We start from the raw sequence: 57,671 nt of genomic DNA on the forward strand, positions 1-57,671 counted from the left end.
ATAAAGAAAGAAATAAAAGACATTTAATCTTATGAAAAACAGATAAAAGATACATGAAAAGCTACATTAACGCCATTTTAGGCAGTTTTGTTCCTGCCTTTGAAAAAGGAATATTCGAAATCCGTTTCAGTTTTAAACGTTTGACGGTAAGGACGTTGGTTCACGATTTTATTTCAGTAGCCACTAGCATTGGCTTTGTTATTTTACCCGCATTTTTAATTGGGTTTATCTTTTTGTTATTACCTCAGGGTAGGGATACACTTCTGCTGGTGGTAGAAAACTTATCTACCTTCAATTTTTGGCCAATCTTCTTTTTACTATTGGGTATTGCAGCCTGGAGCATGGTATCGGAGATTAGTGTTCGTTATGCGATTTATATTTCTGATAATTCGGGCAAAAACCTAAGTGATGATCGGGTGGCCTGGCGGAAAACTGTTCAAAAACTACTTGCTGCAGCTTTTTTGTTGTGGCCATCATTTATTGTTTTTGTGAGTATGTTTTGGTGTATGCTCAGTGCCACTTATATGGACAAAGTACCACGTTTTTTATGTTTTGCTACCTGTTTTACGCTGATTTACTGGTTAATGTCCCTTTTATCCAATTTATATTTCCGCAAATCGGGTAAAGCAAGCGCTGGGGTTTATCTGAAGACAAAGTTGGGAGAACGATCTTTGCCAGACAGTGAGCAGAAATACCTCCGGAAATTATATGGCATCTATCAGGATTTTGTTTATACTTTACCAAAGGCATCCAGCTTTCAAAAAGAGTACAAAGAAGCGTTACAGTATTTTTCAGATTATTTTACGAAATCAACGAGAGATTTTACTGATGGGTTCCCTCAAAACCCAAAGGTACTGATAGAAACACGTATTGTACCTGCTGAATTTAACCTTATTGAGAGAGAGAAATTGTTAAAAGGAAGAGGTGAGCTCTATAAATGGACTTATCAGATTCCAGCATCATTTTTTAATGGCTTACATCGTCAGATTAAATTATTTGCCGGACTTTCATTTATGTTTTTCCTATTAATATCGTTGATTCCGGGCTGGTGGCCAGTGTTTTCATGGATAGGAGCCCCGGCTTTAATATGTTTTGCTTTTGCCTGTTACACAGGTATTTATGCCGGACTGCTATATTTAGATAAATCACTGCTAAGAAAATGGAAAATTTCTGTCCGTTTGTTATTATTTATCGTCCTGGTAGTTTGCTCTTTTTATAATCAAGATCATCCTGTGCGAATGTCAAATCATAAAACCAATAACCGCGAAACCATTGTAAAGCATTTTAATAGATGGTTCGTTAATTACAGAGACGGTATTGATAGTCAAAAAGGAGGTCATCAAAAAAAATATCCCGTTGTTTTTATCTGTGCCGAGGGAGGTGCGTTACGCACTGGAGCATATACTGGTTTGTTCTTGTCTAGTTTAAGTGAAAGATTTGAAAAGGAACGAAACGTCGATTTTAAAAAAACAATATTTGCAATGTCAGGTGTATCTGGTGGTGCTGTTGGTTTAGGCTTATACAATGCATTAACTTTCGAAAATGATGTACAGCTTTCATCCAGCCTGTCGGTAGCACTATCCAAAAAGTTTTTCCAGCATGATACACTATCACCTATAATAGGGAAAATGCTTTTTGGCGATTTCCTGAACTTATTTTTACCCATACATATTGACCTATTTGACCGCTCAATTGCCCTTGAAAAATCATGGGAGCAATCTTATCAATCATTAATCGATAAAAATCAAAACAATGTATTTTCCCAAAGTTTTGCATCCCAAAAAATAACTCCGAACCAGCCATTGTTCATCATTAATACCACAGAGATTGAAACCGGCTTACAATGTTGGATAAGCAACCTCACGCCTGATAGTCTGGCTTTTAAAAATCAGCGTGATTTATTGGCCGAGAGGGTAAATGATTTAAATTACAGCACAGCAATAAATTTTAGCACCCGTTTTCCTCTGTTTTCTCCAGCAGCAAAAGTTGGCGGCTTGAATGGCAATCCACGCTTACATTATCTTGATGGGGGATATGTTGAAAACACTGGCAGTGCTTCCATGTTGGAAGTACTTCAGTTATTAAAAAGTAAGTCGATATACTTTAATCAGATCACTCCAATAGTGATTACGCTGCTTTTTAGCGAAGAAGATAAAACCGCACCTAGCATCAGGTTTGGTAATGAGTTTATAGAGATATTTAGTGCATTAACCCATACGAGATCGGGAAATAGTAAAACAAGCCGGTTTCGCCTCAAGCAATTTTTGAACGAAAATAGTGATATCAGCCCAATCGACGAACCTTTAACAGCCGAGGAAAAAAATGTGCCGATGAATTGGGTTTTATCAGCACAAAGCATAAACAATATAACACGTGATATAGCGAATAAATTAGACGACACGTCAAAAAAGGGTATAATTCCCAAACTATTTAAAAATAACTTAAATTTTCCAGAAATAAAGTAGTTCAATAATTGTTTAGTTGGTGTTCTATTTTTGTACCCTTGTAAAAAGAATAAAATGGAAAAACCGTTTGTTAGCATAACATACTGCCCCAAATGTGGCTGGATGTTACGGTCGGCTTATATGGCGCAAGAGATTTTAACCACATTTGTAGATGAGGTAAAGGGCGTAACATTAATTCCAAGTGAAACTTCAGGTGTTTTTACCGTTCACGTTGATACGAAGCTAATTTTTGATAGGAAACTGAAGCAGCGTTTTCCCGAAATCAAAGAGTTAAAACAACTTATTCGTGATGAAGTTAATCCTGCAAAACATCTTGGGCATTCTGATGTGAAGTAATTTTAAAGCCGTAACCTCTTTGAAAGTTATTGCTACTAACTGATCATCGAAAATAAAAGTACTTGTAACTCAAATATAAACTGTTGGGGTGTAGTAGAAATCTTGTGCTTTTGGCTATTTAATCCTAAATCATTGCAGTTAATGGAGTGTTAAGAAAATATGTATATTCGTTCCATACCAAATAATACCACAGTACTGTTTTCTCTATGTTTCTTTTACAAAAAAAAGCTGCCTGCTTCATACTTTTTTTATGGATGGTTGCAGGTATCTGTTTTGCACAACCTTCTCCTATTCCTCTTACCTACTTGGGGGTAGAAAACGGCCTTTCCAATAATGTGGTAAATTCCTTATATCTGGATCATTACGGGTTTATGTGGATGGGTACGTATGATGGATTAAACCGATATGATGGTTATCATTTTAAGGTTTTTAGAAATGGATGGGGAGATGAACATTCATTGATCAATAACCACATTACTGTACTTACCGGAGATAAGAACAACAGGGTTTGGGTGGGTACACAAAAGGGAGTTTCGTATTATGATTATGCCGATTCAAAATTTCATCACTTGCTTTATGGGGATAAGGGCAAGGAAAATGAGGTAAGTTATGCCATTAACTCCATTGCTATAAGTCAAACATCAATAGTGTATGTAGCCACGGAAGAAAAAGGCCTTTTCATGCTTGAAAATAATAGTGGTGTAGCAAAGCGGATTTCTTTTGGCAAAAATTTAGATTTTACCGTAAAAGCCTTGTATGTGGATAAAGACCAAACCCTTTGGCTTTTTATAAAAGACATTGGCCTTTGCAGGTATGATCATGATAAAAAAGCTCTTCGTTTAGTAACCAATGCCATACGCTCTGTAACTTGTATTACAAAAAGTACTGATCAAACGCTTTGGCTTGGTACAGAACGCGGCTTATTCCAGTTCGATAAAGCCAGTGGTAGGCTTACCAAATTTAACCAGCATTTAAGTGACGAAAATATTATGGGTTTGTTGCTGGACGGAAAACAAAAACTTTGGATTTCAACTGATGGCGGGGGAATTACCATTTACGACACTAAAAATAGAAAAACAGATTACCTTTCTGCAGGGAAAGAAAAAAACTTGCTCAGCAGTAATTCTGTTGCTCAGGTTTACGAAGATGCTGAATCTAGAAAGTGGATTGCAACTTTACGTGGTGGTGTTAATGTTATTGATCCTGATAATGAACAGTTTACAACCATTAAAAATGATCCGTTAAATAGGAATTCATTAATTAACAATTTTGTGCTTTCCTTTAGTGAAGATCAGCAAAAGAATATATGGATCGGCACTGACGGAGGTGGCCTAAGCATTTGGAACCGAAAGCAAAATACGTTTACCAATTATACCAAAACCGGCGATGCAAATTCCTTAACCAGTAACTTTATTACCAGTATTTTAAATGATGAAAACGACAATGTTTGGGTAGCTAGTTTTAGTGGAGGGATAGACCGTTTTAATAAAAAAACGGGCAAATTTGTTCATTATAACTGCTATAATACCTTTACAGGTGTTGATGACATTAACATTTGGAAACTTTACCAGGATAAACAACGAAATATTTGGGTAGGTACTACAAAGGGTGGTGCACTATACCGTTATAATAAAAGTATTGATAAATTCGAGCTTTTCGACCATACATTAAAAGATATTCATACTCTGTTCCAGGATTCGAAAGGTAGGCTTTGGGCAGGAAATTATACAGATCTGATCGAAATAGATCCGATTGATAAAAAACACCGCTATACAAAGATCAACTTTGCGATTAGGGCAATCCAGGAAGGATCAAATCAACAGCTATGGATTGGTACAGAAGGTGGTGGGCTATTGCTTTTTGATCCTGAAACCAAAAAGATAAAGCGATATATTCAGCGTGACGGATTGCCCGGTAATTCAGTGCTTAATATCCTTCAGGATAATCAAGGAAATTTGTGGTGTAGTACTTACAATGGCCTATCCAAATTTGATGTTAAACATAATAATTTTAAAAATTATTATGTTACTGATGGTTTACAGAGCAATCAGTTTAACTATAATGCTGCATTAAAGCTCACCAATGGAGATTTATTATTTGGTGGGATTGGTGGTTTCAACTTATTTTCTCCCGAGGGTATAAAGAAAAAAAGAAGAATACCTAAAATAGTGCTGACAGATTTTAGGATCAATAATATTTCCCTTGATCAGGATTCAGCTTATAATGATATTTCTATCGTTAATCTAGCGAGTATCGAAATCCCATATAGCGCTGCTGTAATTTCTATAGACTATGCTGCCATAGAATTCTCTTTTCAAGACCAAATTTCTTATGCCTATTATCTGGAGGGCTGGGATCGAGACTGGAATTATGTGAATAAATTGAGTACGGCTTATTATTCGAGGTTAAACGAAGGCGAATACAAACTGCATATTAAAAGTACCGATACTGAGGGTGCGTGGAGCAATAATGAAAAGATTGTATTAATTAAAATTCTACCACCTTGGTACCGTACCTGGTGGGCCTATACGATTTACCTGGTTATAGGTTCTTCACTATTTTATCTTTTTCAAACCTATCGCAATCGGCAGAGACGATTAAAACACGAAGTAGAGCTAACCAACTTTAAAATGGAGCGTGAAAAGGATCTGAACGAGAAAAAACTGAATTTTTTTACCAATATTTCACATGAGCTAAGAACACCTTTGACCTTAATCGTTAATCCGATCAAAGATATTATCAATAAAAAGGAACCTGGAGAGGAAAAGAATGATTTAAGTGTAGTTTATCGCAACTCAAGGCGTTTATTAAGCCTGGTAGATCAGTTACTTCTCTTTAGAAAGACAGAAAGTGAAAATGATACATTAAAAATTGTGAAGATTAATCTGTGCAAATTCACAAAAGAGATTTTCCTTTGCTTTAATTATCTGGCCAAACAGAATCACATCGAATATACTTTTGAATGCGCAGAAGAGGAACTGGATATTTACGGAGATAAAGACAAACTCGAAATCGTTTTTTTCAACCTGTTATCTAACGCACTTAAATTTACTCCAAAAGGCGGTTTTGTGAAATTTAGTGTTAAAACGGTAGGTATGCGGGTGCATATCGAAGTAAGTGATAGTGGTCCTGGTATACCTAAGCATGTGGGTGAAAAACTGTTCGACAAATTTTACAAGGTCATGTCGAACGAATCATTGAAAATGGGTTTTGGTATCGGTCTTTATTTGGCCAAAAACTTTGTAGAATCACATAAAGGAAAAATATCGTTTCGCTCCAACCAGGGTTTGGGTACGATCTTTTTGATCGATATTCCGTTTGGAGAGCCAAATTTGCAGCATAACAGTGTTTTACAAAATGAGTTAACTTATGTAAATGAACTGATTGCACAAGAGGAGGAAGCCGAAATTAATGAGGCAGAAAATGTGGGTAACCTAGAATTGCTTATATCAGATCTACATTCTATCCTGGTAGTTGATGATAATCCCGAAATTATAGATTATATCAAGCAGATTTTTCAGGATAACTTTAAAATTTACAAGGCCGAAAACGGTACCGAGGGTTTGAAAATTTGTAAAGAGTTTCTTCCGGACATTGTGATATCTGACGTAAATATGGACGACCTTAATGGCATAGAACTTTGTAAGGCGATAAAAGAAGATTCGGCCTTGAGCCATATTCCGGTAATTTTGCTTACTGGTGATCCGAGTCCTGAAGTAAAACTTAAGGGAATTGAAGTTGGTGCCTATGATTTTATTGGTAAACCGTTCGATAAAGAACTTTTTACGGCCAAAATTAAAAGTATTATTAAAAACAGGACTAATCTTCAGTCTTATTTCTACAATGAAATAACATTAAAGAGTGATGTTCACAAAGTATCGCAAGAAGACAAAGGCTTTCTTCAGAAATGTATTATGATTATCGAAGAAAATTTAATGGAAGATAGCTTCAATGTAAAAACTCTGGCATCTGATCTTGGAATGAGTCATTCTAATCTCTATAAAAAGATCAAATCTACTTCAGGGCAATCCATAAATAGTTTTATCCGATTTATTAGGCTAAGAAAGGCTGCCGAATTGTTAATTAATACCAATTTAAATATTAACGAAGCAGCCTTCAGAGTCGGCATAAATGATAGCAAATATTTTAGGGAACAGTTTCAAAAGTTATTTAAATTAACACCATCTGAGTTTATAAAAAAACACCGTAAAAGTTTCCATAAATATTACAATATCAGTGGGACAACGTAAAAGTTACGCTTTTTTTTGCTTTAGAGGGTGTTTAGCTTAAAACGCCCCCTGCAAAATATGATTTAACCCCCCGTGCAAAGCTTAAAAATTTCGGTACTTCGGCTTTACCAAACCATAAGAAACCGAACAGTTTAACCTAATAATGTTTCAGTCCCTAATTAAAAGTATTTTTCTGGTTCATGTGTTCCTCAGCATTAGTATGTTGAGTACTGCGCAAGAAACACAACTGAGTACTATTGCAAATAATGGATGGGCAGGCAATTCGGTTAATACTGTTATTTTTCGCAAAAATTCTTTAATCAGCTTCAAGAATAAGCAGTACGTTGCCTATTATGATCATGATCAAAATGTGGTATTGGCCAAACGAAAGATCGGCTCCAAGCACTGGATAGTCGTTACAACGCCATATAAAGGAGATGCTGCGGACGCGCATAAATCGATTAGTGTGATGGTAGATGGGGATGGTTTTCTCCACGTGGTATGGGGGCAGCATAACAATAAGTTAAACTACGCCAAATCTACTTTGGCCGGTTCACTAACTTTAGGAAATAAGGAAGAAATGCTTTCTGTGAAAGAAAACAAGGTCAGTTATCCCGAGTTTTACAAATTAGCTAATGGCGATTTATTGTTTTTTTATCGAGATGGGGGATCTGGAAACGGGAATTTGATGATAAACCGTTACAGCTTAAAAACCAAGAAATGGACACGTTTACAGGATGGGATGATTGATGGCGAAGGACAGCGAAATGCCTATTGGCAGGTAGCAGTAGATCAGGCTGGCACCATCCATTTATCTTGGGTATGGCGCGAAAGTCCGGATGTAGCAAGTAATCACGATTTATGTTATGCAAAATCGACGGATGGCGGCACCACCTGGCTTAAATCTACGGGCGATAAATATATGCTTCCCATTACAGCAACAAATGCAGAATATACCATAAAAATTCCACAGAAAAGTGAACTGATCAACCAAACATCCATGTTTGCTGATGCAAAAGGTAAAGTATTTATTGCTGGTTACTGGCGTGAAGCAAACGAAAATGGACCCCAATATCACCTTGTTTATAAAACAGATACCACCTGGGAGGTGAGCAACCTCAATTTTAGAAAAACAACGTTTAGCCTAAGTGGTACTGGTACCAAACAGATTCCGATTTCGAGACCGCAGATTATCGTTTGGCCAAATGGGAAACATGATGCCGCAGGCTTATTATTTAGAGATGCCGAACGGCAAAATAAGGTATCTATCGCTTTAAATAATTACCTTGGATCAGATGACTGGACCATTAAAGACCTTACTCAAACCGACATGGGCGATTGGGAACCGACTTACGATACCGAACTTTGGAAAACCAAAAAAATACTGAGTCTATTTTTGCAAAACGTTACCCAAATAGATGGCGAAGGAAAAGGAGAGCAGTTGCCAACCAAAGTGCAGGTATTGGATTTGAAACCTGGGAAATTAAAATAATTATAAGAAATGAGGTATTCGAAAAGGAAATATAGTATTCTTTTATTGCTCGTATGTTTATCAGCAAAAATCGTTGCGCAAGCCAAAAAAACCGACGGGTCAAAAGAAAATGTGGCTTATCTATTTACTTATTTCACCGGTAATTCGAAGGCTGAGGAAGCCATTCGTTTTGCAGTGAGTATGGATGGTTATCACTATAAGGCACTAAACAACAATAATCCAGTCATTTCTTCAGAAAAGATCAGCAGTACCGGTGGTGTTCGCGATCCGCATATTTTGCGGGGTGAAGACGGCAAAACCTTTTACATGGTGGCTACTGATATGATTTCCGCAAACGGATGGGATTCGAACAGGGCAATGGTATTATTGAAATCAAATGATCTGATCCATTGGAAATCTGCCGTTGTAAATATTCAAAAACGTTTTCCACATAATGAAAATTTGCTGCGCGTTTGGGCGCCGCAGACCATTTACGATAAAGTAACAAAAAAATACATGGTGTATTGGTCGATGAAACATGGAGATGGGCCTGATAAAATTTATTATGCTTATGCCAATGCTGATTTTACCGATCTGGAAACAGCTCCAAAGCAACTATTTTTTAGTCCAACCAATGGCTCTTGTATCGACGGAGATATTATTTACGATAAAGGAAAATATAACCTGTTTTTTAAAACGGAAGGGAACGGCAATGGCATTAAAAAAGCGGTTTCTGATAAACTAACAGAAGGTTATGTATTACAGGATAAATACCTACAGCAAACTAAAGAAGCTGTAGAAGGGGCAGGCGTCTTTAAGCTGAACCATAGTGACGAGTATATCCTGATGTATGATGTTTATATGAAAGGCCATTATCAGTTTACCAAAAGTAAAGATCTGACCCATTTTACCGTGGTAGACCAGGATGTAACCATGGATTTCCATCCTAGGCACGGAACTATTTTACCAATTAATCAGCAAGAGTTAAATCGGCTTCTTAAACAATGGTATACTGTTGAGTCTGCTTTACAAACCGCAAAAAATAAGCAAATTAATCAAAATAACATCATTGTTGACAGCGTAAACCAAAAACTTTATCTACCTGTAAATGATGGTACAAATTTAAAGGCATTTGATCCGCTGTTTGATACTTTCGGTCAAATCAGTATCATGCCGAAAGGCAAAATGGATTTTTCAAAAGGTTCAGTGAAAATTAAGGTAGTTATTCCTGGTCAGTATGCTAAAACCTACTCAGTAAGTGTTGCCGTTGCAAATAATCCTGTATTAAAAGGTTACTATGCTGATCCTGAAATTCTATATTCGAATAAAACTGATAAATATTATCTCTATCCAACCAGCGATGGTTTCGACAATTGGAGCGGCACTTATTTTAAATGTTTTTCTTCCACCGATCTGGTTAACTGGAAAGATGAAGGCAAAATATTAGACCTCGAAAAAGAGGTATCATGGGCAAAAAGGAATGCTTGGGCTCCAACCATTATCGAAAAGAAAGTAAATGGCATATATAAATATTTCTATTATTTTTCTGCTGCACAGAAAATTGGTGTTGCGGTTGCTGACCATCCAACCGGCCCGTTTAAAGATAGTGGAAAGGCTTTAATTGCAAGTAGGCCAAAGGGTGTTAAAGGCGGACAAGAGATTGATCCGGATGTATTTAATGATCCTAAAACCAACAAAAGTTATTTGTACTGGGGAAATGGCTACATGGCAGTTGCACCATTAAATGATGATATGATTTCGATTGATACCAGTGCTATTCAGATTATCACGCCAGATAATACTTTTAGAGAAGGTACCGAAGTGTTTTATCGAAATGGTAAATATTACTTTTTATGGTCCGAAGACGATACCCGAAGCGAAAACTACCGGGTAAGATACGGCTTTTCTGATTCGCCTACAGGAAAAATGACCATTCCTGAAAACAATCTGATTTTGGCAAAAGATGTTGCTCAACAGATTTATGGCACAGGGCATAACAGTGTAATCAAGGTGAATGGTAAAGATGAATGGTACATGGTTTACCACCGCTTTACCCGTCCTAAAGGAATTTTTATGGGAGACGCCGCGGGTTACAACCGTGAAGTTTGTATTGATAAAATGGAATTTAATGCTGATGGAACCATTAAACCTGTAAAACCGACCATAAGCGGCATTAAACCAATACGTTAAAGTTATGAGGTTGTATAAGTCATTTTTCTTTATGTTTTTCTTAATCAGTATGGCGGTAAATGCCCAAAGCCAGCTGTCAAAAGAAGATGTTCTGGAAGTAATTAATCGTGCAAATAGTTATTGGCAAAAGAACAATAAACCGGAAGTACGGGCCTTTTGGGACCACGCGGCTTATCATACCGGTAATATGGCGGCTTACGAAGTTACCAAGAACGAAGCTTACCGAAAATATTCAGAAGATTGGGCCGTGTACAACAAATGGATGGGTGCAAAATCCAAAGATAAATCCAATTGGAAATATAAATATGGCGAAACTGATGAATATGTATTGTTTGGCGATTGGCAGATCTGCTTTCAAACCTACATTGATTTATATCGCTTAAAACCTGAGGAATATAAAATTGCCAGGGCAAAAGAGGTAATGCAATACGAAATGAGTACCCCAAATAATGATTACTGGTGGTGGGCCGATGGTTTGTACATGGTAATGCCAACGATGACCAAACTTTATGCAGTAACTAATGATCAGAAGTTTTTGGATAAACTCTACGAATATTTTATGTACGCCAATAGCATCATGTACGATAAAAAGGAAAAACTTTATTATCGCGATGCAAAATATGTTTATCCTAAACATAAAACTGCCAATGGTAAAAAAGACTTCTGGGCAAGAGGGGATGGTTGGGTATTTGCAGCTTTGGCAAAAGTGCTTAAAGATTTGCCCCTTACAGATCCACACCGTAATGAATACCTAACCAAATACTGCAATATGGCTAAAGCAATTGCCAAAAGCCAGCAAACAGGGGGCTATTGGACAAGAAGTATGCTTGATCCATTGCATGCGCCAGGGCCTGAAACCAGTGGCACCGCATTTTTTACCTATGGTTTGTTATGGGGGATAAATAATGGTTATTTAAAAGAAAAAATTTATTTGAGAGTAGCAGAAAAAGGCTGGTCGTACTTAACTAAAACTGCATTACAACCTGATGGTAAAGTGGGTTATGTACAACCAATTGGAGAAAAAGCGATACCAGGTCAGGTGGTTGACGTAAATGCTACTGCTAATTTTGGCGTAGGAGCATTTTTGTTGGCCGGGAGCGAAATGTATCGCTATTTATCACACAAACAATAAAATTGATAGCGAAAAATGAGATTTAAGAATATTTTGATGGCTGCTTTAATGGTCATTTGGGCTAATGGGGCTGTTTTTGCACAAAAGAAGAATAGAACTACTAAAGGTACAGCTTTAACTGATAGACAGTTTTGGTTGCAACAAATGGATAAGATGATAAAGCCTGTTTTATATAATCTGGCCAAAGATAGTTTGAGGATCGCCATGCCGAAGGTTACATCTGTCCACATTGATAATAAAGAACACCGAATTAAAGTACAGTATGTTGAAGTTTTAGGAAGGGTATTAAGTGGTATAGCACCATGGCTACAGTTGGAAGGAGGTTCCGTAGAAGAGGTGGCTTTGAGAAAGCAGTACCGTGATTGGGCCATTAAAGGGATAAAAAACGCATTGGATTCTAATGCCAAAGATTTTATGAACTTCGATATTGGCGGGCAGCAACTGGTAGATGCTTCTTATATAGCTCTGGCTTTGGTCCGAGCGCCATGGCTATGGGAAAACCTGGATAAGAAAAATCAGGAACTGATGATGCAGTCTATTGTGACGACCAGAAGATTTAAGCCTGTTTTTTCCAACTGGTTACTATTTTCAGCAATGAATGAGGCTTTTTTAGCGAGATTTGGTTACAGCTGGGATCCTATGCGTGTTGATTATGCCCTACAACAAATGGAACAATGGTACACCGGCGACGGCATGTACACGGATGGAACATCATTCGCCTTCGACTATTATAATAGTTATGTTATCCATCCTTATCTGGCTGCTTTGACCAATATTATAGGTGCTAAAACAAACAGTTATAAAGAAATGTTCGAGAAGATTAAAAAGCGTAATGAACGTTATGCCATCATTCAGGAAAGATTAATCAATACGGATGGAACGTATCCGGCTACCGGCCGATCAATTATTTACAGGGGAGCTGCATTTCACCACCTGGCTGACATGGCCTGGCGGAAAGCGTTACCCAAGCAGTTAAGTCCGGCACAGGTACGTTGTGCATTGACAGCCGTAATCAGAAAAACTTTAGAGAGCCCTTCGACTTATAAAAATGGCTGGTTAACCATAGGTTTATACGGCGATCAACCCAATCTCGGCGATTTTTATAATAACCAGGGCAGTCCGTATATCGCCTCTAATATCTTTTTACCTTTAGGTTTACCGGCATCAGATCCTTTTTGGGCCAATCCGGCAGAGAAATGGAGTGCGCAAAAAATCTGGAGCGGCGAGAATTTTGAAAACGATCATAGTGCAAGTTTAAAATAAACAAGAAATTCATGAAGGTAACTACCTTCTATAATGTTAAAATTAGTTGATAAAAAATGAATAAGAGAATCAGTTTTGTTATAGGGCTTATCGCCATAAGTTTGGGCTTAAGCAGCTATGTTGCTGCACAACAACCCTATACCTCTTTTACCCCGGGTAAAATTTGGAAAGATGACAAAGGCGTACACATCAATGCCCATGGTGGCGGTATTGTAGAGTATAAGGGGGTATATTATTGGTTTGGAGAGCACAAAGTTGAAGGAGAAATAGGAAACACGGCGCAAGTAGGCGTGCATTGCTATTCATCAAAAGATTTATATAATTGGAAAGATGAAGTTATAGCATTGCCGGTTTCCAACGATTTAACGAGTGATATTGCCAAAGGCTGTATTCTCGAAAGACCAAAGGTGGTGTATAATAAAAAAACTAAAAAGTTTGTGATGTGGTTTCACCTGGAGCTTTTAGGCAAAGGTTATGCAGCAGCCAGATCTGGAGTAGCTGTAGCAGATCGCCCAACAGGGCCATATACTTTTATCAAAAGTTATCGTCCAAATGCAGGTAAAATGCCTTTTTACGCTGCAGGTACATCCGAAAAAGATAGGGTAAACTGCCAGCAACCAGCAAATGAAAGTGATGGTTATTTCTGTAGGGATTTACCCGGTGGACAAATGGCCAGAGATATGACCGTTTTCGTAGACGATGATGGAAAGGCTTATCATGTGTTTTCTTCTGAGGAGAATTTGACCTTGCATCTAGCTGAGCTAACTCCCGATTATTTAGGGCATACTGGAAAATTCATTAGGATTTATGTGGGCCAGCAAACCGAAGCACCTGCTTTATTCAAGAAAAATGGAACTTATTATATGATTGGCTCTGGCTGTACCGGTTGGGCACCAAATGCAGCTAGATGGTTTAAAGCAAATAATATTTGGGGTCCATGGACTTACATGGGAAACCCTTGCCAGGGTGAAGGTGCTAATATAACCTTTGGTGGGCAGAGTACACATGTGTTACCTGTGCCGGGAAAAAAGGGAGAATTTATTTTTATGGCAGATAAATGGGCACCAAAAAATGCAATTGACGGACGTTATCTGTGGTTGCCGATTCAATTTCAAAATGATAAAATATCAATAAACTGGGCAGACGAATGGGATCTGAGCGTGTTTAAAAAGTAAGAAAAGACAAATTTTTATATAACCTAGATGATTGGATTGCCCAGAAATGTGCAAATAGGAAATTTTTTGCCTGAAATTCAGGTCATCGCTAAACAAACTTTAACAAAAATGAAAGCAAAATTACTATGGCTGGTGGCGCTATGTTTCTCCTTATCGGCTTTTGGCCAGCAAGCTAAACATACGTTTAAGCTTGGAGAAACGGACTTTTTATTGGATGAAAAACCTTTTCAAATTATATCTGGTGAAATGCACTATCCTCGTGTACCAAAAGAAGCCTGGCGCGCGCGTATGAAAATGGCCAAAGCCATGGGTTTAAATACCATTGGAACCTATGTATTCTGGAACGTACATGAACCACAAAAAGGTAAGTTTGATTTTTCGGGAAATAACAATATTGCTGAGTTTGTGAAAATTGCGCAACAAGAAGGTCTATGGGTTATTTTGAGGCCTAGCCCCTACGTTTGTGCAGAATGGGAGTTTGGTGGCTATCCTTATTGGTTGCAAACTGAAAAAGGTTTGGTGGTAAGAAGCACCGAACAACAATATCTTGATGAATACAAGAAGTATATTGTCGAAGTTGGCAAGCAATTGGCACCATTGCAGATTAACCACGGCGGTAACATTATCATGGTGCAGGTAGAGAATGAATACGGTTCTTATGCTGCCGATAAAAACTATTTAGATATCAATCGGAAAATGTTTATAGATGCAGGCTTTGATGGTTTGCTTTATACTTGCGATCCTGCAGCTGACGTGAAAGATGGCCATCTGGATGGATTATTACCCGCACTGAACGGGATCGATAACCCGGCGAAAATCAGACAGCTGGTAAATGAAAATCATGGTGGTAAAGGTCCATACTTTATTGCTGAATGGTACCCTGCATGGTTCGATTGGTGGGGAACACCTCACCATACCGTTCCAGCTGAACAATATACCCAAAAGTTAGATTCTGTTTTAGCATCAGGTATTTCTATTAATATGTATATGTTTCATGGTGGTACTACCCGCGATTTTATGAATGGTGCAAACTATAAAGATACTTCACCTTATGAGCCACAAATCAGTAGTTATGATTATGATGCACCGTTAAACGAGGCTGGAAATGTGACTGAAAAATTCAAAGCATTTAGAAGCGTTATCGAAAAACACCTTCCTGCAGGACAAAGCTTACCACCAGTTCCAGCTGCGAAGCCTAGCATGGCCATTGCACCTTTTAAATTAGAAACTAAGGTAGCCTTATTCAATGCACTGCCAAAAGCGGTGAAAAATATTACGCCTTTAACTTTCGAGGATCTAAGTCAGGATTATGGCTATGTATTGTACCGCACCACGATCAAGGGAGGTAGAAAAGGTGAATTACAACTTAAACAATTGCGTGATTATGCCCTGGTTTTTATCAATCAAAAAAGGGTAGGTATTTTAGACCGTAGGCTAAACCAGAACTCCTTATCATTAGATCTTCCGGCGGGGGAGTTACAGTTAGATATTTTTGTGGAGAATATGGGGCGCATCAATTTTGGAAAGTATCTACTGGAAAATAAAAAGGGAATCACAGAACAAGTTACTTTTGATGGTTCCGAGATTAAAGACTGGGCTATGTATGGTTTTCCTTTAAGCAACGATAGGATGACTACAGCTGGTCAATCAAAAACAAATGAATATGGGCCAACTTTACAGAAAGGATCTTTTCAGATTTCAACTGTGGCTGATACCTATTTAGATATGACCGATTGGGGAAAAGGTGTGGTTTGGATTAACGGACATAACTTAGGAAAATATTGGGCAATTGGTCCGCAACAAACGCTTTATATCCCACAAGAGTGGTTAAGAAAAGGCAAGAACGAGATCTCAGTTTTAGAACTAATTAAACCTGGTCAAAATACGTTAAAAGCGATTGACCAGCCGATCTTAAATACACTTAAAAAATTAAATTTGGATTAAGCTATTATCAAAGTCTTTTTAAATCCGTAATGATTCAAAAGAGCATACGGATTTAAAAATGGAAAAAAAATCTGCGGACAAAGCTATCGTCACCCTCAACTTCTTTTAGTGTCTTTTTGTACCTGTCTAAGAATACTACGATTAAATAATAGGAAAAGAGCTTCGTAGCAGGATGTCGTCACCCTGAACTTCCGCCCGGCCGGTCGGACGGGTGTTTCAGGATCTTTCTATACTGTTCGTATTTTTTAAAAAGAAAAGTGCCATGGAAACTAAACCATGGCACTTTTGCGATATTCTGATAATTATTTCTGAACCTTTATTTCGGTTCTTCTGTTCAATATCCTACCTTCTTCGCTGTCATTGCTGCTAATAGGATTTTTATCGCCGTGACCAACCACAGTAAAGTTATTTCCATTTAAACCAGCATTAATAAAGTACGATTTTACAGCATTCGCACGGTCTACAGAAAGTTGCATGTTATGTTCCGGCGTACCTTCAGCAGATGAATAGCCGTTGAGAATGAATTTCGTATCCGGCGATTTTTTCATCTCCGTAACCGCTTTATCCAAAATAGGGAATGATGATGTTTTAAGTACAAATGAATTGAACTCGAATTGGATGTTATCTAAGTTAAAGTTCGGTTTTTCAACCGGAGCAGGAGCTTCTTCTTTCTCTGGTACAGGTGCCGGTTTTTTCTCTTCTACTGGTGGTGCCGGTTTTTGAGCCGGTATAGGAGCAGGTTTTGTAGCCAGTTTTTTTGTTTTACAAGAATACATGGTTAGCGTAAACAACGCAAGGAGCGTAACAAATAAAAGGTTTTTGGTAATGTTCATGTTTTAAGATTAATTTATGTTTATTGTGTGTTTGTTGCCCAAACATACTAATAAATGATTATAGCTAATAACGATGTTTTTTTTAGGAACTTACATGTTGAATATTAATTGTTTTAATTTACATCGATTTTACGCAAACATTATTAGTCCTTGTTTCCTTTATCTAATATAACCTATCATTATGAATCGTTTTAAAAACAAAATTGCTTTAATAACCGGAAGCAGTCAGGGAATTGGCGCTGCATGTGCCCTAAGGCTGGCCAAAGATGGCTGTGATATTATATTGAATGGCCATAAGTTTGATGAAAGGGGCGAAAAACTTATTTCAGATATCCAGGATTTGGGAAGAAAAGTTACCTTTTTAGAAGCTGACTTAAGTAAAGCCGATGCGGCTATTAAATTGGTCACCGATGCTGTGGCTGTATTTGGCCAATTAGACATTTTGGTAAATAACGCGGGCGTAGAAAAAAATGCCAGTTTTTGGGATGTTACAGAAGAGGATTATGACCTTATTATGAATACGAATTTAAAAGGTGTTTTTTTTACAATCCAGTCATTTGTAAATTATTGCAGAAAAAACAATTTACCAGGTACGGTAATTAACATGAGTTCTGTACACGAAGAAATTGCATTTCCCAACTTTGCGGCTTACTGTGCCAGTAAAGGTGGTTTAATGATGCTGACCAGGAATCTTGCTTCAGAACTAGCACAATTTAATATCAGGATTAACAATGTGGCACCGGGCGCAATTTCAACACCAATCAATCAAGATTTATTAGACAATAAAAAGCAATTGGGGAAAGTGCTGCAAAATATTCCATTGAAACGAATGGGGAAGCCAGAGGATGTGGCCGCGGTAGTCGCTTTCCTTGCCTCTGACGATGCTGCTTATGTAACTGGATCAACTTATTATGTAGATGGAGGATTAACCTATCATTATGAAGAACAATAGGCTAACTGGTTTCTCGGCTTAGTTGTTTATTCAGCTCCACAGCCGCACTAATTAAGGCCAGGTGTGTAAAAGCCTGCGGAAAATTACCCAGGTGTTCACCTTTTCGCCCCAATTCTTCGCTAAAGAGTAAAAGATGATTGGAATAACCGATCATCTTTTCAAAGTTCTCAACCGCCCGTTCCAGTTCTCCACTTTTGGCCAATGCTTCAATAAACCAGAATGAACACATATTAAAAGTACCCTCTTCACCCTGTAATCCGTCTATTTTGGTCATGCCATTCTTATAACGGTAAACCAAAACATCCAGCAATAATTCTTCATCAATTGCTTTCATGGTCGAAAGCCAGCGGGGCTCCAGCGGTGAAATAAAGTGGGTTAAAGGCATCAGCAAAGCACTGGCATCTACATGTGTAGCACCTTTATACTGTACCCAAGCACCTAATTTTTCATTCCAGAAATTATGATAAATGTCTTTGTAAATTTCGCTACGGATATTATGCCATTCTTGCTCCGGATAAGGGAATGATCGGTTTTCGGCAATTTTAATTGCCCTATCCATCGCTACCCAGCACATTAAGCGAGTGTGCAGAAACTCCTTTTTCTCATTCCTGATTTCCCAGATGCCGTGATCGGGTTTTTTCCATTGTTTGATTACACATTGAACCTGTTTTTCTATCAGTGTCCAGAACTCGTAGGTAATTGGTTTGTGCGATTTGTTATAAATGTAAACCGTATCAATCAGTTCTCCGTAAATATCAATCTGTAGCTGACTGGCTGCTTCATTGCCAATGCGCACGGGTTTAGATGACAGGTAGCCTTCAAACTGATCGGCTTCTATTTCTTTTATTTTTGTATTGCCGTTAATCTGATATACCAGTTGCAAATCTATTTTCTGACAGAGGTTAAATATCCAGTCCATAAATGCCGTAGCCTCATCAAAAAAGCCAAGCCTTAAAAAGGCATACATGGTAAAAGCCGCATCCCTGATCCAGGTAAAACGGTAATCCCAATTACGGTTTCCGCCAATTGTTTCTGGCAATCCAAAGGTAGGCGCGGCCACTACCGAACCATACTCTGCTGAAGTAAGTAACTTTAGCGTAATTGCCGATCTCTTTATAATTTCTTCATAACGGCCTTTATAAGTGGTTTGACTGATCCATTCCCGCCAGTAATCTACGGTCTTGCGGTAACCATGTTCTTGGTAGTGGGCTAAATCAGCTGCAAGTTCATCATTTTCAAGGATTTCCATAATGATGTGCGCCGTTTCCGATTCCTTTAGCGTAAATTCAGCATAACCATTACCTTTTTCAATATGTAATGGCACATCTGCTTTTAGTTTTAAGGTAAGTTTTTCAGTTTGGGAAAAAAACACCAGTTCATCATTTTCGTGTTGAACCGTATGTTTACTTTTCATATAGCCAAAAGCCGGTACACAGAAAACCTTAAAAGTAATATCGCCCCTGATGGATTTAACCTGTCGCACAATAGCACTGGGGAAATCCGTTTCCTTTGATAGTGGCATGTAATCGCTAAGCTCTGCAATGCCTTGTTCGGCGAAAAATCGGGTAAGCAGAACCGCTGTTCCGGGTAGATAAAGCTGCTTGCTGGTATAGTTTTCAAGCTGCGGTTCAACAGAAAAATAACCACCCTTCTCCGAGTCCAGCATCGACGCAAAAACGGTGGGCGAATCGAACCTTGGTGTGCACAAAAAATCTATTGAGCCCTTTAGCGAAACCAGTGCTACTGTTTTTAGATTGCCGATAACGCCATAGTTTTCTATTGGCTGGAAAGGTCTTTTTCTGTGCTTTGCCATATTTAAGGTATAATTTACCTAAGCAAAGGAATAACGCATCGCTTTTGTTTTACATTATGTCAACAGGTATTGCAAAAGGCGAAATACGCTACACTTTTAAGTTTGGAACCAGGTTTAAAAAGGCCTGCGAATTGGCCTGGTACTTTTTCTTATCTAATTTAAAATAAAATGCCCCTTTTTTAGAGCCTGTTCTATCTTTCTCTGCCAGCTTGATCAATAATCCGGTGGAGGTAATTTTTCGGCTGAAGTTTCTGGTATCTATTTTAGTATCGTTAACTTCCTCAAAAAGAATATGCAACTGTGGAATGGTGAATTTTTTCGGCAGCATTTCAAACAATATAGGATGTAGAGCCGCTTTGTACCTTAGTTTTTTACGGGCATCAGCCACCATCTGGTTGTGATCGAAAATAAGTTTAGGCCTATCGTTGATTAAAAACCATTCGGCCTCATAATCGTCGTTAAGCTGAGCCTCATATTTGTGTATATCAATAAGGGCAAAATAACCAACAGAAAGCGTTCTTTCAATCGGGTCGCGATGAGGTTCTCCATAAATCTGCATTTGTTCCAGGTAAACCCCCTCTAAACCTGTCATTTTTTTGAGTACCCTGTTTGCAGCATCGTCTGGACTTTCATTAGCACCTACGAAACCGCCCATTAAACTCCATTTGTTTATTTCAGGCTCCAAACCCCGCTTAACCAAAAGAATTTTAAGGTGTTCGCCATCAAATCCAAATACAATGCAATCAACAGCAACAAGATAATGTGGCTGCCTGGAATATTCAATCATTTTTATTGAGGTTTAAAGGGCTTAATATGTTTAAATTTTTACACAAATAAAAATTATTATTAATTGTCTTTTTGACAATTAATAATAATTTTATAATTTGGCGCGTTGAATAAGAAGGCCATTTCGCCTTCTTTTTTTCTAACCAGTTGATCAATATAAAATGAACCAAACATTTGAACTAGACAGTAATCCTCATACCCGGCTTAACATATTAACCGGCGAGTGGGTTTTAGTATCTCCACACCGCACAAAGAGGCCATGGCAGGGTAAAGTTGAAGACATTACGCCAGACAGCCGGCCCGAATATGATCCTAAATGTTATCTATGCCCTGGAAATGGTAGAGCAGATGGCGATAGCAATCCGGCTTATGCAGAAAGCTTTGTTTTTAACAATGATTTTGCCGCGCTGCTGCAAGATACACCGGCCGGCGAAATGAATGAAAGCGATTTGTTGATAGCCAGTAACCAACGTGGGCTTTGTAGGGTAATCAGTTTTAGTCCTAAGCACAATTTAACACTTCCTGAAATGAGTGTAGAGGCCATAACCGCTGTGGTTAATGTTTGGCAGAACGAGTTCAACAGCCTGGCTGGGAACGATTGGATTAAATATATTCAGATATTTGAAAATAAAGGTGAAATAATGGGCTGTAGCAACCCACACCCACATGGTCAGATCTGGTCGCAAGGCGATATTCCGTTAGAGATAGCCAAAGAAACCGAGCGGCAGAAAACTTACTATGCCATTCATAGAAGAAGTTTACTTGCCGATTATTTGAAGCTGGAGCAAAAGAAAAACGAACGCATTATATTTGAAAATGATCACTTTGCAGTATTGGTACCTTTTTGGGCAGTTTGGCCTTACGAAACCATGATCATCAGCAAAAGGCATGTAGGCAGCATTAAACTTTTTTCTGCTGCCGAAAAGAAATCATTGGCGGAGGCCCTTAAAATCCTGACGATTAAATACGATAACCTTTTCGAAACCTCTTTCCCTTACTCTGCAGGTATGCACCAGGCGCCTGTAAATCATGGTGATTATCCCGAATGGCATTGGCATATGCATTTTTATCCGCCATTGTTGCGTTCAGCAACAGTTAAAAAATTTATGGTAGGTTACGAGATGCTAGCTAACCCTCAACGCGATATTACGCCCGAGTTTGCAGCGAACCGACTGAAAGAAATGTCTACTATACACTATAAAACCAGCAAGGCTGAAGAATAAAATATTAAATAATGAATGCTCAAGATTTAAAAAGTACGTTTAAAAGACTTTTCGACGCCGAACCCATTTTGGTTCGTTCGCCGGGAAGGATTAATATTATTGGCGAACATACCGATTATAATGGTGGTTTTGTGATGCCTGCTGCTATTGATAAAGCGATATATGTAGCCATATCAAAAAGAGAAGATGATGAAATTCATTTATTTTCAGAAAGTTACCAGCAATTTGATATTTCATCTGTAAATAACTTGCAGAAATCAGAAAATAGCTGGGCAAACTACATTTTAGGCGTAGCCGATCAATTAAAAGAAAGAGGTTACCAACTCGGTGGTTTTAATTTTTATATTGACGGCGATGTGCCATTAGGTGCTGGTTTGTCTTCCTCGGCAGCTGTAGAGTGTGCCACAGGCTTTGCACTTGATCAGCTTTTTTCGCTTGAGGTTCCAAAAATAGATATTGCCTTGATTGCGCAAAAGGCAGAACAGACATTTGCGGGGGTTAACTGTGGAATTATGGACCAATTTGCCTCCGTATTTGGCAAAAAAGATCATGCCATTATGCTCGACTGCCGCTCAATGAAACACAACTATATCCCATTAAAGTTAGATGGGTATAAACTTTTGCTTTTAAATACCAATGTAAAACATGCGCTTGCCGACTCGGCTTACAATAAAAGAAGGGCTCAGTGTGAGCAGGGGGTAGCTTGGGTAAAAGAGTATTACCCTAAGGTAACGACGTTGCGCGATGTAAATCTTGACATGTTGGAAGTACATGTCAAGCCAAAAGATGAAGAAGTGTTTACAAAATGCAGTTTTGTAGTTAAAGAAATCGGGCGTTTACTCACAGCTGCAGAACAACTTGAAAATGGTAATCTTCAGGGCTTAGGAAACCTGATGTTCGATACACATGAAGGTTTAAGCAAAGATTATGAAGTAAGCTGTAAAGAATTGGATTTTTTGGTTGATGCGGTTAAACCTTTAGATGATGTTCTCGGCGCCCGAATGATGGGTGGTGGTTTTGGAGGCTGTACCATTAATATTGTTAAAGAGGAAAAAATTGCCGATTTGATCGAAGAACTTTCTTCTAAATATTTATTGCAATTTGGTCTCAAGCTAGATGCTTACACTGTTCAAACTGATAACGGTACCAGTTTATATAATTAAATCTAAATAATCAAAAAGGACTACTGACCAAAATAAACCCATGAAAAACAATTTATTAGATACGAAAGATTATATTGTCTTTGCAATTTACTTCGTTATCGTAGCTGCTTACGGACTTTATATTTACAACAAGAAAAAATCAGAATCTACCGGCTCTAAAGATTATTTTCTTGCAGAAGGTTCTTTAACCTGGTGGGCAATTGGCGCCTCATTAATTGCATCTAATATTTCTGCAGAGCAGTTTATTGGAATGAGCGGTTCAGGCTTTAAAATGGGATTAGCCATTGCCACTTACGAGTGGATGGGCGCACTAACCTTAGTGGTGGTGGCCGTATTTTTCATCCCGGTTTATTTGAAAAATAAGATAGCCACCATGCCGCAGTTTTTGCATCAGCGTTATAATGGCACCGTTGCGATGATTATGGCCGTTTTTTGGTTATTGCTGTATGTGGTGGTGAACTTAACTTCTATCCTTTACCTGGGTGCCCTGGCCGTAAGCAGTATATCTGGTTTCGACCTTAGATTCTGTATGTATGCCATTGCACTTTTTGCCATCATTATCACCCTTGGCGGAATGAAAGTAATTGGCTATACAGATGTAATACAGGTGTTTTTCCTGATTTTAGGGGGCTTGGCCACCACTTATCTGGCATTAAACCTCGTTTCTACACATTATGGTACAAGCGGTGTATTTGAAGGTTACAGCTTGATGACGACTAAGGCGTCGGAGCATTTCCATATGATCCTAAAACCTGATAACGAAAATTATATTGATTTACCAGGCTTAAGCGTATTAATTGGTGGTATGTGGATCGTAAACCTAAACTATTGGGGCTGTAATCAGTATATCACACAACGTGCATTGGGTGCCAACTTAGAAACTGCACGTGGGGGGATCCTTTTTGCTGCTTTCTTAAAACTGTTAATGCCTATTATTGTAGTATTGCCGGGTATTGCCGCTTATGTGTTGTACAAAGATGGTGCCTTCCAGACAGAAATGCTTCAGGATGGGACTGTAAATCCAGACCGCGCCTACCCGGTATTATTAAACTTGCTTCCTGCCGGATTGAAAGGTCTTTCATTCGCCGCATTAACCGCCGCGGTAGTAGCCTCTTTAGCGGGCAAAGCAAATAGTATTGCTACGATTTTTACTTTAGATATTTATAAAAAGGTATTAAATGTTGATGCATCAGAGAAAAACCTGGTAATGACGGGTAAAATTTCTATCGGTGTAGCCATGTTACTTGGGGTAATAATTGCTCCATTTTTGGGTATCGATAAAAAAGGTGGTTTTCAATACATCCAGGAGTATACCGGTTTCGTGTCCCCAGGTATTTTTGCCATGTTTATTTTGGGATTCTTTTGGAAAAGAGCTACCTCCGGCGCAGCGTTATTTGCAACTATTGGAGGTTTCGGTTTGTCAATTCTACTTAAATTTTTACCTAAAATAACCGATCTTTCCTGGTTATCTGGAATGGGATTTTCTGTTAAAAATGCTGATGGAGTTTATGAAATTCCATTCTTAGACCGGATGGGATTTGTATTTGTATTTTGTATCATCGGTATGGTAATCATCAGTTTGGCAAGCAACAAAGCTAAGGCTGAAGCTAAAGGATTGGCCATTGATGCTAAAATGTTTAAAACGACTACCAGTTTTGCAACAGGCGCTTTAATTATTATTGGTTTATTGGTTGCGCTTTATAGTGTATATTGGTAAGGTATAATTTATAAAATAGGAAGGGATAAGATCATTAGATTTTATCCCTTTTTTTTTAAAAAAAGCGCTTGTTGACAGATCCTGAAACACCGGTCCGACCGGCCGGGCGGAAGTTCAGAATTGACGATTCCCATTAACCTTAGTATTAATGTTCTTAATGCCTTAACGATAAATACTGCCAGTTAAAGATTCTGGAACAGTTCAGGAATGCGTTTTCTTCCTCGCAATCGTTATGCTGATCCGATAGCTAGCTATCAGATTTATTTCAGCATCCTTTGTTAATAAATTACTTAGCACTGATTGTTGTTTACCATTAGTAATAACCAACTACTTATCCTCTTCCGTAGCCAGTTTCTTCACCAACCAGGGTAAAGTAAGTCCTTGTACGATGAGGGTAAACAGTACAACCACTACTGATATAAATATAATGGCATTTCGTTGGGGAAATGCACTTCCATCCGATAAAGTAGCGGGTAACCCAATCGCAATAGCCAAAGAAACAATACCTCTCATGCCCGACCAACTAATGATCAGGCTATTCTTAAAGTCCAGGAGCGCATCAGCCGTAATGCGGTGTTTCCCTTTCTGAAAAGCTTTTTGAAGATTAAATTTCTGCAAGAAAACACGTGCCATTCGCAATAACAGTGCGACCACAGTAATCACCAGCGAATAACCTATATAAGGCAGAATATCAGAACCGCTAATATTTTTATATACGTAAGGAAACTGTAAGCCTATTAATATAAAAATTAGCCCATTCAATAAAAAGATAATAATGTCCCAGATGTTTTTTGATTGATTTTTAAGCTGCTCCGGAAATACCTTGCTGCTAAACCTTGATATCCCCAGCCCTAAGATAACTACTGCAATAACGCCCGAAACATGTAACTGTTCAGCAATTAAATAGGTAACAAAGGGCATTAATAACATAAAGCTAATGGTGGCCAGCCTATTATCATGAATCTGCTTAACAATAAATGCTAAAATTGTCGACATCACCAGACCTGTTAAAAATCCACCCGCCATCAAAATCAGAAATTCAAGTGATGCTTTCCAAAATACAAAGGCTGTTCCGGTTACTGCAGCGACGGCAAAACGATAAGCTACCAGTGCAGAAGCGTCATTAACCAAGCTCTCACCTTCCAGAATAGTATTGGTTTTATGAGATAAACCTAAACCTTTTGTAATACTCATGGCAGCAACTGCATCAGTAGCGGATAGGATTGCACCTAATACAAAAGATACCGACCAGCTCATCCCGGGGATCATATAATGGGTAACTACAGCAATGCCGATTGCGGTAATAAAAACCAGCGAAATGGCAAGTGTAGAAATGGTATTGATATTGGTTTTAAAATCTTTAAATGAAATATTAAACGCGGCATCATAAAGCAACGGCGGTAGAAATATCAGAAATATAATCTCTGGATTAATATCAATTGGTGGCAATGATGGCACAAAACCTACTGCAATTCCTGCTATAATCAGTAAAATAGGATAGGGGATTTTAATCCGGTCTGCGATGGCAGAAAGACCAATCATTACAGCTAAAATAAATATTACAATGGCATAATTTTCCATATCTGTAAATCTGAATTTTAATCACTGTGGAAACAATTACTAAAGGATGTCGAAACCTTATTTAAGGGACTTTAATAACAGACAGTTAAAAGATTAGCGTTGTAACCTGGGCCTTTTATTTTTAAAAGTTTGGTTGGCATTAGGGTTGGGTTTTGGCTTGGCTGTTTTTGCGCCACTTTCCTCTTCAGATATTTTTACCGTAATGACATTACCTTTAAAGGTTTCACCATTCAAGGTAGATACGATGTTTTTAGCATCAGGAAGACTGTAAATTTCTAAAAATGCGTAACCTTTACATTTGCCCGTTGCCCGATCACGAACGACCTTAATTGTTTCAACCCTACCATGAAGGCTAACCCATATTGCCAAATCCATTTCTTGGATATTGTCAGGAAGGCCACCTATGAAAATCTTAACCATTATTCTTGTATTTGAGCGAACACTGAGGACTATATGATAAAAGCTGCATTGTTCTTTTAGGCTCGCAAAATAAGTAAAATGATGTTCTTACCCAAACTAAATTTTATCAATTTTATCCTATTTTATGATATTTTTTGGCGGAGAGGTTCACATATATTGATGTTGAATATTAGAAAACGTACATTCGCTTTCTAATCATCAAAAAAACACGCTAAAATATGAGCACCAATAGGCTAATTACCATACTTCTCTTTGCATCATTACTTTTCGCATCACCAATTATCCAGGCTAAAATTTCATTGCCTTCGGTTTTTGGCAATAATATGGTTTTACAGCAGAAAACGAACGCTGCAATTTGGGGTAAAGCTGATGCGGGTAAAGCAGTTAAAGTGACGGTTTCCTGGAATAAAATTAATTATGGTGCTATTGCCGATGCCAATGGCAATTGGAAACTGAAAATAGCAACGCCAGGTTACGGCGGTCCGTATACGATCAGCATTTCAGATGGGGAATTATTAGTACTCAAAAATGTATTAATCGGTGATGTATGGATCTGCTCTGGGCAGTCGAACATGGAAATGCCACTGGCAGGTTGGGGCAAAATTCTCAATAGCGAAAAAGAAATTGCCGCAGCCAATTATTCCAATATCCGTTTGTTGCAGGCAGAACATGTTACCAGCAATTTTCCACTTCCTGATGCGAAGGTTGCTAATGGCGGCTGGCAGGAGTGTAGCCCCAAATATATTGCCGGATTTTCCTCAACTGCATACTTTTTTGCCCGCGAAGTGTATGAAAAAACTAAAATCCCGATTGGACTGATCCACACATCCTGGGGAGGAACAGTTGCAGAAGCCTGGACAAGTGCCGAATCGTTAAAAAAGATGGCTGATTTCTCTGCAGCAGTTGATCAGATACAGAAAGTGGGTAAAAATCCATCACCAATTTCTTATGAAGATAAGTTAAGGAATTGGGTGAAAATCACTACTGACAAGGATTCAGGTAATCAAAGTGGAACCATGAATTGGGCATTACCAGTTTTAGATAATTGGAAAGGTATGACGTTGCCTACCTTATGGGAGGAAGCAGCACTTAAAGATTTTGATGGAGTGGTATGGTTTACAAAAAAGATTAACATCCCGAAAAACTGGAAAACAAACGGTGCGAAACTTAATTTAGGTACTATTGATGATAACGATATTACTTTTATTAATGGTGTGAAAATTGGCGAAACTACCGGGTATAATGTAGAGAGAACTTATCCTATCCCAGCTAATTTACTCAAAGTTGGCGAAAACATCATCACGGTTAGGGTATTTGATAGTGGGGGCGGCGGTGGATTATACGGTAATGCCAATGATTTAAATTTAACAAATGGAATGGAAAAAATTTTGTTGGCTGGCGAATGGAATTATAAAGTAGGTTTGAACTTTAAAAACATCGAGAAAAAGCCCTACGAAGAAAATGGCCCTAACAGGCCAACAGTTTTGTATAATGCCATGATCTATCCCTATCAACAATTCTCCATCAAAGGGGCTATCTGGTATCAGGGAGAATCAAACGCTGACAGAGCTTACCAATATCGTGTTTTGTTTCCGACTATGATTAAAGATTGGCGCCAAAAATGGGGGCAAGGTGATTTTCCTTTCTATTTTGTGCAGTTGGCTAATTACATGCAGGTTGATCAAACGCCATCAGCATCTGCATGGGCTGAATTAAGAGAGGCACAGCAAAAAGCATTGGCTTTGCCAAACACAGGCATGGCGACTATTATCGACATTGGCGAAGCAAAAGATATCCATCCTAAGAACAAACAGGAGGTAGGGAGAAGGCTGGCCTTAATTGCCCTGGCCAAAACATATGGACAAAAAATAAATTATTCAGGCCCCATTTATCAATCCAATAAAATTGAAGGAAAGCAGATCGTTTTAACATTTGGCAATAGCCAAAACGGATTAAAAACGGCAGATGGGGCGGAGCCAACTGGTTTTGCAATTGCTGGCGCAGACAAAAAATTTTACTGGGCAAAAGCAAGTATTAAGGGAAATCAGATTATCGTCAGTAGCGATCAGGTGGCAAATCCGGTAGCTGTTCGTTATGCATGGGGAAACAATCCGGTATGTAACTTGATCAGTAATGATGGCTTACCCGCATCACCATTCAGAACAGATAGTTGGCAGGGCATTACCTTTGGTAACAAATAGATTTAAACGTTGTCTTTTCTACGAACCTGAACGACTTATCTAGTTTAAGTTATTCAGGTTATTTTTTATTTGGTTACCATTAATCAATCGGTTTTGATATTTTTACTAAATCGTTTTATTAATTGGATATATTTCTTAGTTTTACCTTAATAGCATCTAACCAATAATCATTTTATGAGAAAAATAATAGTCCCGTTATGTCTACTGTTGTCTGGTTTATCCATTAGATACGCACGCGGACAAAGTTTAACCGAGTTTAATAGGATACCCCTAAAACATCAGGTTTATGCGCAGTTGCCTATAGGCAGTATCAAAGCCAAGGGCTGGTTGCTAAAACAGCTGGAACAGCAAAGAGATGGGGCAACAGGCATGGCCGAAGAGCTGTACCCTGAAAAAGATAATCTGGGTAAAGATACCGACTGGTTAGGCGGAGCGGGCGGCAGTTGGGAACGCGTGCCTTATTACGTAAAAGGCCTGGTTGCACTAGCCTACACATTAGATGATCCTATGCTAAAAGCGAAAGCACAAAAGTATATTGATTGGACGCTGAACAACCAGCAGGCTAGTGGATTATTTGGTCCACCTAAAATGAAAGATTGGTGGCCGCGTATGCCAATGATGTATGCTCTGCAAAGTTATTATGAGGCTACAAATGATAAAAGAGTTATCCCTTTCCTCTCCAAATACTTTAAATATGAGCTAAATCACCTCGATGCCGATCCTTTAAGCGAGTGGGCTAAAGCAAGAGCAGGCGATAACATGGAAATTGCCATTTGGCTTTACAACAAAACCGGCGAAAATTATCTGTTAAAGCTTGTAGAAAAGTTAAAACAACAGGCCTACCCATGGATTGATATTTACACCAACAATGGATTTTATTTTTTTGGTGATGATTTTCAGCCAAAACATATGGTTAATGTGGCGCAGGCCTTAAAATTTCCAGTGGTTTATGCCCAACTTCAGGATCTTCCTGTTAACCTTCAGGCATTTACTAAGGGCATTAATCATATTATGCACGACCATGGTCAGCCGGAAGGTTTAGGTTCAGGAACTGAATTTTTGGCGGGTACCAGCAGCATAGAAGGAGTAGAAACCTGTACCGTAGTAGAGTGGATGCAGAGTTTAGAAACGGCTGCCAAGGTTATTCATGATGTGAAAATTGGCGATCAGTTGGAAAAAGTGGCTTTTAACGCATTGCCTGCCCAGTTTAGCAGAGATTTTAAAAATCATTCTTATTACACATTGCCCAACCAGGTGCAAAGTATCTATGGCGAGCATGGCTTTAATCAAGATTATGCTACCGGTATTCTATCCAGCCCATACTCTGGCTTTGGCTGCTGTCGCTATAATATGCATATGGGCTGGCCTTATTATCTAAAAAATAGTGTTGTGGCTACGCCAGAGAAAGGTTTGGCCGTAATTACTTATGGGCCTATGGAGATAGAAACTATAGTTGCCGAAAATAAAAAAATAAAAATTACCGAAGAGACCAATTATCCTTTCGAAGAACAGATCAGACTAAAAATAGCGCTTGCTGAATCCGCATCTTTTCCCTTAATTTTGAGAATTCCCGCATGGAGTGTGAAGCCACGCGTTAGTTTAAACGGAGTGGTGTTAAAAGGTGTAAAAGCCGGAGAGATGTTTGTCATAAACCGGAAATGGGAAAATAATGAACAGTTGGAGCTTAACTTTCCAATGAAGATCGTTACCAGCAAACAGGTAAACAATTCTATAAGTGTTGAACGTGGCCCGATTGTTTATGCACTGAACATTAAGGCAGCAAGCAAGATAACAAAAACGCACACTGTTGCAGGCTTTGCCGATTACGAAATTCGCCCACAATCGGCATGGAATTATGGTTTAATGATCGGTAAGAGTGGCTTGAGCAATGCCAGTTTACTTCGATCAGAGATGCCTGAAAACCCGTTTATAGCAGCCGATGCGCCGCTTAAAATAAAGGTGCAGGCCAAAAAGATTCCATCATGGGGTTTAGATTACAATAAGATTGCTGCTTTTGATGTACCATATAGCCCAATTGCATCAGCAGAGGACGCCGAAGAAATTGTATTGGTACCGTATGGATCTGAAAATATCCGTTTAAGTTGTTTCCCTGTTATCGGTCAACCCAAAATGGTAAATAAAACCCTGGTCGAAAATTTTGATCGTGGAATGGCCAACAGCTGGGTTTTTTATGGTGGTGGTTGGTTTTGGAAAGATGGTCAAATGAATGTTTCTTCAAATCCGGGTTCCGGTGGTTTTGGAATAAATGGATCTAAATATGTAGCTAACGGAACAGATTTTAAAGATTTTGTTTATCAGGCAGATGTTAAAATCAATACTACAGGTGATGCTGGTTTAATGTTTAGGGTAGCTAAACCTGCTATAGGGCCAGATGCTTACCAGGGCTACTATGTCGGTTTGGATCAAGCCAATGGAACCATCGTATTTGGAAAAGCCAACGGACAAACATGGACAGTAATAAGTTCAAAAAAATATCCTGTTGAAATGAATAGGATATATACCTTAAAGATAGCTGCTAAAGGTACTAAGTTTGATATTTATATAAACGGATCCGCTAAGGCTGTGCTTTCAGCAACAGATAATCAATATGAGTCAGGCAGCATAGGATTAAGAACATATAAAGCATTGGCCAGCTTCGACTCAGTAAAAATTAACACCTTTTAACATCAGTACATAGCCAGCTAAAACTTTACGGCAAGGAATTTGCTAATGCAGTAATAACAAATAAAGTAATATTATGAAATTATACAAATCAATTCCCATAATGCTCTTTACCCTGACGCTTGCCGCAGGTTGCGTTAGCAATAAGAAATATGCCGAACTTCAGGATACTTATGCGAAGTTAAGAGAAAGAAATCAGGAACTCAGCAATAAATATCAGGATAGTCAGCGTGAACTTAGCGGAAGCACCAGCAGGGTTAAAAGTTTAGAGGAGCAGATTGCATCAGAAAAGGCCAATGTAACAGCACTACAGGAAGCGTTGAACAAATGTTTAAATTCTAGCAGCCAGGGAAATGTAAATATCTCGAAACTGGTTGATGAGATTAATAGTTCAAATAAATACATCAAACAATTGGTAAACGCCAAAAATAAAAGTGATTCCCTTAATATGGTCTTGACTAACAATTTAACACGGTCGTTAAGCCGTGAAGAATTAGGTGATGTTGATGTACAAGTACTTAAAGGTGTAGTGTATATCTCTCTTGCTGATAATATGTTATATAAATCTGGTAGCTATGAAGTATCAGATAAAGCAGGCGAGACTTTAAGCAAGATTGCCAAGATTATTAAAGATTACGACACTTATGATGTTTTGATAGAAGGTAACACGGATAACGTGCCAATTTCTCAACCGAATATACGTAATAACTGGGATCTAAGTGCTTTACGTGCCTCATCTGTGGTACAGGTATTACAAAACAAATATGCTGTAGATCCTAAGCGTTTAACCGCTGGCGGACGTGGGGAATTTAATCCAATCGCAGATAACTCAACCGCAGGTGGTAAGGCAAAAAATAGACGTACACAAATCATCATTACGCCTAAATTAGACCAGTTTATGGATCTGATCGGGAAAGCGCCCGAGCAATCACAAAAATAGCGCCTGACTAAAAAATAGATAAAGGGTTGAAATTAATTTTTCAGCCCTTTTTAATTTATTTTCTTCTTCTTTTTAATGTCATTCTGAAAATCCCCAAAAAGTAAGAATTTTATGATTTGATCAAAAATTATGCTTGATGTATCAAAAAAGTAGTTACCATATTGAAGTGCAAGGACGTAGTTTAGTAGATATTTATTTTCATGGGTAACTAAATCAATAAAGATTAAGATATTAAATTATACAGTCAGAATGGTTTTTGGTTATTGCTTACTTAAATAGGTAGACTGAAATGAAATATAGAGCCTTTTCCTATTTTACTTTCTACCCATATTTTTCCTTTATGCCTTTCAATTACCTCTGCGCAAATATATAGTCCCACGCCAAAGCCTGCAATAGTTTTGGTGTCCGGACTTTCTACGCGATAAAAACGGTCAAAAAGCCTGGGTATATCATTTTCTCTAATGCCCATGCCTTCATCTTCTACACTCACTACTGCATAATCTCTTTGGATTTCGCATTTTATTGCAATCAGGGATTCTTTTCTAGAGTATTTTAGTGCGTTGCCAATCAGGTTATTCACCACGCTTCCAATTTTTTCAATATCGGCATATACCATTAATTCTTCAGGGCCAAGTAGCTGGATAAAATGGCTTGGTGAAACCATTCTGGTTTCTTCAGCAATGGTAGTAATGAGTTCAATAAGGTTAAAATTCGTTTTGTTCAATAATATTTTGCCGGATTCCAGTAAGGAAACGTTCAGAAAGCCATCAATCATTAACGACATCTTTTTCAATTGAACATTTATCTTATCAAGTATCTGCGCAGGTAACACATTATCTATTTCTTTAAATTTATGTTGTAAAAGTTGCACATAGGCGCTTAAGGAGGTTAGAGGAGTTTTAAGTTCATGACTTACCATCCCAATGAAATCATTTTTCCTTATCTCATCCTGTTTGTGTTCAGTGATATCCAAAATGGCGCCAGCTATATAAACAGCTTTTCCATCTTCATTATAATAGGCCTTACCTGCAGTCCTTATCCACTTGCGCTGTGCATTGTTGCCTTTTAAACTAATTTGGTATTCGATGTTAAAAGCATTATGGTTATGTAGTGCACGTATTATACCTCTGGTAAGATGCCCCATATCTTCCGGGCAGATCATTGATTTGGCTTCCTCAATATCTAGTCTGTTATGCTCAAGTTCATAGATCTGTTGCGCCCGCTCTGATAAAAGTACCTGCTTGTGTGATAGGTCGATATTCCAGGAACCCATCTCAGAGGCATCCATAGCTATTTTCAGAATGTCTTTAGCTTTGAGAAGTTCCTTTTTAAAGTTTACCTGCTCTGTTATATCTTTAATGATCACCAGAATTCTGGTTACTTCGTTTTTATCATTTTTTAAAGGTTCGTAAAGAGCGATAAAATAACCATCTGAAACTGGCGAGAAGAGTTTCAGTTCATTAATTGTTAAAGGCTGTTTATTTTTGAAAATATCTTTTATGCGTTTTACAAGTACTTGTGTTTGAAATTCCGGCTTTGCTTCTTCTAAAGATATTCCGATAACTTCTTTTCTACTTTTACCCCAAAGTTTTAATATGTTATCATTTGCATACTCTGTAATAAGTTCCGGACCTTTTAAAACACACATCCCTAATGGCGCCTGCTCAAAAAAGCCCCTAAAGCGTGTTTCGCTTTCTGAAAGTTCAAGTAAAATATGGTCGATGTCATTTTCACTAACGGGGACTTCCTGTAATGAACAAATGAGATATTCAACCGGGCGATCATTTTGTAGCACCGGCGAGAATTCCAGTTCCCATTTTACATTTGGCGAGTTCGAATAAATTGGATGAATAATCAAGCGCTGCTTTGTTCCGAGCTCGCTTATTTTTTGAACTGTTTTAATCAACGTATTTTTTTCATCTTCAGGTAATAGATTGGGAATCATATCGATATCATAGAATTTTGATTCTCCACCAATCCGTGTGATCAAAGCCCGGTAAGCATCGTTATGTTCTACTACCACCAGTATCGGCCTTATTTTAAAAATGATTATTGGATTTGTAGAATGTTTTAATAATGCCTTTAAGAATGGCGAAGCTAATTCTATCATAAAACCTGAGGTGATCTTTCCCAAATATAATCGTTAAACACCTAATTCCAATTGCTTTGTATTTAATTTATAATACAATATAGTAAGAATTATATGATTTTTATAAGAAATGTGCATTCCTTATGGTTTGATAGACTGAAGCTGTCAACGAAACATTTAACAAATGGGTATTAAGAAATTACAACTTTCTACGCTACGAATTAAAATGTTCATAGCGTTAAGTTGTATATATGGCGCAAACCGTTTGGCGTCGGATGATTTTGATGTTAGGATAACTTCAAAAAAATGTAAATTTAAAGTCATGAATATTGTAAAAATTGATAATAATTAGACATTATCTGATTATATGGACTTATTTATACTACAAAATTACTCTTGATTTTATTCTAAATTACGTCTTTATAACTTTGCAAAAAGTTTTTTAGTGATTTTATTTAAAATTATTTTGCTGATTATCAGATCATTGGGATCAAATTTTAGGTTAATCATTTTATTTAAGTGATTTTATCTCCCTCATTTATATTTTTTTAAAAAATTATATATATTTGTTCTTACCCTTTCGAGGGTATGTTTTTCATAGGTAGATGTAGGGTCAGAACATTGTTCTGGCCCTTTTTTGTTTTAATGAGTGTAGATAAACTATTTTTGTAGCATGACGAAAAAGAAAGTAATTGTTGCGGTGACAGGTGCCAGTGGTGCTATATATGCAAAGGTTTTGTTTGATCAGTTATTAAAATTGAAAGACCAGGTTGAAGCTGTTGGCATAGTGATGAGCGATAATGCAAAATCAGTTTGGCAATTTGAGCTGGGAAATCAGGATTACGAACATTTTAAAGACTTTACCTTTTACAACAAAAATGATTTTAATGCCCCTTTTGCATCAGGATCGGCTAAATACGATACAATGATCATCATTCCTTGTTCTATGGGCACTCTTGGTAGGGTAGCGCATGGGATATCTAACGATTTAATTTCCAGGGCGGCAGATGTGGTGTTAAAAGAACGGAGAAAATTAATAGCTGTAGTAAGAGATACCCCATTCAGTCTAATTCATATTAACAATATGAAAACGGTTACTGAAGCCGGTGGGATTATTTGTCCTGCGAATCCATCATTTTACAGTTTACCAAAAACACCAGAAGAAGTTGCGGGAACGGTAGTGAGCAGGGTGCTGGACTTGGCTGGTTTTGAGCAGGAAAGTTATCGCTGGCAGGAGAAATAGTTTACAGTGTGCAATTCGCAGTTTGTAATTAACTTAAGACTTAAAACTACCAGTAGCTTTGTTAACAGACTGTAATTTACATTTAATCTCTAATTCCATATCTCCATACTCAAATCTAATTTCATATCTTTGCAACTTCAATGAAAAAGGTCGCATTTTATACATTAGGTTGTAAACTCAATTTCTCTGAAACCTCAACTATTGGTCGGTTATTTACAGATGCTGGTTATGCTGTTGTAGAATTTCAGGATCAGGCTGATGTTTATGTAATTAATACCTGCTCCGTTACCGAGCATGCTGACAAAAAATGCCGTAAAGTTGTTAAAGAAGCTTTAAAATATTCACCAAATGCCTTTGTAACCATTGTAGGTTGTTATGCCCAGTTAAAACCTCAGGAAATTGCCAAAATAGAAGGTGTCGACATGGTTTTAGGTGCTGCAGAAAAATTCAGAATTGTTGAATATATTGACGATTTGACCAAAAAGCCAAAAGCACTTGTTCATCAGCAGAGTATAGAAAAAGTTAACCACAATTTTATTGCTTCTTATTCTATAGGCGATAGAACGCGTACTTTTTTGAAAGTACAGGATGGTTGTGATTATCCTTGTACCTATTGTACCATTCCGCTGGCGAGAGGTGCAAGCCGTAGCGATACTATTGAAAATGTAGTGAACCGTGCAAAAATGATTGCAGAAAGCGGTGTTAAAGAAATTGTATTAACCGGTGTAAATCTTGGTGATTTCGGAATTAGAAACGGGCAGCGGGAGGACAAGTTTTTTGATTTAGTGAAAGCATTGGACGAGGTAGAGGGAATTGAAAGAATTCGTATTTCATCTATTGAGCCAAATTTATTAAGCAACGAAATTATAGAATTTGTGGCCACTTCGAAAAGATTTGTTCCGCATTTTCATATCCCCTTACAATCTGGTTCTGATAAAATTTTAGGATTAATGCGTCGTCGCTATCGGAGTGATCTGTATGTAGAGCGTGTAGCTAAAATTAAACAGGTCATGCCAAACTGTTGCATCGGCGTAGATGTAATTGTAGGATTTCCTGGTGAAACGAAAGAAGATTTCCTGGATACCTATCAATTTTTAAACCAGTTGGATATTTCTTATTTGCATGTATTTACTTATTCTGAACGTGAGCTAACAGTAGCAGCTGAAATGAAAGGCGTTGTGGCAGGAAGCGAACGGAATGAGCGCAGTAAAATGCTTCATATCTTATCTGATAAAAAACGAAGGGCTTTCTACGAATCGCAAATTGGTACCGAAGGAGAGGTACTTTTTGAGGCTGATCAAAAATCTGGCTATATGCACGGCTTTACTAAAAATTATGTAAAGGTACGCGCAAAATACGATCCCGTTATGGTAAACGAATTGAAAGCAATTAAGCTTTTAGAAATTACTGCTGATGGAGAAGTAGAGGTGGCCGAATTGGAAACCATTCACACGTACCACTAGGTTAGTCCGGAATCTTCAGTCCATAGTCTCCAGTTTACAGTCAAAAGTCTTCAGTGCAGCGTTCTTTAGTTTAAAGTATTCAGTTAACTATTCTTTGCTGTCATTCTGAACGCAGTGAAGAATCTTTTAGGAGGAAGATTTAAAAATGAATGATGGAAAAGATATACTATTGTTTATGCATTATTTCTCTTGTAGATTTAGCCTTCCAACTTCGGTCTTTCCGCTTTGGTCTTTACTCTTTCTTTCCTATCTTCGCAACAAAATATTTCTATGTTTCCTACCGTTTCGCATTTTTTAGAATACCTTTTCGGTATTAATTTACCGCTTCCATTTAATACATTCGGTGTTTTTGTAGCGCTCGCATTTGTTGCTGGTTACTGGGCTTTTACCAAAGAACTCATGCGTAAAGAGGCCCTAGGTATACTTCATCCAATTAAAAAGACCATCATATTAGGTAAACCGGCTACTACATCAGAGTTGATTATGAACGGCCTTTTTGGTTTTGTCATTGGTTACAAGCTGGTTCATGCATTATTAAATTATAAGCTTTTTGTAAACGATGCCCAGTCGGTTTTGATGTCGACCCAAGGAAATATAATAGGTGGTTTGTTTTTTGCTGGTTTGTTTGCTTATTGGGACTATAGTGAAAAAAATAAACATAAGTTAGATAAACCAAAAGAAACACAGGTAACTGTTCACCCATATCAGATCATGAGTAACCTGATTGTTTGGGCTGCTATTTGGGGATTTCTTGGTGCAAAATTTTTCGATAATCTGGAATACTGGGATGATTTTGTTCAACATCCTATAGAACGCTTATTATCTTTTAGCGGTTTAACTTTTTATGGTGGCTTAATCTGCGGTGGTGCAGCGGTATTGATTATTGCAAAGAAAAACGGCATTAAGCCTTTACATATGCTTGATGTAGGCGGACCAGGCATGATGCTAGCTTACGCAGTTGGACGTATTGGCTGCCACATGGCAGGTGATGGCGACTGGGGCATTGTAAATCCAAATCCAAAACCGTTCTCCTGGCTGCCAGATTGGTTATGGTCTTACAACTACCCAAATAATGTGGTGGGCGAGGGGATTCCGATTCCAGGCTGTACAGGTAAGTTTTGTAATGAACTGGCACAAGGCGTATACCCAACACCACTTTATGAAGTTATCATCTGTTTAATCCTTTTTGCTTTTCTATGGAGCATTAGGGATAAAATAAAAGCACCTGGTTTAATGTTTGGCATTTACATGATCTTAAATGGTCTTGAACGTTTCTGTATCGAGTTGATCCGTGTAAATTCAAAATATCATGTTTTTGGTTTATCTTTTACGCAGGCAGAAATGATTTCGACATTTCTGGTTTTAGGTGGCATTGCTTTAAGTGCTTATGCTTTAAGGAACAAGAACCAGCTGGCCAAATAAACACCCTATAAATTCATTTAAAATCCAACAACAGCCTTGTTCTGTTGTTAAATAGTTATGAATTACGAATTACTATGCAATAAAATCATCTCTGTTGTTAAGCTTACTGGAAATTTCATCCGTAAAGAAGCTATGCAGTTTGATGTTCAGAAAATAGAATATAAAGGATTGAACGATATGGTTTCTTATGTTGATAAAACAGCAGAGCAGAAACTTGTTCAAAACCTGGAAAAGTTAATTCCTGATGCAGGTTTTATCACTGAAGAAAAAACCATTAACCGTATTGGGAAAACCTATACCTGGATCATTGATCCTTTAGATGGTACAACCAATTTTATCCATGGCATTCCTGCCTATGGTATAAGTGTGGCGCTTTATGAAGATGGACTGCCTGTAATAGGAGTGGTTTACGAATTGAACAGAGGCGAAATGTTCTATTCATATAAAGGCGGACCTGCCCTGATGAATAAAAAGGAAATTAAAGTTTCCAGCAATCCTGATTTAAAATCAAGCCTTTTAGCAACAGGTTTTCCATATTATCAGTTTGATAAACAGGAGAAATACTTAAGATTGCTAGCCGAGATGATGCAAAAAAGCCATGGAGTTCGTAGGATTGGTGCAGCGGCGATAGATTTGGTGTATACAGCTTGCGGACGTTTTGATGCATTTTTTGAATATAACCTTCAGCAGTGGGATTTTGCGGCGGGATGTTTCATTGTTCAGCAAGCTGGTGGAGAAGTGTACGATTTCTCCGGAGGTACTGACTATTTTGAGAAAAGAGAAATTTTGGCTACTAATGGTAAACTCACTGTCGAAATGTTAGAAGCGATTAAAAGGCATTTTTAAAGGCTTTCTTCATTTTGATAATGAGAGTAAACGAAGAAGGGTTTTCAAAAATAGAAACAACTGTAGTTAATATTTCTGTGTTCATACAAAGATCATTCATTCGAAAGGCGGTATTTCTGTTATATAGAAGCATTATAACTATTGATTTGAAATAGCTTAGATAATTCACTTATAATCTAAAAAACACTCTTAAGGCAAAAGAGAAGGAATATTATAATGCTAAAGCCGACAAGAAGCCTGGAATAATATTCACGGATAAAAAGTCCACATAAAATGAGTAGATCATCATCTACATTGGTGTGCAATATGCCACTTCCTGTTGAAGCATTGAATAAAATCTGTTTATCGCGATGATTATTTAAAGACCACCGTCTTAACCAGCTGTTTTGAAAACTCCAGTCAAAAGTATCGCCGGAAGCGAATACAACTTTAGCCTGAAAACGAATCCAATCGTAAGTAATGATTGCTAAAACTCCATGCTGATTGTTCAATAACTTCGTTTCAGGTTTAGAAAAACCTTCGCTTTTAAACAGGTAAATACCACATTGCGTAGTAGCGATTGCAGAATTTTTCCATGAAATAAAATTCAGCGAAAACTTTAATAAGCCGTTATTAAATGCTTGATAGTTACTTTCAAATAAACCTTTTCTCCAACTCAGTATCTTTTCCATCTCACAAAGATTTAATTTACATGATTAATGATGACGAAGCGTAGATGTGGTAATCACCGGAACAATACACATCATCAAAAGAAAGGCTTGTCTGTTATAAGCCTGCTTGATAAATAAACCCGCAATTATCAATAATTCATTGTCTGTATCGGAAGATATTGACCCGCTATTACTGCTAGAATGATACATAATGTGTTCATCTTTATAATTGCTTACCGTCCATTGGGATTTCCAGATGCCGGTCGCTTTCCATTCGTACTGTTCTCCGCTATTTAAGCTAATTAGTGCTTTCGATTTCCAGCAGTCGTAATTAATGACCGCAACAACTTCATTTGTTTTACGATCGATTACCTTGGTACTTGATTGCCAGAATCCCTCGTTAACAAACTGATAGTTTTGATCTTCAAACACACCTTCTGCACTTCCCTTCCATATTCCGAAAGTTATGGCTCCCTTTTGCAGCCCATCTACAAAGAGTTTAAAATTACCGCTAAACCAATCGCTATTCCAGTTGATCAATTTTGACATTTTATTTTGTTTTATTTTAGATGCCAGTTGGCTGAAGTTGTTACAATAAATAAGTGCTTATGGTTTGTAAGCACTTTTTTAGTTAGCAGTTTTCAATTAGCAGTTTCAAGTTTACGATTGCAGTTAACCGATTTGAACAATTAACCAGTTTCCAGTTTATAATTACCAGTTTTCGATTGTCAGTTAACTAACTTCAACAATTCATTTCTAACCATCTGTAACTGACCAATGGCTAATGAACTATTGAACCAATTAAAAATTCGGTTTAAGCACATATTTATCGTAGAAACGGAAAATATGTTCTGCGGCTTCCTCTGCCGTATCAACCAATCTAAAAAGGTTTAAATCTTCTTCATGGATATTATGTTCTTTTTGTAACATGGTTCCTTTAATCCAGTCAATTAATCCGCCCCAATAATCAACACCCACCAATACGATTGGGAAACGGGCTATTTTGCCGGTCTGGATCAGGGTTAAGGCTTCAAATAGTTCGTCCATTGTGCCAAATCCCCCTGGTAATACCACGAAACCCTGGCTATATTTCATAAACATGACCTTGCGCACAAAGAAATAATCGAACTCCAGTAACTTATTATGATCGATATATTTATTGTGGAACTGCTCAAATGGTAATTCAATATTTAAACCTACAGATTTCCCGCCATTGGTATGTGCACCTTTGTTACCCGCTTCCATAATACCTGGGCCACCTCCCGTAATTACACCGTAACCTCTATCAGTCAATAACTTACCACACTGTTCGGCCAATTGATAGTATCGGTTTGTTTGAGCAGTACGTGCAGAACCATAAATGGTAACGCATGGACCAATTTTAGCCAATTTTTCAAAGCCGTCCACAAATTCGGCCATGATTTTAAAAATTTGCCAGGAATCGGTTACTTTAATTTCCTGCCAGTCTTTATTTTCAAAAGCACTTCTAATTTTTTCTTCACTCGTCATATAAAATAATGCTAAATATTAAAACCTGGTTTGTGCGTCAGTCTTTTTGCTAATGAACAACAAACCTATAAAAGTGATTAAACCGTTAATTAAAATCAGTTCAACACTAAAAACATATCCACCTAAAATCGCGGAAGAATTGCTTGCAAGCAAGTAACATAAAAAAGGCGATAATAAGCAAACTATCGGGACTAATTTATCGTGGAGACCCCGTTTTTTTACAAACAATCCAAAACTATACAAACCCAAAAGCGGTCCATAGGTGTAAGAGGCGATAGTGAAAATCAAACTTACAACCGATGAACTGTTCAGCGCATTGATCACGATAATCACCATGAACATCAAAATAGAGAAGGCTACGTGTACCGTATGGCGTTTTTTTACAGCATCCTTAGCATTTACATTTTCTTTTTTAGCCATGCCTAAAAAGTCGACACAAAATGAGGTAGTTAAGGCAGTAAGGGCTGAATCGGTTGTAGCAAATGTGGCTGCGGTTAAGCCCAGCATAAAAATAATGGCCGGTACAGCGCCAAGGTTGTTCAGCGCAATTTCGGGGAATAACAAATCTGTACGTGGTTTACCCGTGATGTGATCTAAAGGAATATCAATGCCATTCTTTGCGGCGAAAATGTATAACAATGCGCCTACACTTAAAAAGAAAACATTTAAAATTACAAATACACCAGTAAAGGTGAACATGTTTTTCTGTGCTTCTTTAATGGTACTCATGCTCAGGTTTTTCTGCATCAGATCTTGATCTAAGCCCGTCATGGCAATGGTTACAAAAATACCGCCAATAAACTGTTTACTGAAGTAAAATTTATTGGTTAAGAAATCATTTAAGAAGAATATTTTAGAATAACTGCTGCTTTTTATGGTTTCGAATGCCTGTGGAATGCTAAAATCAAGACTGTTGCAAATAAAATAAATAGTAAGGAAAACCGAAAGCACCAGGAAAAATGTCTGCAAAGTATCCGTTATAATAATGGTTTTCAGTCCGCCTTTAAACGTATAAGACCATATCAAAGCCAACGAAATGAGCACCGTTAACCAGAATGGGATACCATAATTGTCAAATATAAAACGCTGTAAAACAATTACCACAAGGTATAACCTGGTTGCAGACCCTAAAGTTCGACTCAATAAAAATATCGAAGCGGCTGTTTTGTAGCTATAATAACCTAATCTCTTTTCAATGTAACCATAAATAGAGGTTAAGTTCATCCGGTAGTAAAGCGGCAGCAAAACGGTAGCTATAATGATGAAGCCAACCGCGTTACCCAGTACAAATTGGAAATATTGAAACTGGTTTCCGCTGGGAGCACCAACTTCTCCAGGTACCGAAATAAAAGTAACACCAGAAAGCGCGGTTCCAATCATTCCAAAAGCCACTAAGTACCATTTAGAATTTCTGTTGGCAACAAAGAAAGTGCTATTGTCTGAAGATTTTTGAGAGGTTACAAACGAAATGATAATCAGTAGCAGAAAGTAACCAATTAGAAAACATAAGAGAATGGTTGGTGACATAGTTTTGTTTTAAGCTGATAAATGTAAAGAAAACTATCAAATCAAGCAATATTCTTGTTAGTCCGAAGTCGGAAGTCCGGAGTCGGAACTCAAAACGCCTATAACCCATTATCAGATACTTAAATAAATATACAGATGATCAATAAATGTTGTTCAGTTTTCAATTGGAAATTTGCAGTTTCCGTTGGCCATGAACTATTAACCAGTAAACTATTGACCAATGAATCAATATCCAGTTTAGTTGGCAGCTTGCAGTTACCATTTAATATGAATCATCAAGCCATCAACCATGGACCATCAAACCATTGGCCAATAAACCATTGACCATTGACCAATAAACCATCAACAATGAACCGTCAACCATGGACCAATAAACCATCGACCATTTGACCAAAAACCAATGGCTATTGAACAATGAACCTTTTTAGCTATTTTTGTATCATGAATTTTTCATCCAAACTGCTCGAAGATGCGGTAAACGAATTCTCAAAACTTCCTGGTGTAGGGCAAAAAACAGCTTTACGTTTGGTATTACACCTTTTGAACAAGGAGCAGGAGGAGGTAAATCAGTTTGGTAATACGTTTATAAAACTTAAACAACAGATTAAACACTGCAGTACCTGCCATAATATTTCTGATTATACAGTATGTGAAATCTGTACTTCGATAAAACGGGATAAAGAAACCATTTGTGTTGTAGAAGATACCCGGGATGTAATGGCGATTGAAAATACGGGACAATATTTTGGTGTATACCATGTTTTAGGTGGTTTAATTTCGCCAATGGACGGCGTGGGACCCTCTGATCTGTTTATTGATGGTTTGGTGGCCAGGATGGCAGCAGGAGGGATTAAAGAAGTAATTTTGGCTTTAAGTCCCAATATGGAAGGTGATACTACTTTGTTTTATCTCTATAAAAGACTAAAGGAATTTAATGTTCCCGTAACCACCATTGCGCGCGGAATTGCATTTGGAGGCGAACTCGAATATACCGACGAAATTACACTGGGCCGATCGATCATTACTCGGGTGCCTTACGAAACCGCGATGATGAAATAACTCAGTATCAAGTACAAAATAGCAAGTATCGTGACTCATATTATTTGCATACATCTTGATACTTGATACTCACTACTCGATACTCACTACTCGATACTCATTACCCAATACTAAATACTTACTACTAAAATCTTGATACTTAATACCTGCAACTACAAATGAACCTAAAAAATAAAGTTATCATCATCACCGGTGCATCGAGCGGAATTGGAAAAGCCTGTGCCGAAGAATTTGCCAAGCGTGGTGCGAATCTGGTTTTAGCTGCCCGTCAATATGTAACCCTCTGCGAAATTACTGCTGATTTGGAAAAAAAATATGGGATCAGAGCGGTTGCAGTACAAGCTGATGTGAGTAAAGAAACCGATTGCGAACTCATCATCAAACAAACGCTCGTTTCCTTTCAAAAGATTGATATCCTGGTGAACAATGCCGGATTATCAATGCGTGCGCTGTTTAACGATCTGGATTTATCAGTGCTGAAAAACCTGATGGATGTAAACTTTTGGGGAACAGTATACTGTACCAAATATGCTTTGCCAGAGATTTTAAAAACAAAAGGAACAATAGTCGGCGTTTCTTCAATTGCAGGTTACCGTGGTTTGCCGGGCCGTACCGGTTATTCGGCTTCTAAGTTTGCCATGAATGGTTTTATGGAATCTTTACGTACCGAATTGCTTAAAACCGGTGTAAATGTAATGGTGGCCTGTCCGGGCTTTACCGCTTCCAATATCCGGGTGACGGCCTTATCAAAAGATGGTGCTGCGCATGGCGAAACCAGCATGGATGAAGGTAAAATGATGTCGTCAGAAGAAGTGGCAGGCATTATTGCCGATGGTGTTGAACAACGCAAACGTACCCTGATCATGACCGGACAGGGGAAATTAGCCGTTTGGATGAACAAACTTTTTCCGGCTTTTGTAGATAAAAAGGTTTTTGATTTGTTCGCGAAAGAGAAAAATCCGCTGATTAAAGATTAGCGTAAAGTGGTTAGGGGTTAGCGTTTAAAATAAGTGATGTATCGATACCTGATACTCGCATCTTGATACTCTGTTGATTTGAGGGTATTAATGTAAATTAGGTTAGGGTTTAGTGTGTATATAATATCTTGATACTTGATACTCTTGACTTAAATACTACCCAAAAGATCCACCCCCACCCCAATTTCGTTTATTAACCGTTGAGTTGAAAATCCTATTTATGTACAAATCCCTTGTTTTATTGATGCTCTTATTTCAAACGATACTTGCTACTGCGCAGGTTAAAAAGGTAAAAAATATCAATTATGCAGGCAATACCGACGAAGCAAATACGCTGAACATTTTTTACAAAAATGACAGCGTCAAAAATAAACCCGTTTTAATTTTTATTCATGGCGGCTCCTGGAGCAGCGGTAAAAAAGAAACTTATTGGTGGTTGGGTAGGAATTTCGCCCGGAAAGGTGTAGTTACAGTCATCATCAATTATCCTCTGGCACCAAATGTTCAGTATGAAAAAATGGGCTATGATTGTGCTTTGGCCGTAAAGTGGGTACGAGCGCATATAGCCGATTATACAGCGAGTAATGAAAAGATTTTTGTGATGGGACATTCTGCCGGGGCACATCTGGCTGAATTGATTAATGCAGATCCCAAATATTTTAAACAGGCTGGGATAGCAAATCCGATTAAAGGTGTAATTTTGAACGACCCATTTGGTTTGGACCTACACGAATATTTAACTACAGCCGAAAAAGACCATTTTTATTTTGATTTTATCCACACTTTTACCGACCGGCCTGCGGTTTGGAAAGCTGCTTCGCCATTAGCTTATGTGAACAATATTAAAAATCCACATCTACTCTTTTATGGTGGTAAAACCTATGGTGCCATTAAATTACAGACACCGAGGTTATACGAAAAGCTTAAAGCCAACCATATTCCCGTAGAGATAAAAGAAATTAAAGGCAAAAGCCATGTGCCGATGATTAGTCAGATGATTTTTGGAGGGAACCAGTTGTACAAGGATATTTTGGGTTTTATACAAAGTACATCTTTTTAAGATTTGTCAACTTATTCCTTTGGAGGGATGCCAGTAAGGCGGGATGGTATTATCATGAACAACGCTAGCTACCTAAACCTGACAATAGCGGAAATCCTTTTTGTTGTAGCAGCTTTATTTATACAAAGTACATCTTAAGATTTGTCAACTTTCTGGCCTCTTTGCTCTTAAAGTTGATGAATCTGAATCAGTTTTTAATTCCTGTCCGTTTGGAGGGGTGCCTTGTAAGGCGGGGTGGTCCCATTAGCACCGACCCAACCCACGTAAACCCGACATAGAATGGTCGTCATCTCGACTGTAGCGAAGCGGAATGGAGAGATCTATCAAGACAGATTTCTCGACTGCGTTGCACACCCCTCGAAATGACGGTATCGCTATGGAAATAAATATTAATAAGCTAGGCAAATAATAAAATCCTTACACCGCCGGCGTAATTTTATCCAACTTACTATAATCCATTACCATTTTACCTGCCTCGTTATGGTAATACATTTTTTCAAACTTTGCATCCATTTCTATTTCTTCATCCTGATAGCTGGTGCGCGTATGGATGGTTTGCGAAAAAGTATCATCAAAAGCCTTAAGTATAACGAAAACTTCAACCTCTGCCTGTTGAAGTTCTGTCAACGATTTTGCGTAAAAAGGACTTTCTTCGGTAATAGGGTGTACCAAAGTCCAGTTTAAAGACAGGATGCCGATTTTATCGCGTTCCAACGTCAAAGGATAGAACCTGCGCACATTTTTGCCATCTACGGTTTCATTGTACGACATTACCATCTGCACTTCGACCTCAATAAGCTGGTTACGGCGTAAATTAACTAAACGGCACATTAAACCATGACCTTTTTCGTAAGGTGCAATCACCATTTTTTTACTAAAACTCACTTTAGAAGTAGGCCGGCTAAAGCGCCCATACAGTAATCCTGTAGCCAATGCAAATGCCAACAGGCCAAGCATACTTTCGAAAGCAGCTAAAATACTGGTTGTAAATCCCTGTGGAGAAATATGACCATAACCCACCGTAGAAATGGTTTGAGCAGAAAAGAAAAATGCATCAAAAAAATGATCACGAAGAGTAAGACCTTTAGCGCCCTCTAAGTTTTCGATCCCAACAACATTGTACAATACTGCAAATAGGGTATTTACAATGAGGTAGGCTATCAGAATGACAAAGAAAAACCTCGGCCAGCTCATGGTGACCAGGCGGGTGTAGGTATCGTCAAACTTAAACCAGGGCAGGCCGGTACGCTCGATATTTGCTGAACCATCTGGGTTTAGCATGCGCTGGTTTTTGGTAACGGGGTTGGAACCGAAACCGAAATCATCATTAAACTGTACTTTTCTTTTAAAGAAAACCATATATTTTTAGAAAGATTTTGGAATATTAAAAAACAATGTCAATATTTGCTTTATACAAACATGATCATTAAAAACTTAAATAACAATTGGTGGTGGCATAACGAAATTCGTTAGGCAAATTCTATTGTTATATATTTTAAAATATTTTAAACACAATAAAGAGGATTGCCCAAAAAGCAATCCTTTTTTTTATGCCTTCCCCTCCCGTGGAGGGGTGTCCGTAGGACGGGGTGGTGAATAAATAATGGTTTGTTAAGACACAAACCTTGACATAAGATTTTTAAAGCGATCGTCATGCTGATCCGATAGCTATCGGATTTAGTTCAGCATCTACATGAAAGATTCTGAATCAAGTTCAGAATGACGATAAGAGTGATACAAAACATGAAAAAAATATTAAATCATTTATTTGAGAACAAAAGCTTTAGCAGGGAAGAGGCAAAGAACATTTTAATCTCCATCTCAGAGGGCGCATTTAATTCTTCGCAGATTGCCGCATTTATTACCGCTTATGCCATGCGGAATATTACCGTGCAGGAGTTACAGGGTTTTAGGGACGCCATGCTGGATATGTGTGTAAAGGTAGACCTTTCTAATTACGATCTGATTGATCTCTGCGGTACAGGTGGTGATGGGAAAGACACTTTCAACATTTCTACCTTGTCTTCATTTGTGGTAGCAGGGGCAGGACATCATGTAGCCAAACATGGAAATTATGGTGTTTCTTCGGGCTGCGGATCTTCCAATGTAATGGAGTACCTGGGATATAACTTTACCAATGATGAAGCTACTTTAAAACGCAATCTGGATGTGGCAGGCATTTGCTTTTTACATGCACCACTATTTAACCCGGCCATGAAAATTGTAGCTCCTATTCGCAAGGAGTTGGGCGTAAAAACATTTTTTAATATGCTGGGACCAATGGTTAATCCAGGGCAGCCAAAATACCAGATGGTAGGCGTTTTTAGTTTAGAACTGGCTCGTTTATATGCTTATTTATACCAGGATACCGATAAAAGTTACACGATTGTACATGCACTGGAAGGCTATGATGAAGTTTCGTTAACCTGTGATGTGAAAACCTTTTCGAATAAGGGCGAGCAGATTTTAACGCTTGATGATATGGGTTTTGAAAAAGTAGATGTAAATGCCATTAAAGGCGGTGACACGGTAGCATCATCAGCTAAAATATTTATGGATGTACTCAACGGCGAGGCAACAGATGTACAGAATAACGTGGTATTGTGTAATTCTGCATTGGCCATCCGAACCATCAAACCCGAACGCTCATTTGCCGATTGTTATTACGAAGCGGAAGAATCGCTAATGGGTAAAAAAGCTTTAAACAGTTTTAAACAGTTACTGGCATGTTAAAATTAAAGGTTTGCGGCATGCGTTTAGCTGCTAATATTGCTGCGGTGGCAGAACTGCAACCTGATTATTTGGGCTTTATTTTTTATAAAAAATCGCCAAGATTGATCAGTGATGTTTCTGCAGAATTGATTAAATACATTCCTGCTGAAATTAAAACGGTTGGTGTTTTTGTGAACGAGGATATTGAAAAGGTGAAAGAAAAAATAAACACATTGAAGTTAAAGGCTGTTCAGTTACATGGAGGCGAATCTCCAGAATATTGTGAAGCATTAAAATTTAGCTTTCCTGGTGTTGAAGTGATTAAGGCTTTTGGAATAGACGAAGATTTTGATTTTCCGGCTTTGGAAGCTTATTTAGGTACAACTGATTATTTTCTGTTCGATACTAAAACAAAGGAACATGGCGGATCAGGAAAAATATTCAATTGGTCTGTTTTAGACCGATTTACTTATGCTAAACCTTACTTCTTAAGCGGTGGAATTGGTTTGGAGCATACCACAGCCATTAAATGCATCAAAGATGATCGTTTATATGCATTAGATATTAACAGCCGCTTCGAAACTGAACCAGGTTTGAAAGATGCTGAAAAGATTAAAGAATTTATTAAAGAAATGAAGAAATAGATTGTTGTTCATAACCCTTGGTTTAAACCAAGGGGAAAAAGAAAAGAAATATGAAATACAAGGTAAACGAAAAAGGATATTACGGAGATTTCGGCGGTGCGTACATCCCCGAAATGCTTTATCCGAATGTAGAAGAACTGCGTCAAAATTATTTAAAGATCATTGCTGATCCTGATTTCCAAAAGGAGTTTCATCAGCTGTTAAAAGAATACGTAGGGCGTCCTTCGCCTTTATACCTGGCCAAAAGATATTCGGAACGCTACGGTGCCAATATTTTCTTAAAAAGAGAAGATTTAAACCATACCGGCGCGCATAAAATCAACAATACCATCGGACAGATTTTACTGGCTGAAAAGCTCGGTAAAAAAAGGATTATTGCCGAAACTGGTGCTGGTCAACATGGTGTGGCTACAGCCACTGTTTGTGCACTGCGTAACCTGGAATGTGTGATTTACATGGGTGAAGTAGATATTGAACGCCAGGCACCGAATGTGGCCCGTATGAAAATGTTGGGGGCAAAGGTTGTTCCGGCAAGTTCGGGGAGTAAAACTTTAAAAGATGCCACCAATGAAGCCATGCGCGATTGGATCAACAATCCGGTTGATACCCATTACATCATCGGTTCGGTAGTGGGGCCACACCCTTACCCTGATATGGTGGCGATTTTCCAGTCGATCATTTCGGAGGAAACAAAAAAACAATTATTAGAGCAAACTGGCAACGATCAGCCTGATTATGTTTTAGCTTGTGTGGGTGGAGGAAGTAATGCCATGGGCATGTTCTACCACTTTATGGATGATGAAAATGTAAAACTGATCGCTGTTGAAGCGGCAGGAAAAGGTGTTTCGAGCGGATTTTCGGCGGCCACCACTTACCTGGGCAACGAAGGTGTTTTGCATGGCAGCAGAAGTATTTTAATGCAAACGCCGGATGGACAGGTGGTAGAGCCTCATTCGGTTTCTGCAGGATTGGATTATCCTGGCATTGGGCCACAACATGCGCATTTGTTTAAAACAGGCCGCGGGCAATATGTTTCCATTACCGATGATGAAAGTTTGGAAGCAGGTTTATTGTGCACCAAACTGGAAGGTATTATACCAGCCATAGAAAGCGCACATGCCCTGGCTTATTTGGAAAAAATGGAATTTAAAGGTGGCGAAAATGTAGTGGTTTGCCTTTCAGGTCGCGGCGACAAGGATCTGGATACTTATATTAAATATTTTAATCTGTAGAAGAATCGGCATTGCGAGGTACGCAGCAATCCTACTACATTCGCTAGGAGGCTAACCCAAAGCATTAAGATTGCTTCGTACCTCGCAATGACGGAAAAAGAAAAAACATGAACAGAATCAAAAAACTCTTCCAGGAGAAGAAAAATATATTATCAATTTATTATACAGCCGGTTATCCTAACATTGGCGATACCATCCAGATTGCTGAAGCGCTGCAGAAATCAGGTGCTGATATTTTGGAAATCGGCTTTCCTTATTCGGATCCGGTTGCCGACGGACCGGTGATCCAGGCCAGTAGCAAGCAATCTTTAGATCAGGGTATGACGCTTAAGTTACTTTTTGAGCAGCTGAAAGAATTACGCAAAAATGTAACCATCCCCGTTTTGTTAATGGGTTATGTAAATCCAGTTTTGCAGTTTGGCGTAGAAAAATTTTGTGAAGCCTGTGCCGAAGTAGGGGTGGATGGTTGTATCGTTCCCGATTTGCCAATGGTAGAGTATGAGGAGTTTTATAAAGATTGCTTCGAAAAACATCACTTGAGCAACGTATTTTTGATTACGCCTCAAACTGCTGAAGAGCGTATTCGTAAAATAGATGGTTTAACCAATGGATTTATTTATCTGTTATCATCTTCGGCTACAACCGGTAAAAATTTAGAAGTAGGTGATACTACTGAAACTTATTTCAGTAGAATTAAAAATATGAATCTAAAAAATCCAACCATGATCGGTTTCGGGATTAGCGATAAACAAACTTTTGATAAGGCTTGTTCTTATGCCAATGGTGCCATTATTGGTACCGCTTTCGTTAAAGCCATTGCCGATGGAAATTTAGAAGAAAGCGTGGGTAATTTTATGAAGAAATTTAAGGATTAAAATCATATTTTCTTCAGTGATCGTCGTCTTGTGAAGTAGCGCAGTAGAGAATCTGGAAATAGATGTCTCATTAAATGTCTTTCACGAGATGACGATCATAATAAACTATCATTGATACATCTATCTTAGCATTTTCGGTCTAAAAAAGCTTGAAATGATAAGGTGATTCCATTATTCAATATCAATTCATCAATAATCCCGGAAATTTTCCGGGCATGTTGATAAACCATAAAATGCGTTCCGCTTTCGATCACGAAATCAGGAATTGCTTTTTTAGAATAGAGGATTTTGTCATTCGTGCCGTGGATGTGAAAAATCCTTTCCGGTTTAATCTTGTTTTCCCAGCTTAAAATACTTCCGATCGCCCATTTTAAAAAATGAGGGTCAGTATCTTTTATAATCCTGTTCAGTAATATCTTCTCACTGTTGGATTTTGTACCGAAATAATAGTGCTGTGTAAGTTTATTCGATGCTTTTAATAACTTCGCCGGAATTAAATTTAATAGTCTAAGTTTACCTGCAAAACGGTATAATGCAGGGAGATGACCGCTGAGCATCGTGCTGGATATAATAATGGTCGTTACAGGTTTTAACAATTTAGCCATTTCTACTGCAATCATTCCACCAAAAGATACACCTATTAGAGCAAATGGCTTACTCGTATCTATAATCTGGCTTAGCCGTTCAGCGTAAGCTTCAAGTGACTCATTTTTATGAGGATCTATCCAGTCAATGTGGATAATTTTGATTTCTTCACTAAGCGTTAATTTTGAAAAAATCCGTTGATCAGCCCCAAGGCCGCTAATGAAATAAGTATTCATTAGGCTGGTAAGTTCCAGTCAATTGGTTTCAGGTTATTTTGTATCAAGAGCTGGTTTGCTTTCGAAAAATGTCTTGACCCAAAGAAACCAGTGTGAGCAGAAAAAGGTGAGGGGTGGGCGGCTGTTAACACATAATGCTTTTTCTGATCAATTAAAGCGGCTTTTTGCTGTGCATACTTACCCCATAATAAAAATACGATATGCTCGCGTTTTTGAGATAAAGCTTTGATAATTTCATCAGTAAAGATTTCCCAACCACGGTTTTGGTGCGAGCCAGCTTCTGATGCGCGAACGGTTAAAGTGGCATTTAATAGCAGCACACCTTGTTCTGCCCAATGTGTTAAATGGCCATGATTTGGCGTTTTAAAACCTTCAACATCAGTTTCCAGCTCTTTGTATATATTTTTTAAAGAAGGCGGAACGGCTACACCACGTTGTACCGAAAAGGAAAGACCGTGTGCCTGGCCGGCACCATGATAAGGGTCCTGACCCAGAATGACTACTTTTACCTGATCAAACGGGGTCGTATTTAATGCATTAAACATATCCGCTCCTTTAGGATAAATAGTAGCGCCTCGCTGCTTCTCCTCCTGTAAAAAAGACTTTAGTTTAACCATATAGTCTTTTTCAAATTCTTCTTCTAAAACGGCTAACCATCCGGGTTCTAATGCTGCTGACATAATGTTGATGTAAGATGTATAATGTAAAATGGATTTTGGATTGATTTTTAGTAAATAAATTTAGTCGATGTTTCATGGTTTTATAGATCTTGTTTAATAGCTTGGATGTGAATATAGACAGATGCACTATTGACTATCAACCATGAACCATTATGATGAACCATCACAGGATGAGACCTGATTCCACTTAAAAAATTAAGATTTTTTCTTATATATAGCCAATAAATCTCCTTCTAGTGTAGTTTTAGGCCCTTCAATAATCCGTCCCAATTCTTTACCTTTTTTATCAAAAACAATAAAAGTTGGTACCCTTAAGATATCTAAGCCATCCAATATGCCATTTTCGGCCTTTTTGTTTCCATTAACAGCAATAATTTCTACATTTTTTTCTTTAAAGTGCAAAGCATCTAAAATTTTGAAAAAGTTTGGTACGTTCGCTTTGCTATCGCCACACCAGGTTCCTAAAACAATTTTGATTTTTTCGTTCTTGATCAGTTTTTTCAATTCAATCATGGTCGCTGCATCAGGCGCATACCCCGCGTAAAGCGGATCGTACATTTCCTTAAACTCGGGAAAAGTGGTAACGCCCTCTCGTGTACAAGCGTTAATCAATATGTCTTTATTGTGTACTTCGTCGTGTATTTTTTTGTTCAGGTCTTGTGCAGAAACGTTCATCGCAAGTATGATTAAGGTTATGGAGAAGATGGCTTTCATAGTAAACAGGTTTTTTTGAGTTTGTAAATTTTTATTGAAATTATTGTTTTAAAATCTAATTTGTGCCATTTAAACACGATATTTGCAAAAAAAAAATAATTAGAATAACATTTATGCCAAATATCATCAGATTAATTGCGGGGTTTGCTTTACTGGGTGGCGCAGTAGCTTTATTTATTTTCGGTTTCTGGCCATGGGGTATTATTGCCATTTTATTGGGGATAATTGTACTGGTAACTTATTTCTTTAATGAGAACATGCTTTTAGCACAATGGTTTCTTAGAAAAGATAACATGCCCAAAGCAAAAATGTTTTTAGATCGCATTACCAATTATGAAACGCAGCTGATCAAGGTTCAACATGGTTATTATAACTTATTGATCGGCTTGATTGAAAGCAGAACAGCGCCTATGCAGAGTGAGAAATATTTTAAAAAATCGCTTGCATTAGGTATGCAGATGGATCATAACATTGCTTTGGCCAAATTAAGTTTAGCAGGTATTGCTATGGCTAAACGCAACAAACGAGAGGCTACGATGTACCTTGCCGAAGCTAAAAAAGCAGATAAGAATAAATTATTGGCCGATCAGATTAAACAAATGAAAGATCAGATGGGCATGATGGACAAACAGCAGCAAGTCCGTTACAGATAGTATTAATTGTATCGTATACAGAGCCACTTCAGAAATGAGGTGGCTTTTCTATTGTACTAAAATCTTTATGTATTTGGTGTTTTGCAGAGCGCTTTTTTGACAATAATATTTCGGATTAGGAAATGAGCATTCAGGTAATGCTTGGAGGACTGTAGTCCCGCTTTCGCTTATAGTCCTCGCTGGGCTCCGGCTATTCCGCTTAATCGGGTTTAGATGCAGTGGTTTGTGCAACCCTGCAAGCCCACAAATGAAATTCTATCTTTGCTCATAGCTCCCTGCCCGATTTAGGCGTTGGTTGCAGCGATCCCCTGCAGTAATAAGCTGAAAACTGGAGGAACGTTTGTGTTTGTATTGGGACCAAAAAGTCGATCAAATTGATTATCGAGAGCTTTGCGTTATAACTGCTACTAAAAAAACGAAGCGTCTGTACCAACATCAGCTTGGCATACCCTTTCGACGTAGATAAAAAATCAAAACCAAATTCTACTTTTCATTGTAGTTTATATAAAATTTCAAAACTATGGCAACATCACAAGAAGGAAGTACAAACAATACTCAGGAAGAAAATAACATCCAGGATTTGGGCGGTAAAGAAGCTGTTGAAAAGCTGAGAACATTAGCCGAAAAGGCTGAAAGTTGCTTTTTCTGTACTAATATCAAAACAGGTATACCCTTATCGGTAAGACCAATGGCCATTCAGCAGGTTGATGATGAAGGTAATATCTGGTTTATGAGTATGAAAGACAGTCATAAAAATGAAGAAATTTCTGCTGACCCTTTTACCCATTTATTATTCCAGGCAGGTGCACATTCAGGTTTCGTAAATATTTACGGTATTTCAGAAATCAGCAGGGATCAGGCGAAGATAGATGAACTTTGGAGCCCGTTTATTAAAACCTGGTTTCAGGGAGGGAAGGACGACCCGAATATTACACTGATTAAAGTAATTCCATCAGAGGGATATTACTGGGATACTAAACACGGTACAGCTGTTGCATTTTTGAAAATGGCCGCATCTGTAATTACAGGTAAAACGATGGATGATTCAGTAGAAGGAACTTTGGATGTTGATTAGGAAAAACAAAATATCCAAACCGATTAATCGGTTAACTGTGTAAAATAGTTAATCGGTTAATCCAATCGTCATGCTGAATTCATTTCAGCATCTATTTAACGGATCCTGAAATAAATCCGATAGTTATCGGATCAGGGTGACGTATAGGCTATTATTTATCTCCTAAATAATCAAAACCTTCAAAATCTTCTCTTTGAGCTCTTTTGCTTAAAATATCCTCTTCTTCAACCTGTACCCTTGAAAAGAACAAAGCTTCGGCTTGAATTCTTTTTATTAATTGGCGTACCAGTGTTAAGTCAAAAGCATCTTTACTTAATTTAATACAGTATTCTCTTTCGTTGATTTCTAAACTTGATGTATTCATATGGCAAATGATTTTATTTATCGATTGCTGTAAATATAGAAAAGGCTTGCTAAACAATTGTTAGCAAGCCTTTTAAGTTTATGTTATGTTTTTGTTAAAAATCACACTGGCGTTTAACCTGTAGGTTAACAAATTATTTATGCGATAGAAACAGGCCATCGTCTGTTTTGGCAACTTTCAAAATGCCTTTACCAGTTAAGGCTTTTAAAGTAGTGTCCCATTTTTTATTGCTCCAATCTGTCAATTTTGCTTTTATATCCGCTAACAGGTATTGTTCGCCTTCAGCAATTAACGAATATAATTCAGTTTCTTCCGGTGTCATTTCTATTTTCTTTTTCTCCGGACGCATCTGCGGGAAGAATAGAACTTCCTGGATGGTACTTTGGTTAGTCATTAACATCACCAAACGGTCGATACCAATACCCAAACCTGATGTTGGCGGCATGCCATACTCTAAAGCACGTACAAAATCATCATCCATCGCCATAGCTTCATCATCGCCACGCGCAGCTAATTTTAACTGATCTTCCAAACGTTCTTTTTGGTCAATCGGATCGTTTAATTCTGAATAAGCGTTTGCGATCTCTTTACCATTCACAAACAGTTCAAAACGCTCCACCAAGCCTTCGGCAGTACGGTGTTTTTTAGCCAGCGGCGTCATTTCGATAGGGTAATCGGTAATGTAGGTTGGCTGAATTAAATTTGCTTCTACTTTTGCACCGAAAATTTCGTCAATTAATTTACCACGGCCCATGGTATCATCTATTTCGATACCCAGATCTTTACAGGTTTGTGCAATCTCATCCTCAGTCATTGCTGACACATCAATACCTGTATATTTTTGGATCGACTCGTACATGGTTAGTTTTTCATACGGGCCTTCAAAATTAATCTCGTTCGCACCAACTTTTACCAAATGAGAACCCGTTGTGGCAATAGCTACTTTTTCTAGACATTCCTCAACCATTGCCATCATCCAGATATAATCTTTATAGGCAACATAAATCTCCATTGAAGTAAACTCAGGGTTATGGGTACGGTCCATTCCTTCATTGCGGAACATTTTACCAAACTCATACACACCATCAAAACCAGCCACGATTAGTCTTTTTAGATAAAGCTCATTTGCAATGCGCAGATAAAGCGGCATATCTAAGGTGTTATGATGTGTGGCAAACGGACGTGCCGCTGCACCACCATGGATAGGTTGTAGGATAGGAGTTTCCACTTCCATCCAGCCCTGGTTATCGAAATAACTGCGCATGGTATTGATTACCTTGCTACGCTTGATGAAAATCTGTTTGTAGTCAGGATTTACCGTTAAATCTACATAACGCATGCGGTAGCGTAGTTCCGGATTGGTAAATCCGTCATATACGTTTCCTTCATCATCACGTTTTACGATTGGTAGTGGGCGTAATGACTTAGAAAGTACCTTAAATTCAGTAACATGTACAGAAATTTCTCCTGTTTGTGTAGTAAATACATAACCTTTGACACCAATGAAATCACCGATATCCAAAAGTTTTTTAAATACCGT

45 protein-coding genes (1 of these 45 running past the window's edge) are annotated in these 57,671 nt (G+C 38.1%); 29 read left to right on the forward strand and 16 right to left on the reverse strand.

Annotated elements, in window-relative coordinates:
* Window positions 1-53: 53 nt before the first annotated feature.
* The 9 genes from PGN18_RS21375 (at window position 54) to PGN18_RS21415 (ending at window position 16,205) form a co-directional block, all read left to right on the forward strand.
* Window positions 54-2,465 carry a patatin-like phospholipase family protein gene (locus tag PGN18_RS21375; protein ID WP_335321611.1) on the forward strand — a complete coding sequence of 804 codons (2,412 nt, stop codon included), beginning with the start codon at window positions 54-56 and terminating at the stop codon, window positions 2,463-2,465.
* Between the two features lie 54 nt (window positions 2,466-2,519).
* Window positions 2,520-2,801: a SelT/SelW/SelH family protein gene (locus PGN18_RS21380; protein ID WP_335321612.1), complete on the forward strand. Its 282-nt coding sequence runs from the start codon at window positions 2,520-2,522 to the stop codon at window positions 2,799-2,801.
* Between the two features lie 254 nt (window positions 2,802-3,055).
* Complete coding sequence (locus PGN18_RS21385; protein ID WP_335321613.1) at window positions 3,056-7,051, forward strand: two-component regulator propeller domain-containing protein; 3,996 nt, start codon at window positions 3,056-3,058, stop codon at window positions 7,049-7,051.
* 142 nt (window positions 7,052-7,193) lie between these two features.
* Entirely contained in the window at window positions 7,194-8,522 is a 1,329-nt protein-coding gene (locus tag PGN18_RS21390) for a BNR repeat-containing protein (protein ID WP_335321614.1), read from the forward strand.
* A gap of 9 nt (window positions 8,523-8,531) precedes the next feature.
* Complete coding sequence (locus tag PGN18_RS21395; RefSeq protein WP_335321615.1) at window positions 8,532-10,691, forward strand: family 43 glycosylhydrolase; 2,160 nt, start codon at window positions 8,532-8,534, stop codon at window positions 10,689-10,691.
* 4 nt (window positions 10,692-10,695) lie between these two features.
* Window positions 10,696-11,823, forward strand: coding sequence for a glycoside hydrolase family 88/105 protein (locus tag PGN18_RS21400; RefSeq protein ID WP_335321616.1), 1,128 nt, complete (start codon window positions 10,696-10,698; stop codon window positions 11,821-11,823).
* A gap of 15 nt (window positions 11,824-11,838) precedes the next feature.
* Window positions 11,839-13,086, forward strand: coding sequence for a DUF2264 domain-containing protein (locus PGN18_RS21405; protein ID WP_335321617.1), 1,248 nt, complete (start codon window positions 11,839-11,841; stop codon window positions 13,084-13,086).
* Window positions 13,087-13,142: 56 nt separating this feature from the next.
* Window positions 13,143-14,261 carry a glycoside hydrolase family 43 protein gene (locus tag PGN18_RS21410; protein ID WP_335321618.1) on the forward strand — a complete coding sequence of 373 codons (1,119 nt, stop codon included), beginning with the start codon at window positions 13,143-13,145 and terminating at the stop codon, window positions 14,259-14,261.
* A 108-nt stretch (window positions 14,262-14,369) separates the two neighbouring features.
* A complete protein-coding gene (locus tag PGN18_RS21415) occupies window positions 14,370-16,205 on the forward strand; it encodes a glycoside hydrolase family 35 protein (protein WP_335321619.1) in 1,836 nt (611 codons plus the stop codon).
* 302 nt (window positions 16,206-16,507) lie between these two features.
* Here PGN18_RS21415 and PGN18_RS21420 read toward each other — a convergent pair whose 3' ends face one another.
* Window positions 16,508-17,038, reverse strand: a complete 531-nt coding sequence (locus PGN18_RS21420) for an OmpA family protein (protein WP_335321620.1) — start codon at window positions 17,036-17,038, stop codon at window positions 16,508-16,510.
* 181 nt (window positions 17,039-17,219) lie between these two features.
* On the opposite strand from PGN18_RS21420, the gene PGN18_RS21425 reads away from it, so the two are divergent.
* Window positions 17,220-17,990 carry an SDR family NAD(P)-dependent oxidoreductase gene (locus tag PGN18_RS21425; protein WP_335321621.1) on the forward strand — a complete coding sequence of 257 codons (771 nt, stop codon included), beginning with the start codon at window positions 17,220-17,222 and terminating at the stop codon, window positions 17,988-17,990.
* A 1-nt stretch (window position 17,991) separates the two neighbouring features.
* On the opposite strand, the gene PGN18_RS21430 is transcribed toward PGN18_RS21425, so the two are convergent.
* Together PGN18_RS21430 and PGN18_RS21435 are read right to left on the reverse strand one after the other, a co-directional pair.
* The gene (locus PGN18_RS21430; RefSeq protein ID WP_335321622.1) at window positions 17,992-19,803 is read right to left on the reverse strand and encodes a glycoside hydrolase family 15 protein; all 1,812 of its coding nucleotides are present in this window, start codon (window positions 19,801-19,803) and stop codon (window positions 17,992-17,994) included.
* Window positions 19,804-19,891: 88 nt separating this feature from the next.
* Window positions 19,892-20,590: an NUDIX hydrolase gene (locus PGN18_RS21435; protein ID WP_335321623.1), complete on the reverse strand. Its 699-nt coding sequence runs from the start codon at window positions 20,588-20,590 to the stop codon at window positions 19,892-19,894.
* Window positions 20,591-20,750: 160 nt separating this feature from the next.
* Here PGN18_RS21435 and PGN18_RS21440 point away from each other — a divergent pair, with 160 nt between their 5' ends.
* From PGN18_RS21440 to PGN18_RS21450, 3 genes are read left to right on the forward strand one after another with little or no spacing between them, the layout of a single operon-like run.
* Window positions 20,751-21,812, forward strand: a complete 1,062-nt coding sequence (locus PGN18_RS21440; protein WP_335321624.1) for a UDP-glucose--hexose-1-phosphate uridylyltransferase — start codon at window positions 20,751-20,753, stop codon at window positions 21,810-21,812.
* Window positions 21,813-21,823: 11 nt separating this feature from the next.
* Window positions 21,824-22,975, forward strand: a complete 1,152-nt coding sequence (locus PGN18_RS21445; protein WP_335321625.1) for a galactokinase — start codon at window positions 21,824-21,826, stop codon at window positions 22,973-22,975.
* 40 nt (window positions 22,976-23,015) lie between these two features.
* Window positions 23,016-24,692 (forward strand): sodium/sugar symporter, encoded by a 1,677-nt coding sequence (locus PGN18_RS21450; RefSeq protein WP_335321626.1) that lies wholly within the window; start codon window positions 23,016-23,018, stop codon window positions 24,690-24,692.
* A 327-nt stretch (window positions 24,693-25,019) separates the two neighbouring features.
* Here the strand turns inward: PGN18_RS21450 and PGN18_RS21455 are convergent, their stop codons facing one another.
* The gene (locus tag PGN18_RS21455; RefSeq protein ID WP_335321627.1) at window positions 25,020-26,273 is read right to left on the reverse strand and encodes a Na+/H+ antiporter; all 1,254 of its coding nucleotides are present in this window, start codon (window positions 26,271-26,273) and stop codon (window positions 25,020-25,022) included.
* Window positions 26,274-26,366: 93 nt separating this feature from the next.
* Window positions 26,367-26,693, reverse strand: a complete 327-nt coding sequence (locus tag PGN18_RS21460) for an RNA recognition motif domain-containing protein (RefSeq protein ID WP_335321628.1) — start codon at window positions 26,691-26,693, stop codon at window positions 26,367-26,369.
* Between the two features lie 218 nt (window positions 26,694-26,911).
* On the opposite strand from PGN18_RS21460, the gene PGN18_RS21465 reads away from it, so the two are divergent.
* The 3 genes from PGN18_RS21465 (at window position 26,912) to PGN18_RS21475 (ending at window position 32,516) form a co-directional block, all read left to right on the forward strand.
* Window positions 26,912-28,894, forward strand: coding sequence for a sialate O-acetylesterase (locus PGN18_RS21465; RefSeq protein ID WP_335321629.1), 1,983 nt, complete (start codon window positions 26,912-26,914; stop codon window positions 28,892-28,894).
* Window positions 28,895-29,068: 174 nt separating this feature from the next.
* A complete protein-coding gene (locus PGN18_RS21470; protein WP_335321630.1) occupies window positions 29,069-31,579 on the forward strand; it encodes a beta-L-arabinofuranosidase domain-containing protein in 2,511 nt (836 codons plus the stop codon).
* A gap of 73 nt (window positions 31,580-31,652) precedes the next feature.
* The gene (locus PGN18_RS21475; RefSeq protein WP_335321631.1) at window positions 31,653-32,516 is read left to right on the forward strand and encodes an OmpA family protein; all 864 of its coding nucleotides are present in this window, start codon (window positions 31,653-31,655) and stop codon (window positions 32,514-32,516) included.
* Window positions 32,517-32,787: 271 nt separating this feature from the next.
* Here PGN18_RS21475 and PGN18_RS21480 read toward each other — a convergent pair whose 3' ends face one another.
* Entirely contained in the window at window positions 32,788-34,650 is a 1,863-nt protein-coding gene (locus tag PGN18_RS21480; protein WP_335321632.1) for a PAS domain-containing sensor histidine kinase, read from the reverse strand.
* A 628-nt stretch (window positions 34,651-35,278) separates the two neighbouring features.
* On the opposite strand from PGN18_RS21480, the gene PGN18_RS21485 reads away from it, so the two are divergent.
* The 4 genes from PGN18_RS21485 to PGN18_RS21500 all read left to right on the forward strand — a co-directional run bounded on the left by PGN18_RS21485 (window position 35,279) and on the right by PGN18_RS21500 (window position 39,579).
* Window positions 35,279-35,848 carry a UbiX family flavin prenyltransferase gene (locus PGN18_RS21485; RefSeq protein ID WP_335321633.1) on the forward strand — a complete coding sequence of 190 codons (570 nt, stop codon included), beginning with the start codon at window positions 35,279-35,281 and terminating at the stop codon, window positions 35,846-35,848.
* 140 nt (window positions 35,849-35,988) lie between these two features.
* Entirely contained in the window at window positions 35,989-37,311 is a 1,323-nt protein-coding gene (gene mtaB, locus PGN18_RS21490; RefSeq protein ID WP_335321634.1) for a tRNA (N(6)-L-threonylcarbamoyladenosine(37)-C(2))-methylthiotransferase MtaB, read from the forward strand.
* 270 nt (window positions 37,312-37,581) lie between these two features.
* The gene (locus tag PGN18_RS21495; protein ID WP_335321635.1) at window positions 37,582-38,733 is read left to right on the forward strand and encodes a prolipoprotein diacylglyceryl transferase; all 1,152 of its coding nucleotides are present in this window, start codon (window positions 37,582-37,584) and stop codon (window positions 38,731-38,733) included.
* A gap of 57 nt (window positions 38,734-38,790) precedes the next feature.
* Entirely contained in the window at window positions 38,791-39,579 is a 789-nt protein-coding gene (locus tag PGN18_RS21500) for an inositol monophosphatase family protein (RefSeq protein WP_335321636.1), read from the forward strand.
* Between the two features lie 176 nt (window positions 39,580-39,755).
* Here the strand turns inward: PGN18_RS21500 and PGN18_RS21505 are convergent, their stop codons facing one another.
* The 4 genes from PGN18_RS21505 to PGN18_RS21520 form a co-directional block, all read right to left on the reverse strand.
* Window positions 39,756-40,250, reverse strand: a complete 495-nt coding sequence (locus PGN18_RS21505) for a hypothetical protein (protein WP_335321637.1) — start codon at window positions 40,248-40,250, stop codon at window positions 39,756-39,758.
* Between the two features lie 24 nt (window positions 40,251-40,274).
* Window positions 40,275-40,778 carry a hypothetical protein gene (locus PGN18_RS21510; RefSeq protein WP_335321638.1) on the reverse strand — a complete coding sequence of 168 codons (504 nt, stop codon included), beginning with the start codon at window positions 40,776-40,778 and terminating at the stop codon, window positions 40,275-40,277.
* 252 nt (window positions 40,779-41,030) lie between these two features.
* Complete coding sequence (locus tag PGN18_RS21515; protein ID WP_090987668.1) at window positions 41,031-41,738, reverse strand: TIGR00730 family Rossman fold protein; 708 nt, start codon at window positions 41,736-41,738, stop codon at window positions 41,031-41,033.
* An 18-nt stretch (window positions 41,739-41,756) separates the two neighbouring features.
* Entirely contained in the window at window positions 41,757-43,265 is a 1,509-nt protein-coding gene (locus tag PGN18_RS21520) for a sodium:solute symporter (RefSeq protein ID WP_335321639.1), read from the reverse strand.
* A 441-nt stretch (window positions 43,266-43,706) separates the two neighbouring features.
* Here PGN18_RS21520 and recR point away from each other — a divergent pair, with 441 nt between their 5' ends.
* The 3 genes from recR (at window position 43,707) to PGN18_RS21535 (ending at window position 46,361) form a co-directional block, all read left to right on the forward strand.
* A complete protein-coding gene (recR, locus tag PGN18_RS21525) occupies window positions 43,707-44,324 on the forward strand; it encodes a recombination mediator RecR (RefSeq protein WP_335321640.1) in 618 nt (205 codons plus the stop codon).
* Between the two features lie 158 nt (window positions 44,325-44,482).
* Window positions 44,483-45,301 carry an SDR family oxidoreductase gene (locus PGN18_RS21530; RefSeq protein WP_335321641.1) on the forward strand — a complete coding sequence of 273 codons (819 nt, stop codon included), beginning with the start codon at window positions 44,483-44,485 and terminating at the stop codon, window positions 45,299-45,301.
* Window positions 45,302-45,521: 220 nt separating this feature from the next.
* Complete coding sequence (locus PGN18_RS21535) at window positions 45,522-46,361, forward strand: alpha/beta hydrolase (protein WP_335321642.1); 840 nt, start codon at window positions 45,522-45,524, stop codon at window positions 46,359-46,361.
* 417 nt (window positions 46,362-46,778) lie between these two features.
* Here the strand turns inward: PGN18_RS21535 and PGN18_RS21540 are convergent, their stop codons facing one another.
* Complete coding sequence (locus tag PGN18_RS21540) at window positions 46,779-47,720, reverse strand: ion channel (protein ID WP_335321643.1); 942 nt, start codon at window positions 47,718-47,720, stop codon at window positions 46,779-46,781.
* Between the two features lie 384 nt (window positions 47,721-48,104).
* Between PGN18_RS21540 and trpD the strand changes: the two genes are divergently transcribed.
* From trpD to trpA, 4 genes are all read left to right on the forward strand, one after another.
* Window positions 48,105-49,094, forward strand: coding sequence for an anthranilate phosphoribosyltransferase (gene trpD, locus PGN18_RS21545; protein WP_335321644.1), 990 nt, complete (start codon window positions 48,105-48,107; stop codon window positions 49,092-49,094).
* Window positions 49,088-49,717: a phosphoribosylanthranilate isomerase gene (locus PGN18_RS21550; protein ID WP_335321645.1), complete on the forward strand. Its 630-nt coding sequence runs from the start codon at window positions 49,088-49,090 to the stop codon at window positions 49,715-49,717. The genes trpD and PGN18_RS21550 overlap by 7 nt, the downstream gene beginning before the upstream one ends.
* Before the next feature lie 50 nt (window positions 49,718-49,767).
* Window positions 49,768-50,949, forward strand: a complete 1,182-nt coding sequence (gene trpB, locus PGN18_RS21555; RefSeq protein WP_335321646.1) for a tryptophan synthase subunit beta — start codon at window positions 49,768-49,770, stop codon at window positions 50,947-50,949.
* 107 nt (window positions 50,950-51,056) lie between these two features.
* Entirely contained in the window at window positions 51,057-51,824 is a 768-nt protein-coding gene (trpA, locus tag PGN18_RS21560) for a tryptophan synthase subunit alpha (protein ID WP_335321647.1), read from the forward strand.
* Window positions 51,825-51,949: 125 nt separating this feature from the next.
* Here the strand turns inward: trpA and PGN18_RS21565 are convergent, their stop codons facing one another.
* From PGN18_RS21565 to PGN18_RS21575, 3 genes are all read right to left on the reverse strand, one after another.
* On the reverse strand, window positions 51,950-52,645 hold the full coding sequence (locus PGN18_RS21565) for an alpha/beta hydrolase (RefSeq protein WP_335321648.1): 696 nt from the start codon (window positions 52,643-52,645) through the stop codon (window positions 51,950-51,952).
* Window positions 52,645-53,325, reverse strand: a complete 681-nt coding sequence (ung, locus tag PGN18_RS21570) for a uracil-DNA glycosylase (protein WP_335321649.1) — start codon at window positions 53,323-53,325, stop codon at window positions 52,645-52,647. Before ung ends, PGN18_RS21565 begins: the two co-directional genes overlap by 1 nt.
* Before the next feature lie 195 nt (window positions 53,326-53,520).
* Window positions 53,521-54,039, reverse strand: a complete 519-nt coding sequence (locus tag PGN18_RS21575) for a TlpA family protein disulfide reductase (protein WP_335321650.1) — start codon at window positions 54,037-54,039, stop codon at window positions 53,521-53,523.
* Window positions 54,040-54,152: 113 nt separating this feature from the next.
* Between PGN18_RS21575 and PGN18_RS21580 the strand changes: the two genes are divergently transcribed.
* The gene (locus PGN18_RS21580; RefSeq protein WP_090496042.1) at window positions 54,153-54,692 is read left to right on the forward strand and encodes a hypothetical protein; all 540 of its coding nucleotides are present in this window, start codon (window positions 54,153-54,155) and stop codon (window positions 54,690-54,692) included.
* A gap of 520 nt (window positions 54,693-55,212) precedes the next feature.
* The gene (locus tag PGN18_RS21585; protein ID WP_335321651.1) at window positions 55,213-55,767 is read left to right on the forward strand and encodes a pyridoxamine 5'-phosphate oxidase family protein; all 555 of its coding nucleotides are present in this window, start codon (window positions 55,213-55,215) and stop codon (window positions 55,765-55,767) included.
* Window positions 55,768-55,918: 151 nt separating this feature from the next.
* Here the strand turns inward: PGN18_RS21585 and PGN18_RS21590 are convergent, their stop codons facing one another.
* Both PGN18_RS21590 and lysS read right to left on the reverse strand, forming a co-directional pair.
* Window positions 55,919-56,131, reverse strand: a complete 213-nt coding sequence (locus tag PGN18_RS21590; RefSeq protein WP_335321652.1) for a hypothetical protein — start codon at window positions 56,129-56,131, stop codon at window positions 55,919-55,921.
* Between the two features lie 133 nt (window positions 56,132-56,264).
* Window positions 56,265-57,671: the 3' portion of a lysine--tRNA ligase gene (gene lysS / locus PGN18_RS21595; RefSeq protein WP_335321653.1), read on the reverse strand. Its footprint extends 303 nt past the window's final position; 1,407 of the gene's 1,710 nt are visible here — the last part of the coding sequence; its start codon lies beyond the right edge, outside the window; its stop codon occupies window positions 56,265-56,267.

The sequence above is a fragment of the Pedobacter terrae genome (genome assembly GCF_036946585.1).
Lineage (GTDB): Bacteria > Bacteroidota > Bacteroidia > Sphingobacteriales > Sphingobacteriaceae > Pedobacter > Pedobacter terrae_C.

What these genes read in the sequence shown, in the direction of transcription:
- PGN18_RS21470 (WP_335321630.1), top strand. Translation starts at nt 29,069, where the DNA reads ATGAGAAAAATAATAGTCCCGTTATGTCTACTGTTGTCTGGTTTATCC.
- PGN18_RS21400 (WP_335321616.1), top strand. Translation starts at nt 10,696, where the DNA reads ATGAGGTTGTATAAGTCATTTTTCTTTATGTTTTTCTTAATCAGTATG.
- trpA (WP_335321647.1), top strand. Translation starts at nt 51,057, where the DNA reads ATGAACAGAATCAAAAAACTCTTCCAGGAGAAGAAAAATATATTATCA.
- PGN18_RS21510 (WP_335321638.1), bottom strand. Translation starts at nt 40,778, where the DNA reads ATGTCAAAATTGATCAACTGGAATAGCGATTGGTTTAGCGGTAATTTT.
- PGN18_RS21500 (WP_335321636.1), top strand. Translation starts at nt 38,791, where the DNA reads ATGAATTACGAATTACTATGCAATAAAATCATCTCTGTTGTTAAGCTT.
- trpD (WP_335321644.1), top strand. Translation starts at nt 48,105, where the DNA reads ATGAAAAAAATATTAAATCATTTATTTGAGAACAAAAGCTTTAGCAGG.
- PGN18_RS21375 (WP_335321611.1), top strand. Translation starts at nt 54, where the DNA reads ATGAAAAGCTACATTAACGCCATTTTAGGCAGTTTTGTTCCTGCCTTT.
- PGN18_RS21430 (WP_335321622.1), bottom strand. Translation starts at nt 19,803, where the DNA reads ATGGCAAAGCACAGAAAAAGACCTTTCCAGCCAATAGAAAACTATGGC.
- PGN18_RS21390 (WP_335321614.1), top strand. Translation starts at nt 7,194, where the DNA reads ATGTTTCAGTCCCTAATTAAAAGTATTTTTCTGGTTCATGTGTTCCTC.
- PGN18_RS21530 (WP_335321641.1), top strand. Translation starts at nt 44,483, where the DNA reads ATGAACCTAAAAAATAAAGTTATCATCATCACCGGTGCATCGAGCGGA.
- PGN18_RS21445 (WP_335321625.1), top strand. Translation starts at nt 21,824, where the DNA reads ATGAATGCTCAAGATTTAAAAAGTACGTTTAAAAGACTTTTCGACGCC.
- PGN18_RS21520 (WP_335321639.1), bottom strand. Translation starts at nt 43,265, where the DNA reads ATGTCACCAACCATTCTCTTATGTTTTCTAATTGGTTACTTTCTGCTA.
- PGN18_RS21460 (WP_335321628.1), bottom strand. Translation starts at nt 26,693, where the DNA reads ATGGTTAAGATTTTCATAGGTGGCCTTCCTGACAATATCCAAGAAATG.
- PGN18_RS21590 (WP_335321652.1), bottom strand. Translation starts at nt 56,131, where the DNA reads ATGAATACATCAAGTTTAGAAATCAACGAAAGAGAATACTGTATTAAA.
- PGN18_RS21540 (WP_335321643.1), bottom strand. Translation starts at nt 47,720, where the DNA reads ATGGTTTTCTTTAAAAGAAAAGTACAGTTTAATGATGATTTCGGTTTC.
- PGN18_RS21405 (WP_335321617.1), top strand. Translation starts at nt 11,839, where the DNA reads ATGAGATTTAAGAATATTTTGATGGCTGCTTTAATGGTCATTTGGGCT.
- trpB (WP_335321646.1), top strand. Translation starts at nt 49,768, where the DNA reads ATGAAATACAAGGTAAACGAAAAAGGATATTACGGAGATTTCGGCGGT.
- PGN18_RS21585 (WP_335321651.1), top strand. Translation starts at nt 55,213, where the DNA reads ATGGCAACATCACAAGAAGGAAGTACAAACAATACTCAGGAAGAAAAT.
- PGN18_RS21395 (WP_335321615.1), top strand. Translation starts at nt 8,532, where the DNA reads ATGAGGTATTCGAAAAGGAAATATAGTATTCTTTTATTGCTCGTATGT.
- PGN18_RS21380 (WP_335321612.1), top strand. Translation starts at nt 2,520, where the DNA reads ATGGAAAAACCGTTTGTTAGCATAACATACTGCCCCAAATGTGGCTGG.
- recR (WP_335321640.1), top strand. Translation starts at nt 43,707, where the DNA reads ATGAATTTTTCATCCAAACTGCTCGAAGATGCGGTAAACGAATTCTCA.
- mtaB (WP_335321634.1), top strand. Translation starts at nt 35,989, where the DNA reads ATGAAAAAGGTCGCATTTTATACATTAGGTTGTAAACTCAATTTCTCT.
- PGN18_RS21565 (WP_335321648.1), bottom strand. Translation starts at nt 52,645, where the DNA reads ATGAATACTTATTTCATTAGCGGCCTTGGGGCTGATCAACGGATTTTT.
- PGN18_RS21455 (WP_335321627.1), bottom strand. Translation starts at nt 26,273, where the DNA reads ATGGAAAATTATGCCATTGTAATATTTATTTTAGCTGTAATGATTGGT.
- PGN18_RS21385 (WP_335321613.1), top strand. Translation starts at nt 3,056, where the DNA reads ATGGTTGCAGGTATCTGTTTTGCACAACCTTCTCCTATTCCTCTTACC.
- PGN18_RS21420 (WP_335321620.1), bottom strand. Translation starts at nt 17,038, where the DNA reads ATGAACATTACCAAAAACCTTTTATTTGTTACGCTCCTTGCGTTGTTT.
- PGN18_RS21425 (WP_335321621.1), top strand. Translation starts at nt 17,220, where the DNA reads ATGAATCGTTTTAAAAACAAAATTGCTTTAATAACCGGAAGCAGTCAG.
- PGN18_RS21440 (WP_335321624.1), top strand. Translation starts at nt 20,751, where the DNA reads ATGAACCAAACATTTGAACTAGACAGTAATCCTCATACCCGGCTTAAC.
- PGN18_RS21465 (WP_335321629.1), top strand. Translation starts at nt 26,912, where the DNA reads ATGAGCACCAATAGGCTAATTACCATACTTCTCTTTGCATCATTACTT.
- PGN18_RS21415 (WP_335321619.1), top strand. Translation starts at nt 14,370, where the DNA reads ATGAAAGCAAAATTACTATGGCTGGTGGCGCTATGTTTCTCCTTATCG.
- PGN18_RS21575 (WP_335321650.1), bottom strand. Translation starts at nt 54,039, where the DNA reads ATGAAAGCCATCTTCTCCATAACCTTAATCATACTTGCGATGAACGTT.
- PGN18_RS21410 (WP_335321618.1), top strand. Translation starts at nt 13,143, where the DNA reads ATGAATAAGAGAATCAGTTTTGTTATAGGGCTTATCGCCATAAGTTTG.
- PGN18_RS21515 (WP_090987668.1), bottom strand. Translation starts at nt 41,738, where the DNA reads ATGACGAGTGAAGAAAAAATTAGAAGTGCTTTTGAAAATAAAGACTGG.
- PGN18_RS21495 (WP_335321635.1), top strand. Translation starts at nt 37,582, where the DNA reads ATGTTTCCTACCGTTTCGCATTTTTTAGAATACCTTTTCGGTATTAAT.
- PGN18_RS21505 (WP_335321637.1), bottom strand. Translation starts at nt 40,250, where the DNA reads ATGGAAAAGATACTGAGTTGGAGAAAAGGTTTATTTGAAAGTAACTAT.
- PGN18_RS21475 (WP_335321631.1), top strand. Translation starts at nt 31,653, where the DNA reads ATGAAATTATACAAATCAATTCCCATAATGCTCTTTACCCTGACGCTT.
- PGN18_RS21450 (WP_335321626.1), top strand. Translation starts at nt 23,016, where the DNA reads ATGAAAAACAATTTATTAGATACGAAAGATTATATTGTCTTTGCAATT.
- PGN18_RS21580 (WP_090496042.1), top strand. Translation starts at nt 54,153, where the DNA reads ATGCCAAATATCATCAGATTAATTGCGGGGTTTGCTTTACTGGGTGGC.
- PGN18_RS21535 (WP_335321642.1), top strand. Translation starts at nt 45,522, where the DNA reads ATGTACAAATCCCTTGTTTTATTGATGCTCTTATTTCAAACGATACTT.
- PGN18_RS21435 (WP_335321623.1), bottom strand. Translation starts at nt 20,590, where the DNA reads ATGATTGAATATTCCAGGCAGCCACATTATCTTGTTGCTGTTGATTGC.
- PGN18_RS21550 (WP_335321645.1), top strand. Translation starts at nt 49,088, where the DNA reads ATGTTAAAATTAAAGGTTTGCGGCATGCGTTTAGCTGCTAATATTGCT.
- PGN18_RS21485 (WP_335321633.1), top strand. Translation starts at nt 35,279, where the DNA reads ATGACGAAAAAGAAAGTAATTGTTGCGGTGACAGGTGCCAGTGGTGCT.
- ung (WP_335321649.1), bottom strand. Translation starts at nt 53,325, where the DNA reads ATGTCAGCAGCATTAGAACCCGGATGGTTAGCCGTTTTAGAAGAAGAA.